This window comes from Roseomonas sp. AR75 (assembly GCF_005222815.1).
GTDB lineage: Bacteria > Pseudomonadota > Alphaproteobacteria > Acetobacterales > Acetobacteraceae > Falsiroseomonas.
In genome coordinates, this window is sequence record NZ_STGB01000002.1 from 721,306 (window position 1) to 777,168 (window position 55,863).

General features: G+C 71.3%; 52 protein-coding genes and 2 other RNA genes (2 of these 54 cut by a window edge). 28 read left to right on the plus strand and 26 right to left on the minus strand.

All coding sequences use genetic code 11. The features are described 5' to 3' along the window. Positions 1–379, plus strand: partial view of a LysR family transcriptional regulator gene (locus E4T13_RS11340; RefSeq protein WP_137178365.1) — the 3' portion only. It extends 557 nt beyond the left edge of the window; the window shows 379 of its 936 coding nt (coding positions 558–936); its start codon lies off the left edge, out of view; its stop codon occupies positions 377–379. Positions 380–392: 13 nt separating this feature from the next. On the opposite strand, the gene E4T13_RS11345 is transcribed toward E4T13_RS11340, so the two are convergent. The 6 genes from E4T13_RS11345 to E4T13_RS11370 all read right to left on the minus strand — a co-directional run bounded on the left by E4T13_RS11345 (position 393) and on the right by E4T13_RS11370 (position 6,930). After that, positions 393–2,123 carry a hydantoinase B/oxoprolinase family protein gene (locus E4T13_RS11345; RefSeq protein ID WP_170984942.1) on the minus strand — a complete coding sequence of 577 codons (1,731 nt, stop codon included), beginning with the start codon at positions 2,121–2,123 and terminating at the stop codon, positions 393–395. Beyond that, a complete protein-coding gene (locus E4T13_RS11350; RefSeq protein WP_170984943.1) occupies positions 2,123–4,225 on the minus strand; it encodes a hydantoinase/oxoprolinase family protein in 2,103 nt (700 codons plus the stop codon). The genes E4T13_RS11345 and E4T13_RS11350 overlap by 1 nt, the downstream gene beginning before the upstream one ends. 111 nt (positions 4,226–4,336) lie before the next feature. Further along, entirely contained in the window at positions 4,337–5,275 is a 939-nt protein-coding gene (gene puuE / locus E4T13_RS11355) for an allantoinase PuuE (RefSeq protein ID WP_137178368.1), read from the minus strand. A 19-nt stretch (positions 5,276–5,294) separates the two neighbouring features. Next, positions 5,295–5,609 (minus strand): hypothetical protein, encoded by a 315-nt coding sequence (locus E4T13_RS11360; RefSeq protein ID WP_137178369.1) that lies wholly within the window; start codon positions 5,607–5,609, stop codon positions 5,295–5,297. Beyond that, entirely contained in the window at positions 5,606–6,220 is a 615-nt protein-coding gene (locus E4T13_RS11365; RefSeq protein ID WP_170984944.1) for a heme-binding protein, read from the minus strand. The genes E4T13_RS11360 and E4T13_RS11365 overlap by 4 nt, the downstream gene beginning before the upstream one ends. 86 nt (positions 6,221–6,306) lie before the next feature. Next, positions 6,307–6,930: an aspartate/glutamate racemase family protein gene (locus E4T13_RS11370; protein WP_137178370.1), complete on the minus strand. Its 624-nt coding sequence runs from the start codon at positions 6,928–6,930 to the stop codon at positions 6,307–6,309. Between the two features lie 107 nt (positions 6,931–7,037). Between E4T13_RS11370 and E4T13_RS11375 the strand changes: the two genes are divergently transcribed. Beyond that, positions 7,038–7,871, plus strand: a complete 834-nt coding sequence (locus tag E4T13_RS11375) for a glutaminyl-peptide cyclotransferase (protein ID WP_206030146.1) — start codon at positions 7,038–7,040, stop codon at positions 7,869–7,871. A 90-nt stretch (positions 7,872–7,961) separates the two neighbouring features. On the opposite strand, the gene ilvC is transcribed toward E4T13_RS11375, so the two are convergent. The 5 genes from ilvC to miaA all read right to left on the minus strand — a co-directional run bounded on the left by ilvC (position 7,962) and on the right by miaA (position 13,714). After that, complete coding sequence (gene ilvC / locus E4T13_RS11380; protein ID WP_137178371.1) at positions 7,962–8,978, minus strand: ketol-acid reductoisomerase; 1,017 nt, start codon at positions 8,976–8,978, stop codon at positions 7,962–7,964. A gap of 1 nt (position 8,979) precedes the next feature. Beyond that, complete coding sequence (locus E4T13_RS11385) at positions 8,980–10,089, minus strand: putative zinc-binding metallopeptidase (RefSeq protein WP_137178372.1); 1,110 nt, start codon at positions 10,087–10,089, stop codon at positions 8,980–8,982. A 52-nt stretch (positions 10,090–10,141) separates the two neighbouring features. Next, a complete protein-coding gene (ilvN, locus tag E4T13_RS11390) occupies positions 10,142–10,666 on the minus strand; it encodes an acetolactate synthase small subunit (RefSeq protein ID WP_137178373.1) in 525 nt (174 codons plus the stop codon). Positions 10,667–10,843: 177 nt separating this feature from the next. Then, on the minus strand, positions 10,844–12,646 hold the full coding sequence (locus tag E4T13_RS11395; protein ID WP_170984945.1) for an acetolactate synthase 3 large subunit: 1,803 nt from the start codon (positions 12,644–12,646) through the stop codon (positions 10,844–10,846). 99 nt (positions 12,647–12,745) lie between these two features. Then, on the minus strand, positions 12,746–13,714 hold the full coding sequence (gene miaA, locus E4T13_RS11400) for a tRNA (adenosine(37)-N6)-dimethylallyltransferase MiaA (RefSeq protein WP_306768487.1): 969 nt from the start codon (positions 13,712–13,714) through the stop codon (positions 12,746–12,748). Positions 13,715–13,734: 20 nt separating this feature from the next. Here miaA and serB point away from each other — a divergent pair, with 20 nt between their 5' ends. Then, positions 13,735–14,625 carry a phosphoserine phosphatase SerB gene (gene serB / locus E4T13_RS11405; protein WP_137178375.1) on the plus strand — a complete coding sequence of 297 codons (891 nt, stop codon included), beginning with the start codon at positions 13,735–13,737 and terminating at the stop codon, positions 14,623–14,625. A 38-nt stretch (positions 14,626–14,663) separates the two neighbouring features. Here the strand turns inward: serB and E4T13_RS11410 are convergent, their stop codons facing one another. From E4T13_RS11410 to hflK, 4 genes are all read right to left on the minus strand, one after another. Continuing rightward, the gene (locus tag E4T13_RS11410) at positions 14,664–16,196 is read right to left on the minus strand and encodes a DegQ family serine endoprotease (RefSeq protein ID WP_306768488.1); all 1,533 of its coding nucleotides are present in this window, start codon (positions 16,194–16,196) and stop codon (positions 14,664–14,666) included. Between the two features lie 168 nt (positions 16,197–16,364). Then, positions 16,365–16,559, minus strand: coding sequence for a DUF2065 domain-containing protein (locus E4T13_RS11415; RefSeq protein ID WP_137178377.1), 195 nt, complete (start codon positions 16,557–16,559; stop codon positions 16,365–16,367). A gap of 12 nt (positions 16,560–16,571) precedes the next feature. Further along, a complete protein-coding gene (gene hflC, locus E4T13_RS11420) occupies positions 16,572–17,567 on the minus strand; it encodes a protease modulator HflC (protein ID WP_137178378.1) in 996 nt (331 codons plus the stop codon). Further along, positions 17,564–18,778, minus strand: a complete 1,215-nt coding sequence (gene hflK / locus E4T13_RS11425) for an FtsH protease activity modulator HflK (protein ID WP_137178379.1) — start codon at positions 18,776–18,778, stop codon at positions 17,564–17,566. The genes hflC and hflK overlap by 4 nt, the downstream gene beginning before the upstream one ends. A 235-nt stretch (positions 18,779–19,013) precedes the next feature. Between hflK and E4T13_RS11430 the strand changes: the two genes are divergently transcribed. Continuing rightward, the gene (locus E4T13_RS11430) at positions 19,014–20,120 is read left to right on the plus strand and encodes an Mrp/NBP35 family ATP-binding protein (RefSeq protein ID WP_137178380.1); all 1,107 of its coding nucleotides are present in this window, start codon (positions 19,014–19,016) and stop codon (positions 20,118–20,120) included. 12 nt (positions 20,121–20,132) lie between these two features. Here E4T13_RS11430 and E4T13_RS11435 read toward each other — a convergent pair whose 3' ends face one another. The 5 genes from E4T13_RS11435 to thyX all read right to left on the minus strand — a co-directional run bounded on the left by E4T13_RS11435 (position 20,133) and on the right by thyX (position 23,723). After that, on the minus strand, positions 20,133–21,002 hold the full coding sequence (locus E4T13_RS11435; RefSeq protein WP_137178381.1) for a CPBP family intramembrane glutamic endopeptidase: 870 nt from the start codon (positions 21,000–21,002) through the stop codon (positions 20,133–20,135). A 79-nt stretch (positions 21,003–21,081) separates the two neighbouring features. Further along, complete coding sequence (locus E4T13_RS11440; protein ID WP_137178382.1) at positions 21,082–21,963, minus strand: ribokinase; 882 nt, start codon at positions 21,961–21,963, stop codon at positions 21,082–21,084. Next, a complete protein-coding gene (locus tag E4T13_RS11445; RefSeq protein ID WP_170984946.1) occupies positions 21,960–22,565 on the minus strand; it encodes an HD domain-containing protein in 606 nt (201 codons plus the stop codon). The genes E4T13_RS11440 and E4T13_RS11445 overlap by 4 nt, the downstream gene beginning before the upstream one ends. Next, positions 22,562–22,795: a hypothetical protein gene (locus tag E4T13_RS29865; RefSeq protein ID WP_170984947.1), complete on the minus strand. Its 234-nt coding sequence runs from the start codon at positions 22,793–22,795 to the stop codon at positions 22,562–22,564. Before E4T13_RS29865 ends, E4T13_RS11445 begins: the two co-directional genes overlap by 4 nt. Beyond that, positions 22,785–23,723, minus strand: coding sequence for an FAD-dependent thymidylate synthase (gene thyX / locus E4T13_RS11450; protein ID WP_137178384.1), 939 nt, complete (start codon positions 23,721–23,723; stop codon positions 22,785–22,787). Before thyX ends, E4T13_RS29865 begins: the two co-directional genes overlap by 11 nt. Before the next feature lie 37 nt (positions 23,724–23,760). Here thyX and ssrA point away from each other — a divergent pair. The 4 genes from ssrA to E4T13_RS11470 all read left to right on the plus strand — a co-directional run bounded on the left by ssrA (position 23,761) and on the right by E4T13_RS11470 (position 26,891). Then, positions 23,761–24,088, plus strand: a transfer-messenger RNA (tmRNA) gene (gene ssrA / locus E4T13_RS11455). A 299-nt stretch (positions 24,089–24,387) separates the two neighbouring features. Then, positions 24,388–24,885, plus strand: coding sequence for an SspB family protein (locus E4T13_RS11460; protein ID WP_137178385.1), 498 nt, complete (start codon positions 24,388–24,390; stop codon positions 24,883–24,885). A 75-nt stretch (positions 24,886–24,960) separates the two neighbouring features. After that, complete coding sequence (locus tag E4T13_RS11465) at positions 24,961–26,634, plus strand: fumarate hydratase (protein WP_137178386.1); 1,674 nt, start codon at positions 24,961–24,963, stop codon at positions 26,632–26,634. A 5-nt stretch (positions 26,635–26,639) separates the two neighbouring features. Next, positions 26,640–26,891 carry a DUF1272 domain-containing protein gene (locus E4T13_RS11470; protein ID WP_137178387.1) on the plus strand — a complete coding sequence of 84 codons (252 nt, stop codon included), beginning with the start codon at positions 26,640–26,642 and terminating at the stop codon, positions 26,889–26,891. Positions 26,892–26,962: 71 nt separating this feature from the next. Here E4T13_RS11470 and E4T13_RS11475 read toward each other — a convergent pair whose 3' ends face one another. Continuing rightward, positions 26,963–28,510: an ABC transporter substrate-binding protein gene (locus E4T13_RS11475; RefSeq protein ID WP_170984948.1), complete on the minus strand. Its 1,548-nt coding sequence runs from the start codon at positions 28,508–28,510 to the stop codon at positions 26,963–26,965. Between the two features lie 97 nt (positions 28,511–28,607). Here E4T13_RS11475 and E4T13_RS11480 point away from each other — a divergent pair, with 97 nt between their 5' ends. The 4 genes from E4T13_RS11480 (at position 28,608) to E4T13_RS11495 (ending at position 30,256) form a co-directional block, all read left to right on the plus strand. Further along, positions 28,608–29,006, plus strand: coding sequence for a RidA family protein (locus tag E4T13_RS11480; RefSeq protein ID WP_137178389.1), 399 nt, complete (start codon positions 28,608–28,610; stop codon positions 29,004–29,006). A gap of 2 nt (positions 29,007–29,008) precedes the next feature. Then, positions 29,009–29,425: a VOC family protein gene (locus E4T13_RS11485; protein ID WP_137178390.1), complete on the plus strand. Its 417-nt coding sequence runs from the start codon at positions 29,009–29,011 to the stop codon at positions 29,423–29,425. An 86-nt stretch (positions 29,426–29,511) separates the two neighbouring features. Then, positions 29,512–29,931, plus strand: coding sequence for a hypothetical protein (locus tag E4T13_RS11490; RefSeq protein WP_137178391.1), 420 nt, complete (start codon positions 29,512–29,514; stop codon positions 29,929–29,931). Positions 29,932–30,013: 82 nt separating this feature from the next. Then, positions 30,014–30,256, plus strand: coding sequence for a hypothetical protein (locus E4T13_RS11495; protein ID WP_137178392.1), 243 nt, complete (start codon positions 30,014–30,016; stop codon positions 30,254–30,256). Positions 30,257–30,277: 21 nt separating this feature from the next. Here the strand turns inward: E4T13_RS11495 and E4T13_RS11500 are convergent, their stop codons facing one another. The 3 genes from E4T13_RS11500 to E4T13_RS11510 form a co-directional block, all read right to left on the minus strand. After that, positions 30,278–31,675 (minus strand): M20/M25/M40 family metallo-hydrolase, encoded by a 1,398-nt coding sequence (locus E4T13_RS11500; RefSeq protein ID WP_137178393.1) that lies wholly within the window; start codon positions 31,673–31,675, stop codon positions 30,278–30,280. Between the two features lie 61 nt (positions 31,676–31,736). Next, complete coding sequence (locus tag E4T13_RS11505; RefSeq protein WP_137178394.1) at positions 31,737–33,395, minus strand: chloride channel protein; 1,659 nt, start codon at positions 33,393–33,395, stop codon at positions 31,737–31,739. Between the two features lie 67 nt (positions 33,396–33,462). Then, positions 33,463–33,870, minus strand: a complete 408-nt coding sequence (locus tag E4T13_RS11510) for a DUF4332 domain-containing protein (RefSeq protein ID WP_137178395.1) — start codon at positions 33,868–33,870, stop codon at positions 33,463–33,465. 88 nt (positions 33,871–33,958) lie between these two features. Between E4T13_RS11510 and E4T13_RS11515 the strand changes: the two genes are divergently transcribed. Continuing rightward, on the plus strand, positions 33,959–35,389 hold the full coding sequence (locus E4T13_RS11515; RefSeq protein ID WP_137178396.1) for a lyase family protein: 1,431 nt from the start codon (positions 33,959–33,961) through the stop codon (positions 35,387–35,389). Beyond that, positions 35,386–35,610, plus strand: a complete 225-nt coding sequence (locus E4T13_RS11520; protein ID WP_137178397.1) for a ribbon-helix-helix domain-containing protein — start codon at positions 35,386–35,388, stop codon at positions 35,608–35,610. The genes E4T13_RS11515 and E4T13_RS11520 overlap by 4 nt, the downstream gene beginning before the upstream one ends. Before the next feature lie 59 nt (positions 35,611–35,669). Here the strand turns inward: E4T13_RS11520 and E4T13_RS11525 are convergent, their stop codons facing one another. Together E4T13_RS11525 and E4T13_RS11530 are read right to left on the minus strand one after the other, a co-directional pair. Then, positions 35,670–38,528 carry an AsmA family protein gene (locus E4T13_RS11525; RefSeq protein WP_170984949.1) on the minus strand — a complete coding sequence of 953 codons (2,859 nt, stop codon included), beginning with the start codon at positions 38,526–38,528 and terminating at the stop codon, positions 35,670–35,672. Continuing rightward, positions 38,525–42,148, minus strand: a complete 3,624-nt coding sequence (locus E4T13_RS11530; RefSeq protein ID WP_137178399.1) for a hydantoinase B/oxoprolinase family protein — start codon at positions 42,146–42,148, stop codon at positions 38,525–38,527. The genes E4T13_RS11525 and E4T13_RS11530 overlap by 4 nt, the downstream gene beginning before the upstream one ends. A 131-nt stretch (positions 42,149–42,279) precedes the next feature. Between E4T13_RS11530 and E4T13_RS11535 the strand changes: the two genes are divergently transcribed. The 14 genes from E4T13_RS11535 to murG form a co-directional block, all read left to right on the plus strand. Beyond that, positions 42,280–43,050, plus strand: coding sequence for a TerB family tellurite resistance protein (locus tag E4T13_RS11535; protein ID WP_137178400.1), 771 nt, complete (start codon positions 42,280–42,282; stop codon positions 43,048–43,050). A 4-nt stretch (positions 43,051–43,054) separates the two neighbouring features. After that, positions 43,055–43,723 (plus strand): N-acetylmuramoyl-L-alanine amidase, encoded by a 669-nt coding sequence (locus tag E4T13_RS11540; RefSeq protein ID WP_408906390.1) that lies wholly within the window; start codon positions 43,055–43,057, stop codon positions 43,721–43,723. Continuing rightward, positions 43,720–44,268, plus strand: a complete 549-nt coding sequence (locus E4T13_RS11545) for a nucleotidyltransferase family protein (RefSeq protein WP_137178401.1) — start codon at positions 43,720–43,722, stop codon at positions 44,266–44,268. Before E4T13_RS11540 ends, E4T13_RS11545 begins: the two co-directional genes overlap by 4 nt. Positions 44,269–44,303: 35 nt before the next feature. After that, positions 44,304–44,721, plus strand: an RNA gene (rnpB, locus tag E4T13_RS11550) — RNase P RNA component class A. A gap of 358 nt (positions 44,722–45,079) precedes the next feature. Then, positions 45,080–45,556 carry a division/cell wall cluster transcriptional repressor MraZ gene (locus E4T13_RS11555; RefSeq protein WP_137178402.1) on the plus strand — a complete coding sequence of 159 codons (477 nt, stop codon included), beginning with the start codon at positions 45,080–45,082 and terminating at the stop codon, positions 45,554–45,556. Further along, a complete protein-coding gene (rsmH, locus tag E4T13_RS11560) occupies positions 45,553–46,512 on the plus strand; it encodes a 16S rRNA (cytosine(1402)-N(4))-methyltransferase RsmH (RefSeq protein WP_137178403.1) in 960 nt (319 codons plus the stop codon). Before E4T13_RS11555 ends, rsmH begins: the two co-directional genes overlap by 4 nt. Next, complete coding sequence (locus tag E4T13_RS11565) at positions 46,509–47,249, plus strand: hypothetical protein (RefSeq protein ID WP_137178404.1); 741 nt, start codon at positions 46,509–46,511, stop codon at positions 47,247–47,249. Before rsmH ends, E4T13_RS11565 begins: the two co-directional genes overlap by 4 nt. Beyond that, entirely contained in the window at positions 47,246–49,201 is a 1,956-nt protein-coding gene (locus E4T13_RS11570) for a penicillin-binding protein 2 (protein WP_137178405.1), read from the plus strand. The genes E4T13_RS11565 and E4T13_RS11570 overlap by 4 nt, the downstream gene beginning before the upstream one ends. Before the next feature lies 1 nt (position 49,202). Further along, positions 49,203–50,699, plus strand: coding sequence for a UDP-N-acetylmuramoyl-L-alanyl-D-glutamate--2,6-diaminopimelate ligase (locus E4T13_RS11575; RefSeq protein WP_137178554.1), 1,497 nt, complete (start codon positions 49,203–49,205; stop codon positions 50,697–50,699). Further along, entirely contained in the window at positions 50,696–52,105 is a 1,410-nt protein-coding gene (murF, locus tag E4T13_RS11580) for a UDP-N-acetylmuramoyl-tripeptide--D-alanyl-D-alanine ligase (protein WP_137178406.1), read from the plus strand. Before E4T13_RS11575 ends, murF begins: the two co-directional genes overlap by 4 nt. Next, entirely contained in the window at positions 52,102–53,190 is a 1,089-nt protein-coding gene (mraY, locus tag E4T13_RS11585; RefSeq protein WP_137178407.1) for a phospho-N-acetylmuramoyl-pentapeptide-transferase, read from the plus strand. The genes murF and mraY overlap by 4 nt, the downstream gene beginning before the upstream one ends. Continuing rightward, the gene (murD, locus tag E4T13_RS11590) at positions 53,187–54,575 is read left to right on the plus strand and encodes a UDP-N-acetylmuramoyl-L-alanine--D-glutamate ligase (protein WP_137178408.1); all 1,389 of its coding nucleotides are present in this window, start codon (positions 53,187–53,189) and stop codon (positions 54,573–54,575) included. Before mraY ends, murD begins: the two co-directional genes overlap by 4 nt. Next, positions 54,572–55,705, plus strand: coding sequence for an FtsW/RodA/SpoVE family cell cycle protein (locus tag E4T13_RS11595; RefSeq protein ID WP_137178409.1), 1,134 nt, complete (start codon positions 54,572–54,574; stop codon positions 55,703–55,705). The genes murD and E4T13_RS11595 overlap by 4 nt, the downstream gene beginning before the upstream one ends. Continuing rightward, positions 55,705–55,863, plus strand: the start of a protein-coding gene (gene murG / locus E4T13_RS11600; protein WP_137178410.1) for an undecaprenyldiphospho-muramoylpentapeptide beta-N-acetylglucosaminyltransferase. 978 nt of this gene lie beyond the right edge of the window; 159 of the gene's 1,137 nt are visible here — the first part of the coding sequence; it begins with the start codon at positions 55,705–55,707; the stop codon falls past the right edge of the window. Before E4T13_RS11595 ends, murG begins: the two co-directional genes overlap by 1 nt.

Consider the following 55,863-nt stretch of genomic DNA (forward strand, 5'->3'; position numbering starts at 1 on the left):
GATCGGGCTGGAGGCGCTGCGCCAGCACACGACCATCTTCGCCGCGCATGGCGACCTGCCCATCGGCGCGCTGCGCCGGCGCATCGGCACTGATGCCGCGAGCGGGATCGAGGTGAACAACGTCTATGCCGCGATCGCGCTGGCGCGGCAGGGCGTGGGCGTGGCGCTGCTCAACCCGCTGCTGCTGCTGAGCGCGGAGGCGCAGGGATTGCTGGCGGTGCCGCTGCAAGCGGAGATCCCGCTGACGCTTGCCGCCGTCGCGCCGACGCAGGGCGCACGCAGCCGCGCCGTCTCCGGCCTGGTGGCGGAGGCACACCGCGCCGCCCGCGCCGCCGCCGCGCGGCTGGAGGCGGCGGGCATGCGCGCGCGGACGCCCTGACGCGGCGCGCATCTCAGCCGCCGCGCAGCGCCGCCGTCGCCGCCTTGTCCACGGCGAAGCTCACGGGATCGACGACCACGCCATAGACATCCCGCGCGCGCTGCAGGCTGATCTTCTCCTGCCGCACATCCTCGGCAACCGCGGCCGCGTCGCGCTCCCTGGGGTTGCCGTAGCCACCCGAGCCCGGCATCTCGCCGCGCAGCACCTCGTTCTGCTTCATCCGGCCGATGAACTTGGTCTTGGCGGGCCGCTCCTCCGGCGTGCGCGGGTTCATGAAGATGCGGCCGGGCGCGCCGGGCTGGCCGCCGAACAGCCCATAGGGCGGGTTCTTCGACCGGTCGGAGCGAAGCTGGATCAGCGCATCCTCGGCCAGCAGCCGGTACTCCCGCACGAGGCCGAGCGCGCCGCGATACTTCCCCGCGCCGTCGGTGTCCGGCAGGAAGGAATAGCAGTCGATGCGGACGGGCCCCTCCGCCTCGATCACCTCGCAGGGCACGTTGGCGATGTTGCCGAGGCACCAGGAGCCGCCATCCTGCCCATCCGCATGCGGCCCGCCGCCGACGCCGGTGAGGTTGTGGAATTCCAGCATCAGGAAGGGCTTGCCGTCCTTCGGATAGCCGGCGAGGACGAGGGCAAATTCGCTGCCGCCGACGCAGGCGGCCATTCGGTCCGGCACCAGCATCGCCATCGCGCCCGAGACCGCGTGGCGGACGCGATAGCCGGCGAGGCCGCGTGCGCCGACCGGCGCGGGGAAGCGCGGATTAACGAAGCTGCCTTCCGGCGTGATCACCGTGATCGCCTTGTTGAAGCCGGCATTGGCGGGAATGTTCGGGTCCAGCACGGTGCGCACCACGGCGTAGGCCAGGCCGATGGCGAAGTGCTTGTTCGGGTTGATCGCGCCGGAGGTCTGCGGCGAGGTGCCGGTGAAGTCGATCACCGCGGAATCGCCGGTCTTCGTCAGCTTCACCTGCAGCCTGACCGGGGGCCCATCGGGCGTGCCGTCGTCGTCGATCCAGTCGGTGAACTCGCCGACGCCGTCGGGCAGCGCGGCGAGGCCTGCGCGCGTCAGCTTCTCGGCATAGTCGATCAGGTCGTCCATGTAGGTCTTCACCGTCGCGACGCCGTAGTCCTTCAGCACGCGCTGGAACTCGGCTTCCGCCACGACCAGGCTGGTGATCTGCGACTGGATGTCGCCGAGCACACGGTCGGAGACGCGGACATTGTTGCGGATCAGCCGCAGCAGCGTGTCGTTCGGCTTGTCCGCCTCCAGGAACTTCACGGGCGGGATGCGCAGCCCTTCCTGGTAGATCTCGGAACTGTCGGTCGCGTTGCCGCCGGGCACGCGGCCGCCCATGTCGGTGTGGTGGATGATGATGGAGACATAGGCGACGATCTCATCGCCCGCGAAGACCGGGCGGAACATGAAGATGTCGTTGAGGTGGCTGCCGCCCGCATAGGGATCGTTGCTGCCGACGATGTCGCCCTTGCGGATGTCGTCGCCGAACTGGTCGAGGCAGCCGCGCAGCGCCGGCTCCGTCGCGCCGAGATGGCCGGGCAGGGAGAGCCCCTGCGCCACCATCTCGCCCCGCGCATTCAGCACGGAGGCGGAGAAGTCCAGGTTGTTCTTCACCACGATGGAGCGCGAGGTGCGGATCACCAGCGCGATCATGTTGTCGGCGATGGTCGTCAGCGCGTTCTTGATCAGCTCCCGCTTGACGGGGTCGATCGCGGCCGGGGCGGTCATCACGCGGACCTCCGCATCACGATGTTGCTCCATGCGTCGAGTTCCGCGGTCCAGCCGGGGCGGACGACGGAGGTGCTGTCGTATTCCTCGATGATCATCGGCCCGCGCCGCGGTCCCGTGGCAAGGCCGTCGCGGCTGGTGACGAGCGTGTCGAGCCAGCCCAGCTCCGGGCCGAAATAGACGGGACGGCGCGATTCTTCCGCCGTCGAGCGGCGGTCGGAAGACAGTGCGCGCGGCACGCGCGGCTTGGCGGAAAGCCCCCTGCCCAGCACCTTCAGCGCGACGAATTGCAGCCGCTCGGTCGGCGAGCTGTAGCCATAGGTCGCCTCATGCGCGCGGGCGAAATCCGCGGCGCATTTTTGCAGCACGGCATCGTCGATCGCGAGCGACGTGAGGGTGATCGGCAGCGTCGTCATCTGGCCGAAGTAGCGGACCTCGGCAACGCAGAGGATCTCCTGCGCGTCCGGCCCGTAGCCGCCGGAGTCCAGCAGCCGCCGCGCCTCCTCCGCCATCGCGCCGAGCTGCGCCGTCATCGCCGCGTGGTCCACCTCGATCAGGTTGCGATAGAAGGCGCGGATCACCTGATGCTCGACATCGGCGAACAACAGGCCGAGCGCGCTGAACACGCCGGCCACCGGCGGCACGATCACCGTGTCCATGCGCAGATCGTCCGCCAGCTTGGTCCCGTGCACCGAGCCGTTGCCGCCGATGGCGAAGAGGCGGAACTGCGAGGGATCGCGCCCGCGCTCGGACGAGACGCCGTTCAGCGCGCGCATCATGTTGCTGTTGGCGATGAGGTGGATGCCGTAGGCCGTATCCACCGGCGAGAGGCCGATGCGCTCGCCCAGCACGGCGATCGCCGCTTCCGCCTTCGGCTTGTTCAGCGCGAGGTCGCCGCCGACCAGCGCTTTCGGGCTGAGATAGCCGAGCACCAGGTTGGCGTCCGTGACCGTCGGCAGCTCGCCGCCCTGGTCGTAGCAGATCGGTCCCGGCATCGCCCCCGCGCTGCGCGGCCCCACCTGCAGCCCGCCGGCGAGATCGACCTGCGCGATGCTGCCGCCGCCGGCGCCGACCTCGGCGATGTCGATGGTCGGCGCCTGCACGGCATAGCCGCCGCCCTTCATCAGGCGGTGGCCCATCGCCGCGGGGCCGCCGACCTCGGCTTCGGTCGCGATGGTGAACTGCCCGTCCTCGATGATGGAGGCCTTGGCGGTGGTGCCGCCGACATCCACCACCATGACATCACCGAGGCCGAGCGCCGCGGTCAGCCGCTGCGCGCCGACGACGCCCGCGGCCGGGCCGGATTCGATGATCGTCACCGGGTTCTTCGCCGCGACCGCCGCCGGCACGCCGCCGCCGGAGGACTGCATGATCATCAGGTCGCAGGTGATGCCGATGCGCCGCATCCGCGCGGCCAGCGCATCCAGGTAGCGCTGCGCGATGGGCCGCACATAAGCGTTCACCACGGTGGTGGAGGTGCGCTCGTATTCCTGGATCTGCGGCAGAAGCTGCGAGGAGGCGGAGATCGGCAGGCCCGGCAGGCGCGCCTCCAGGAAGCGCAGCGCCGTCGCCTCGTTCTCGCCGTTTACATAGGCGTTGATGAAGCAGATCGCGACGGAGGCGACGCCGGACGCCTCGATCTTCGCCGCGATGTCCTCCAGCTCGGCGATGGCGACGGGGACCAGCACCTTGCCCTCGGCATCCATGCGCTCCGTCACCTCAAAGCGCAGGCGGCGTTCGGCCAGGGGCTCGGGGCGCCGGAAGCTCTGGTCGTAGAGGCGCGGCGTGCGGTAGCGGCCGAGCTCCAGCACGTCGCGGAAGCCACGGGTCGTCAGCAGTGCGACGGGGCTGCCCTTCCGCTCGATGATGGAGTTGGTGACGATGGTCGTGCCGTGCGCGAATTCGCTCACCTGCGCGGCGGCGATGCCGGTTTCCGCCAGCAGCGCGGCGACGCCGATCTCGATCGCCTCGCTGTAGTCGGGCGGGGAGGAGAGCAGCTTGCGCGTGTGGATCGCGCCATCCTCGCCCAGCAGCACGATGTCGGTGAAGGTCCCGCCGATATCGACGCCCAGGCGGTATTGCGGCTTTCCATCCAGGCTCACGTCCACCCCTCTCGGCCCTGCAGGGCGATGCTAGGGGTGGACGACCGGCGGCGAATAGCGAGAAATGCAAATGATCCCATAAGCCGGGCTTTGGCAGCGCGGCGCGAGTGTTCAGCCCGGCTTGTGCGTTGCCCACCAATGCCGCGCGATGTCGGCCCGGCGCGCGACCCAAACCTCGTTCCGATGCGCCGCGACATGCGCCAGGAAGCGTTGCAGCGCGCGGGCGCGGCCGGGTCGGCCGACCAGGCGGCAATGCAGGCCGACCGACATCATCTTCGGCGCCCCTGCCCTGCCCTCCTCCAGCAGCATGTCGAAGGCGTCGCGCAGGTGGCGCTCGAATCCGTCGGGGTCGCCGAAGCCGGGCGGCACGGCGAACTTCATGTCGTTGTTGTCGAGCGTGTAGGGGATCACCAGCACGTGCCTGCCTTCCACCTTCACGTAGTGCGGCAGGTCGTCGTCGTAGGAGTCGCTATCGTAGAGGAAGCCGCCATGGCGCGCGACCAGGCGGCGCGTGCGCGGGCTGAAGCGGCCGGTGTACCAGCCGACCGGCCGCGTGCCGGTCAGCCGCTCGATCGTCTCGACGCAGCGGGCGATGTCGGAGGCTTCCTCGGCCTCGCTCATGGCGTGGTAGTCGAACCAGCGCCAGGCGTGCGACGCGACCTCGTGGCCGGCAGCGGCGAAGGCGCGCGCGACATCGGGGTTCAGCTCCAGCGCGCGGCCGACGCCATAGACCGTGAGGTTGAAGCGCTGCTGGGCGAACAGGCGCAGCACGCGCCACACGCCGGCACGGGCGCCGTAGTCGAACTGAGTCTCGGTGCTGCGGTTGCGCTCGCCGATGGTCGGCGATCCGCCGGGCACTTCGTGCAGATAGAGTTCGCTGCCGGCATCGCCGTTCAGCACGGTGTTCTCGCCGCCCTCCTCGTAGTTCAGCACGAAGGACAGGGCGAGCTTCGCGCCGTTCGGCCATTGCGGGTCGGGCGGGTTGGCGCCGTAGCCGCGCATGTCGCGGGGATAGCCGGAGCCGTCATCGGGGAAGCGGGCGTCTGTCATGCCCGCAAGTCTATCGCGCTCAGTCCCGGCAGATGAAGGGGACGAAGCTGCTGGCCGTGCCGGCATTCATCGCGGCGATGGTCATGGCGTCGGCGATCGCCAGTTCCTTCGGGGAGCGGGGGCAGACATCCCGTGTGCGGCAGCCGGAGGCCAGGAAGGCATCGTGGCGCGCGAGGAAGTCCTCGCCCAGCCCATCGCGGCCGAAACGCGCCAGCGCCTCCGACCAGGATTGCCCATAGCGCGCGCATTTCTCTTCCGCCCAGCCGCGGGTCTGCGCCTCGGCCTGGGAGGCGAGGCAGGCCAGCAGCGCGGCCGCGACGAAGGCCGTCCTCATGCCTTCGCGACCGGCACCGCCACTTCTGTCCGGCGCAGCGGCGGCGGCGTCCAGGGTGGGTCGTAGAACCAGGTGACCGGCTCGCCTTCCGCCACCCAGGCCGAGCCCTCCAGCGCGCGCAGCAGCCGCGCACGTTCCGCGGCGACCGCCTCCGGCGCGGTGGAGCCGGAGAAGCGCAGCACCGCCATCGTCGTCGCCGGCAGTTCGGCGATGCGGACGGCTGGATCGCGCGGCGCGGGCGGATCGCGCAGCGCCTTTGGTAGGAAGAAGCGGATGACGTACCCCTCCGGCGTGCCGGATTGCGCGACCGGCGCGGTCATGGCGATGCGCGTGCCCTCCTGCGCCACGGGTGCCGTCATGGCAATCCGCGCCTGCCCGGCATTGGCGCCGAAGATGTAGTCGGCGAGGCGGCGGAAACCCTCGTTGCGCGCCTGGCCTTCCTCGCCGGCGGCGTTGGTCTCGGCCACCAGGCGCGCGCCGTAGCGCCGGATCTCGGCCGCGGCGGCGCGGCCGACCACCTCGTATGCCGGCTCCTCACCCACGCGCAGGCCGACCAGGCCGGCGGCCGCATCCAGCGCCGTCGCCACGGCGTGCCTCACCTTGTCGAACATCGCGCCTCGCTGTCATCGATCATTCCGATCCTGCACAGCGCGCGGCGGACGCGGGCGGCTGCATCCGGTCGCACCCTTGTGCACGATCAGGCGGCGCCAAGCGCCGCGGCCAGGCCCACGGGCGGGCTGGCCAGCGGCTTCCTGCCCTTCGCCAGCGCGACGGCGCCGCTCATCGAGGCCTGGGCGAGCGCCACGCAGGCGGCGCCCGCCGCATAGGCAGCGTCGGAGGCCTCCGCGACAAGGCGGTGATAGGTGGCGGGATCGCCGGCACGGAAGGCAGCCCAGGCGCCAGGCACCAGGCGCACCTCGATCTCCGCGCCGTTCCGCGCGGCGGCTTCCGCGAAGATCTTTCGAGATGGCTCGATGGTGGTCTCGACGGCGCAGAGCACCACGACCTTGCCGCCCTGCTGCGTCGCCGTCTCGGCCAGCGCCGCGTCCACGCGCAGCACCGGGACGGGCGCGCGTGCCTTCGCGGCGCCGGGGCCGACGGTGGAACAGGTGAGCAGCACGGCATCCACGCCCGGCGTTGCCAGCGCCTCCAGCGCGCGGGCGGTGCGTTCGGCGATGGCGTCCGTCAGCCCGCCGGCGGCCTCGGCCCCCTGCAGCAGGTCCTCGCGCAGCGTGTGGGTCAGCGTCGCGCCGGGCGGGCAGGCCGCGTCGAACACCGCGACATTGCCGGCGGCGGTGTGCAGGCAGGCGATGGTCTTCATGGCGCTGTTCCTCCGCAGTGGCAGCTTCGTCACGCGCAGTGGCGCAGGGATGGTCCGGCCGCGCAAGGCCGGCGTACAATCGCCTTCGGAACGGATGTCGAGGAGCCATGATGCATCGCCGGACGCTCGCCGGGGCTGCCTTCCTGCCCCTGCTCGCCCGCCGGGCCGCCGCCGCTGCGCCCGTCGAGACGCCGCATGTCGAGGTGACGCGCGCCCGCGTGCTCGAACAGCGCGCGACGCCAGTCTTCGGCTACCGCGTGGTGCGGACCTATCCGCATGATGTCACCGCCTATACCGAGGGCCTCGTGCATGCGGATGGCATCATCTACGAAGGCACGGGCCTCTACGGGCAATCCCGGCTGCGCGCCTGGGAGCTCGAGACCGGGCGCGTGCTGCGCGAGGCGGCGCTCGACGCGCGCTATTTCGGCGAGGGCGTGGCGCTGCTGGATGGCCGGCTCTATCAGCTCAGCTACCTCGCCAATACCGGCTGGATCTACGACGCCGCAACCTTCGCGCGCGAAGGCCAGTTCCGCTACCTGTCGCAGGGCTGGGGCCTGACGACGGATGGCACAGCGCTGATCATGAGCGACGGGTCCTCGGCCATCCAGTTCCTCGATCCCGCCACCATGGCCCCGCGGCGCTGGGTGTTCGCAACGGACAGCGTCGGTCCGGTGGGCTTCCTGAACGAGCTGGAATACGCCGATGGAACTCTCTACGCGAATGTCTGGCAGACCGACTTCATCGCGATGATCGATCCGGCGGATGGACGGATCACGGGGTGGATCGACCTGACGGGCCTCAACCCCGATCCAGCACGGCTGGTCTATCCGCTGGTGCTGAACGGCATCGCCTGGCGACGGGAGACGGGTAACCTCCTCGTCACCGGCAAGTGCTGGCCGCATCTGTGGGAGATCGCGCTGGAGCGGCGCGCGGCGGGATAGGGGCGTATGCGCCCCCTCCCGGCCTCCCCCGCATTGCGGGGGAGGAGAAGAAACGGCCCTCCCCCGCGAAGGGGGAAGGGAGCAAGGCGATCAGTTCTTCGCCTTGTCCACCAGCTGGTTCTTCTTGATCCACGGCATCATGCCGCGGAGCTTCTCGCCGATCTCCTCGATCGGGTGCTCGGCCAGGCGGCGGCGCGTGGCCTTGAAGCTGGCCTGGTTGACCTTGTTCTCCAGCATCCAGTCGCGCGCGAAGCGGCCGGACTGGATGTCCTCCAGAACCTTCTTCATTTCGGCCTTGGTCTCGGCGGTGATGATCCGCGGACCCGTCACGTATTCGCCGTACTCGGCCGTGTTGGAGATGGAGTAGTTCATGTTGGCGATGCCGCCCTCATAGATCAGGTCGACGATCAGCTTCACCTCGTGCAGGCACTCGAAATAGGCCATCTCCGGCGCGTAGCCGGCCTCGACCAGCGTCTCGAAGCCCGCCTTGATCAGCTCCACCAGGCCGCCGCAGAGCACGACCTGCTCACCGAACAGGTCGGTCTCGCACTCCTCCTTGAAGGTCGTCTCGATGATGCCGGAACGGCCGCCGCCAACGGCAGAGGCGTACGACAGCGCAATCTCAAGCGCATTGCCCGACGGGTTCTGGTGCACCGCCACCAGGCAGGGCACGCCGCCGCCCTTCTGATATTCGCCGCGCACCGTGTGGCCGGGGCCCTTCGGCGCGATCATGAACACGTCGATGTCGGGGCGCGGCTCGATCAGGTTGAAATGCACGTTGAGGCCGTGCGCGAAGGCGATCGCCGAGCCGGGCTTCAGGTTGTCGTGCAGCTTGTCGCGATACAGGTCGCCCTGCAGCTCGTCCGGCGTCAGCACCATCGTGACGTCGGCCCACTTCGCGGCCTCGTCCGGCGTCATAACCTTGAAGCCGGCGGCTTCCGCCTTCTTCCAGGACCCGCCGGGGCGCAGGCCGATAACCACGTCCTTCACGCCGGAATCGCGCATGTTCTGCGCATGGGCATGGCCCTGGCTGCCGAAGCCGATGACCGCGACCTTCTTGGCCTTGATCAGGTTCACATCCGCATCGCGGTCATAATAGACGCGCATCTCAGTTCCTCTTCGTTGTCGTCCGGCCGCCCTCGCGTGCCGTCCGGGTTGAGCCTTGTTCCAGAACCAGGCCGTGGATGTAGCGCAGCTTTCCGATCACCGCATCCGACATGACGAACGGATAGAGGTCCGGGGTGCCCATGCAGCGGTTCATGCCGTTCATGGCGATGGTCACGGGCATCCAGGCATCCACGATCCGGGCGTAGTCCTTCTGGGCGTAGGGATCGAAGCGGATGCGGGCGGTGAGCTCGCCGGTGGAATCCAGCCGCGGGCGGACATCCAGCCCGAAGGCGGCGGCCATCTCCAGGCTGTCCTGGATGTGCATGTAGTGGGCCCAGGTCTCGGCCCAGTCCTCCCACGGATGGGCGGCGGCGTAGGAGGAGATGAACAGGCCGCGCCAGCTTTCATCGGCGCCCTTGGCATAGTGGGCCTGCAGCGCCTGCCCGTAGTCGGGGCGCTCGTCGCCGAACACGGCGCGGCATTCCTCCAGCCTTCCGGCGTCGCGCACCAGCAGGTTCCAGTAGTAGTGCCCGACCTCGTGCCGGAAATGTCCCAGCAGGGTACGGTACGGCTCGCCCATCGCGGCGCGCCGCTTCTCGCGCTCGGAATCGTCGGCCTCGGCCAGCGCCAGCGTGATCAGGCCTTCGTTGTGGCCGGTCATCACCCGCGGTGCCTCGGCATCATCGGGGTCGGCGAGCACGTCGAAGACCAGCCCGCCTTCCTCGGCGCCTTCCGGGCGCAACGGGTGCGGGAGCTTCATGCGGTCCAGCGTGTAGATCAGCCGGTGGAGCGCGAACTGCACGCGGCGCCACAGCAGCTGGTTCGCGGAATTGGACAGGTCCGGCACGAAGCGATTATGCGCGCATGCGGCGCAGTATTCCGCCGCACTCTCCGCGGGGATCATCCAGTTGCAGGCGTCGTATTGCGCGTTGGTGCAGCGCCGATGCGGGCGCCGCTCGTCGCCCAGCGCCAGAAGCTGCCCCCCTTCCTCCACCAGCGCGGAGAGAGTCGCGCGCTCCGGCAGGTAGCCGAGCGGCGCGCCGCAGGATTCGCAGCGCGTGTTCTCGAAATGCAGCAGGTTGCCGCAGATCTCGCAGGCGAAGAGCTTCATCGTGGCGGTTCCGGGAGTTGCGCAGGCGCAACCACCCGGAGGCCCCGGAGTTTCATCGGGCAAGTGTCCGCCCGCCCCGCGCGATGGCCACCGCGCCCGTGCGGCTCACCTCCGCCAAGCCGATGGGCTGCATCAGCGCGCAGAAGGCGTCGATCTTGTCGGCGTTGCCCGTCATCTCGAAGACGAAGCTCTCGGTGGTGGCGTCCACCACGCGGGCGCGGAACGCATCCGCCAGGCGCAGCGCCTCCACCCGGTCGTCGCCCGTGCCGATCACCTTGATCAGCGCGAGCTCCCGAACGAGGTGCGGCCCTTCCAGCGTGAGGTCGGAGACCTTGTGCACCGGCACCAGCCGGTCGAGCTGCGCCTTGATCTGCTCGATCACCATCTCCGTGCCGGTGGTGACGATGGTGATGCGGGAGAGGCGCCGCTCCGCGTCCACGGAGGCGACAGTCAGGCTTTCGATGTTGTAGCCGCGGCCGGAAAACAGGCCGACGACGCGGGCCAGGATGCCCGGCTCGTTCTCCACCAGCACCGCGATCGTCGCGGCGCGCAGGGCGTTTTCGTTGGGATCAGGCATCTTTTTTGGTTCCGAGGAGCAGGCCCTCTCCACCCGCAGGGGGGAGAGGGATGGGTGAGGGGGGCGAGCCGGTTGGCGGCGATGTTCGGATCCTGCACGTCCCCCTCACCCAACCCTCTCCCCCATCAGGAGGAGAGGGCTAACGTGCGAGTGGGGGGCGCGAGAGCCGTCGGGTCGCTAGACCAATACCTTGCCCTCGTCCGTCACCAGCGCCGCGTTGCCCTCCTGGTCCGGGCCCAGGATCATCTCGTTATGCGCCGCGCCCGAGGGGATCATCGGGAAGCAGTTTTCCTTCTGGTCCACCGCGATGTCCGCGATCACCGGCTTGTCCACCGCGATCATCTCCCGGATCACGCGATCCAGGTCGTCCGCGCTCGTGGCGCGCAGGCCGACGGCGTGGAAGCTCTCGGCCAGCTTGACGAAATCGGGCAGCGCCGCGGAGTAGCTTTCGGAATAGCGCCCGCCATGCAGCAGTTCCTGCCACTGGCGCACCATGCCCATGTACTCGTTGTTCAGGATGAACACCTTCACCGGCAGGCGGTACTGCGCCAGCGTGCCCATCTCCTGGATGTTCATCAGGATGGACGCCTCGCCGGCGATGTCGATGACCAGCGCATCCGGGTGCGCGATCTGCACGCCCATCGCCGCCGGCAGGCCGTAGCCCATGGTGCCGAGCCCGCCCGAGGTCATCCAGCGGTTCGGCTTCTCGAAGCCGAAATACTGCGCCGCCCACATCTGGTGCTGGCCGACCTCGGTCGTGATGAAGGTCTCGCGGCCGAGCTCGCGCGTGATCTCATACAGCCGCTTCACCGCATGCTGCGGCTTGATGATGCTGCCCTTCTGCGTGTAGCGCAGGCAGTCCTTGGCGCGCCAACCGTCGATCTGACGCCACCAGCCCGCCAGCGCCTCCTTGTCCGGCTGGGTCGCGTCGTCCTTCCAGGCGGCAATCAGCGCGGCCAGCACGCGGCCGGCATCGCCGACGATCGGCACCTCCACCTTGACGTTCTTGTTGATGGAGGACGGGTCGATGTCGGCGTGGATCTTCTTCGAATCCGGCGAGAAGTGGCTCAGCTTGCCGGTCACGCGGTCGTCGAAGCGTGCGCCGATGTTCAGCATGACGTCACAGCCATGCATCGCGAGGTTCGCTTCGTAGGTCCCGTGCATGCCCAGCATGCCCAGGAACATCGGGTCGCTCGCCGGGAAGGCGCCGAGGCCCATCAGCGTGTTCGTGCAGGGGAAGCCTGTCATGTGCACGAACTGGCGCAGCAGCTCCGAGGCATGCGGGCCGGCATTGATCACGCCGCCGCCGCTGTAGATCACCGGCCGCTTCGCCGCCTTCAGCAGCGCCACTGCCTTGCGGATCTGGCCCATGTCGGGCTCGGTCTGCGGGCGATAGGAGCGGTGCGGCTGATCCTCGGGCGGCGCTTCGGTGTAGGGCGCCTTGTTGATCAGGATGTCCTTCGGCAGGTCGATCACCACCGGGCCGGGCCGGCCGGTGCGCGCCACGCGGAAGGCCTCATGCACCACGCGGGCGAGGTCGCTGCTCTTCTTGACGAGGTAGTTGTGCTTCGTCGCCGGGCGCGTGATGCCGGTGGTGTCGGCTTCCTGGAAGGCGTCGTTGCCGATCAGATGCGTCGGCACCTGGCCCGTCAGGCAGACCACGGGGATGCTGTCCATCAGCGCGTCCACCAGGCCCGTCACGGCGTTGGTCGCGCCGGGGCCGGAGGTCACCAGCACGCAGCCCACCTTGCCGGTGGAGCGGGCATAGCCTTCGGCGGCATGCACCGCCGCCTGCTCGTGGCGCACCAGGATGTGGCGGATGGCGTTCTGCTGGAAGATCGCGTCGTAGATCGGCAACACCGCGCCGCCGGGATAGCCGAAGATGACCTCTACGCCCTGCTCCTTCAGCGCGCGGAGGACGACCTCGGCGCCCGACATGGTCAGGGCGGCGGGGTCGGCGTGCTGGGTGGCGGCGGACATTGTCGTGCGTGCTTTCCTGCGCTGGGCGCGCTCTGCCAAGGGCCCGGCAGGGCCTGTCCCGGCCGGGGGCGGCACCCATACGCGCCATGCCGCAGTGCGTCAATCGCGCTTTTCAACGAAAGCTGCGAAATTTTCTAACAAACTTTCTGATTCTTGCGTATAACTTCCCCATCTCGATTGAAAGAAACTCATCCGGGTCGGCGGCGCCAGAGCGTGGTGGCGAAACCAAGTTGCCTGGCGCTTGGTGTATTGCCCCGTGTTGAGGATGGCGCGGGCCGAGGCCGCCTCCAGCGTCATCGTCCCGCGCAGATGCGCCAGAAGCTCCGGCACGCCATGCGCGCGCATCGCCGGCAGCGCGGGGTCCAGGTTCTGCTCCGCCAAGGCGCGCACTTCCGCCAATGCGCCGCCGGTCAGCATCGCCGCCCAGCGCGCCGCGATGGCCGCGCGCAGCGCGCCGCGCGGCGGGTCCAGCACGACCGCGGCAAAGCGCCAGGGCGCCGGGCCGGTGCCGCCCTGCCGCTGCCAGGCGCGGAGGCCGCGGCCGGTGCCGATCGCCACCTCGAAGGCGCGGGCCAGCCGCTGGCTATCGCTCGGGCGAAGCAGCGCGGCGGTTTCCGGGTCGCGCTCCACGAGGCGCGCATGCAGCGCGGCCGGTCCCTCCTCCGCCAGCAGACGCCTTGCCTCCGCACGCGCCTCGGCGGGTATCGGCGGGATGTCGGACAGGCCCTCGGTCAGCGCGGCGAAGTAGAGCCCTGTGCCGCCGCAGAGGATCGGCACGCGGCCCGCCGCATGCGCTGCTTCCATCGCCGCGAGCGCCTCGCCGCGCCACCACGCCGCGGTGCCCGCCTCCGCCGCCGGACGCACGCCGTAGAGCGCATGCGGCGCGCGCGCCAAATCGGCGTCGCCCGGCCGCGCGGTGATCACGCGCAGCTCGCGATAGACCTGCATGGAATCCGCGTTGATCACCGCGCCGCCCAACCGCTCCGCCAGTTCGATCGCCAGCGCGCTCTTGCCCGAGGCGGTGGGGCCGGCGACCAGGATCGCCGCGGGTTGCGCCGTGCCGGTCACGATGGCACAGGGCGCGCGCCATGCCGCACACCCTGACCCTGATCGCCCCGCTGGGCGCGCTCGATGCCGCCCTGCTGGGAAAGGCGCGCGCCGCGCTCGATGCGCTGGGCGGCGCGCCCGGCACGCCGGACTGGCTCTCGGAGAACGAGGCCGCCGACATCCCCTTCACCGGCTCCCCGGAGCAGGCGGTGGCGGCGGTGCAGGCGGCCTTGGGCGGCGCGCCGGTGGACGCCATCGCGCAGCCCCGCGAGGGGCGGCGCAAGGGCCTGCTCGTCGCCGACATGGACAGCACCATCGTCACCACCGAGACGCTGGACGAGATCGCCGCCTTCGCCGGGCTGAAGGAGAAGATCGCCGCCATCACCGCGCGCGCGATGAATGGGGAGCTCGATTTCCGCGAAGCGCTGGTCGCGCGCGTCGCCATGCTGGAAGGGCTGGATGTCTCGGCGCTGGAGGCCACCTGGGAGCAGACGCCGATCATGCCGGGGGCGCAGGCGCTGGTCGCGACGATGCGCGCGCATGGCGCGATGTGCTGCCTGGCCTCGGGCGGCTTCACCTTCTTCACCGGGCGCGTGGCGGAGAAACTCGGATTCCATGAGCACGTATCGAACACGCTCATCGTGCAGGACGGCAAGCTCACCGGGCGCGTGGCGGAGCCGATCTTCGGCCGCGACGGCAAGCTGGCGACGCTGACGTGCCTGGCCAGCGCGAACGGGCTGCCGATGGAGGCGACGCTGGCCGTGGGCGACGGCGCAAACGACCTCGACATGATCCAGGCGGCGGGGCTCGGCGTCGCGTATCGCGCGAAGCCCGCCGTCGCCGCGGCGTCGCGGGCGAGGGTGGACCATGGCGACCTGACGGCGCTGCTGTTCGCGCAGGGCTACCGGCGGAGCGAGTTCGCCGGAGGGTGAAGGCGAGCCGGGAGGGGCGCCGCCCCTCCCGTCTCACCTCACCCCGGCTGACCCCGCTGCGGCGCGTTGAGCCGCAGCGGGACCCAGCGCTGGCCCTGGGCGCTCTCGATCAGCAGCAGGGCCGTCGCGCGGTTCTGGCGGCGCAGGCGTTCCAGGCGCTCCTGCACTTCCTGCGGCGTCGTCACGCGCTCCTGCTGAACCTCCACAATCACGTCGCCGGGGCGCAGCTCGCGCTCCGCCGCGGTACTGCCGGGCGCGACCTCGGTGATCACCACGCCGCGGCTTTCGGCCCGCAGGCTGAAGCGCTCACGCAGTTCCGGCGTGATCGGCGCGATCTGCAACCCGAGCCCGGTCAGCTCGGTCTGTTGCTGGCGCTGCTGCTGCTGCGGGTTCACCGCTGCCTGCTGCTGCTCCGAGGGCAATTCCGCCACCGTCACCTCGACGGTCTGCTCGCGGCCGTCGCGCCACACCACGACCGGCACGCGCGAGCCGACGGCCGTCTCCGCCACGATGCGCGGCAGGTTGCGCATCTCCCGCACTTCCTGCCCGTTGAAGCGCAGGATCACATCGCCGGCCTGGATGCCGCCCTTGGCCGCCGGCCCGTCGTCCTGCGCCCGCGCCACAAGCGCGCCGCGTGCTTGGTTGCCGAGGCCGAGGCTCTCCGCGATCTCGTCCGTCACCTGCTGGATGTTCACGCCGAGCCAGCCACGCCGCACCCGCCCGTCGTCGCGCAGCTGCGCGACGATGTTCTTTGCCAGGTTCGACGGGATCGAGAAGCCGATGCCGATCGAGCCGCCGGAGGGCGAGTAGATGGCGGTGTTGATGCCGACGACCTCGCCGTTCAGGTTGAACAGCGGCCCGCCCGAATTGCCGCGGTTGATTGCCGCGTCGGTCTGGATGAAGTCGTCATACAGGCCCTGGCGGATATCGCGGCCGCGCGCAGATACGATGCCCGCCGTCACCGAACCGCCGAGGCCGAAGGGGTTGCCGATCGCCACCACCCAGTCGCCGACCTTGGCGCTGTCGCTGTCGCCGAAGGGCACGGAGGGTAGCGGCGCGCTGTGACGCACGCGCAGAACCGCCAGGTCGGTGCGCGGATCGGCGCCGAGCAGCTCGGCGCGGATCGTGGTGTTGTCCTGCAGCACGACGTTGATCTCGTCGGCGCCCTCGATGACGTGGTTGTTGGTCACCACGATGCCGGAGGGATCGATGATGAAGCCGGAGCCAAGCGACTGCCCGCGGCGGGTCGGCGGCTGCGGGCGGCCGGGCTGGCCGGGGGCCTGGGGGCGGTTGCGCTCGAGGAAGTCGCGGAAGAACTCCTCGAAGGGGCTGCCCGGCGGCGCCTGCGGTACTTCCGGCGCGTCGCGGCCGGCGCGCGCCTGGGCCGAGGCCTGGGTGGTCTGGATGTTCACCACGGCTGGCAGCAGGCGCTGCGCCAAGGGCGCAAAGGAGGAGGGCGCGCCGGGCGGCGGCACCTGCGGCGTGATCTGCTGCGCGGTCACCGCCGAGGGCGGCGCGACCGCGAAAGGCAGGGCCAGCACGGCCGCGAGAGCGAAAGGAGCAAGACGCACGGGCAAAGACCTTCCCTTGCTGGGGTCAGCGGAACGGCCCCGAGGCGGGGGCGGTTCGCCGTTACATTGGCACGGAGTTGGCATGACGAAAGCCTCGCAAGATGTGACGGCCTGTCACGAAGCGCCACGAAAACGCAGCGCCGCCCCTGATCCCGGGCGGCAGCGGGGTCACGCCCGCGTCAAGAGCCATGCGAGCGCCACGCCGATGAACGCGGCCGCCAGGCCGGCGCTGCGCAGCCGCCATTCAGGCTGCGCCGCCAGAGCCGAGAGCGCCTTGCGCATGCCGCCCGGCGCGATCGCGTAGAGCAGGCCCTCGACCGCCAGCACGACGCCGAGGCCGGCCAGGACCTGCTCGATCCGCACCCGGCGCCGGCCTCAGTTCGAGGCGGCGCCGGCGGGTGCGGCGGGCGCCGCGCTTGCCGCGGGCGGCGCGTTCGCCGGCTGGGCCGCCGCCGGCGCCTGGGCGGCCGGGGAAGAGGCCGCGCCCGATGTGCCGGAGGCCGCGCCCGACTGCATGCCCTGTCGGAAAAAGCGGAAGAACTCGCCGTCCGGAGCCAGCAGCAGGCGCGTGTCGCCCTGGCTGAAGGCTTCGCGATACGCCTGCATGCTGCGCCAGAACTGGAAGAAATTCGGGTCGCGCTGGAAGGCATCGGCGAAGATACGGATCGCCTCCTGCTCGCCCTGGCCGCGCAGGATATCGGATTGCGCAGTCGCCTCGGCGAGCAGCACCGTCCGCTCGCGGTCGGCACCCGCACGCACGCGCGCGGCCACCTCGGCACCCTCGGCGCGGGCTTCCCGCGCGACGCGCTCGCGCTCGGACTGCATCCGGCTCAGGATCGCCTGGGTGTTCTCCTCCGGCAGGTCCGTCCGGCGGATGCGCACATCCGTCACCTGGATGCCGAAGCGGCGCGCCTCCTCGTTCACCTGGCGCTGGATGGTGTCCATGATCCGCGCCCGGTCTGTGGAGAGCACCGACAGCAGCGGCTCGTTGCCGAGCACGCGGCGCAGCGAGGAGGTGACGATGGAGTTCAGCCGCGCGCGGATGCCGGCCTCCGTCGCGCCGACGGTCTGGAAGAACACCAGCGGGTCGGTGATGCGGTAGCGGGTGAAGCTGTCCACGATCAGCCGGCGCTGGTCGCCGAGGATCACCTCCTCGCCCGGCGCGTCGAAATCCAGCAGGCGGCGGTCGAAGGAGATCACCGACTGGATGAAGGGAATCTTCGCATGCAGGCCGGGCTCGGTGATCACGCGAATCGGCTGGCCGAACTGCGTGATGAGCACCTGCTGGGTCTGCTGCACGGTGAACAGGGTGGAGGCGACGACCACCAGTGCGACGACCGCGGCGGCAGCGGCGATGAGAGCGCGGTTCATCGGGGCACTCCCTGCGTGCGGCCAGACACGGCCGCGCCGGTCCCGGGCTGGAAGGTGGGCGCAGCGCCCGGCTGCGGGCGCAGCACCTGCGGCGCGGCGGCGGCCGGACTGCGCACGGGGTCGGAGAGGTTGAGGAAGGGCACGATGCCCTGCAGACCGCTGTCCACCACCACCGTCGGATTACGGCGCAGGATCTCCTCCATCGTCTCGATATACATGCGCCGCGTCGTCACGTCCTGCGCCTGCTCATAGGCGCTGAGCACGCTGATGAAGCGCTGCGCCTCGCCGCGGGCGCGGGCGACCTGGCTTTCCTTCACGCCCTCGGCCTCCTGCACGAGGCGTTCGGCCTCGCCTCGGGCGCGGGGGATGATGTCGTTGCGGTAGCTCTCGGCCTCGTTGCGCAGGCGCTCGCGGTCCGCATTGGCGCGCTGCACGTCGCGGAAAGCGTCCACCACCTGGGACGGCGGGTCCACCTTCTGCAACTGGACCTGGGCGATCTCGATGCCAGCGCCGTACTGGTCCATGATCGCCTGCGTGCCGGCGCGGACCTGCTGCTCGATCTGCGCGCGCGCCTCGGTCAGCGCGGGCTGGATCGGCGTGCGGCCGATCACCTCGCGCATCACGCTCTCGGCGGCGGACTTCACCGTCTGCTCGGGGTTGCGCGTGTTGAACAGGAACTGCTCGACATCGCGGATGCGCCAGAACACGGCGAAGTCGATGTCAATGATGTTCTCGTCGCCGGTGAGCATCATGCTCTCTTCCAGCGCGTCGCGGGTCGGCACGACGCGCCCGCCCGTGGTGCCCTCGGCGGGCCCGCGGAAGCCGATGTCCACGCGGTTGATGCGCGTCACGCGCGGGGTGGTCACGCTCTCCACCGGCCAGGGGATGTGGTAGTTCAGGCCGGGCGGCGCGGTGCGGTCGAAGGCGCCGAAGCGCAGCACCACGCCCTGCTCGTCGGGGTCCACCCGGTAGAATCCCGAAGCCGCCCAGAGCGCCACGAGGACCAGGCCGATCAGGGCGATGCCCTTGCCGCCGGTGCCGCGGGGCAGCCAGCGGCGTACCGTGTCCTGGGCCTGGCGGATCACGTCGTCGAGGTCGGGTCCGCGGCCGCCGGGGCCCCCGCCGCCCGAAGGCGGCTGCGGCGCGCCCCAAGGTCCCCCCGGCCTGGGATTGCCCCAGGGGCTGGGTCCGCCGCTGTTGTTCCACGCCATCGGGCTACTCGACCTCCTTGCTCCCGGCTGTTCTTGCCGCAATGCGGTCCCCTCGCACAGGGAGGGGTGCAGGCTTCGCGCCGCTGGGCCATATGGGCACCGGCAGGCCGCAACGGCATCGCGCGCCCCCTGGGCCGGAGCGCACCAGCGTCTCGGGCCCCGGCACCGCGCGCGGCCGGGCTCGCGACCGGCGCGACGAGGCCGATATCGAGGCTTTCGGAGGGATTTTCAAGCGATGGGCGAAACGCTGGAGGGGGCGATCCGGTCGGCGCTGCGATCCGTGCGCGACCCGGCGAGCGGGCGCGACGTTGTCGAGGCCGGGATGATCGAGGGCCTGACGGTGCGCGACGGCATGGCGCAGCTTGCACTGCAGGTGCCACGGGAACGCGCCCGCGATTCGGAGCCGCTGCGCGCTGCCGCCGAGCGCGCGGTGGCGGGGGTGAAGGGGGTGATCTCCGCCACCGTGGTGCTGACCGCACATCGCACGGCGCCGCCGCAACCGGCGCCGGAGGCACCGAAGCCCCAGCGCGGCGCCGGGCCGATGCTGCTGCCGGAGGTCGGCGCCATCATCGCCGTCGCCTCGGGCAAGGGCGGCGTCGGGAAGTCCACCACCGCGGTCAACCTGGCGGTGGCGCTGGCTTCCCAGGGCCTCAAGGTCGGGCTGCTGGATGCCGACATCTACGGCCCCTCCCTGCCGCAGATGCTCGGCACGCGGGAGCGGCCGCGGGCGGAGGGCCAGCAGATCATCCCGCTGCAGCGCTGGGGGCTGAAGGCAATGTCCATCGGTTTCCTGGTAGAGCAGGAGACGCCGATGGTCTGGCGCGGCCCGATGGTGATGGGCGCGCTGGAGCAGCTGATGGGCCAGGTCGCCTGGGGCTCCCTGGACGTGATGGTGGTGGACATGCCGCCAGGGACGGGCGATGCACAGCTCACCATGAGCCAGCGCGTGCCGCTGGCCGGCGCGGTGATCGTCTCCACGCCGCAGGACGTGGCGCTGATCGATGCGCGGCGCGGGGTGCGCATGTTCGAGAAGGTGGGCGTGCCGGTGCTCGGGCTCATCGAGAACATGAGCTTCTACTGCTGCCCGAACTGCGGCCATCGGGCGGAGCTGTTCGGCCATGGCGGCGCGCGCGCCGAGGCAGAAAGGCTGGGCGTGGAATTCCTGGGCGAGCTGCCGCTGAAGCTTGCCATCCGCGAGCTGGCCGATGCCGGCACGCCGATCGTCGCCGCGCGGCCGGAAACCGAGGAGGCGCAGGCCTACCAGCGCATCGCAACGCGGCTGCGGGAGAAGCTGGCCGAGCGCGCCGGCGGCGGCGCCGGGCCGAAGATCGTGGTGGAGTAGCGCGCCGGCCGGTCAGGCCGTCCGCCGCCAGGCGGGCGGCCTGACGCGGCCGCGCCGGATGGCCAGCGCCAGCAGGACCAGGCCGGTTGCGGTGCAGAACACGAGGGCCACCAGCGAGGATTCCAGCCCGAAGCTGCCGCCCGTCAGCGCGGCGGGCCCTTCGATGGTGGCCCGGATCAGCCCCGGATCGGTGTCGCCGCCCGACACGATGCCGGAGAAGATCGCCGACTGCGTGTAGTTCCAGGACATGTGGAAGCCGATGCTGAGCCAGAGGCGGCGGGTCAGCATGTAGGCGGCGGCGAGCAGCAGCCCGGCCTCGATGCTGATGAAGAGCGCGCCCATCACCGTGCCCGCCGGGTTGAGAAGGTGAACGAAGCCGAAGACGAGGGACGAGACCACCAGCGCAACCCAGCTGCCGCAGACATCCTCCACCGAACGGTAGATCACGCCGCGGAACAGCAGTTCCTCGAAGATGCCGGAGCTCAGCGCCATCGCCAGCGCCGGCAGGAGGAAGGTCCAGGGGTTCAGCCCCTCGATCCGGTAGATGCCGAGGATGACCAGCACGAGGACGCAGGCGGCGTAGAGCCCCGCCCCGATCGCTATGCCGAGCCCGAGTTCCCGGCCCATACCCGGCAGGGACAACTCCGCCACGCCTCGCCGTTCGACGAGGCGGGCGAAGCCGACATAGACGGCCACCGCGGCAGCCGCCATGCCCACCACCCCCGCGGCCGCGGCGAGCGGCCGGCCGGACAGGGCCAGCATCACGTCGTTGCTCATCACAAGCATGACGAAGAGGGCGGCGCCGAGCACGACCAGGCGGATCAGCGGCATGGTCAGAATGCGCCGCCCGAAGGCCGGCATGCGCTGCGTCGTTGCTGTCATGCGATCGATCCCGGCCTGCGTCGCCGGGATGGTAGAATGCGACGGCGGAACGACCAAGTCGGGTCCTGCCGCCCTGAGCCTATCCCAGCAGCGCGTCCGTTTCCGATGCGGTCGGCATTGCGCTCGCCGCGCCGGGCCGCGTGCAGGCGAGCGAAGCGGCGGCGCTGGCGCGGCGCATCGCCTGCTGCATCGTCAGGCCTCGGTCCAGCCCGGCGCAGAGCACGCCGCAGAAGCAGTCGCCCGCACCTGTCGTGTCCACCGGGGTCACGGGAAAGGCCGGCACGCCGAAGGTCGTGGTGCCGTGGAAGAAGGCCGCGCCGCGCTCGCCGAGCGTGACCAGCAGCGCGGTGCCGAGCGCCGCGGCAAGCAGGCCGTGATCGGGCGCGCGCAGGCGGTGCAGCAGCACTTCCGCCTCGTGCTCGTTGACCACGAGCACATCCAGCGCGCGCAGCGCGTCCAGCGGCAATGCGCCGGGCGGGGCGAGGTTCAGCACCACCCGCGCCCCGCGCGCCTTGGCGCGATGGATCAGCGCGGCGACCTCGGCGGCCGGCACCTCCATCTGCAGCAGGACCACGACGTCCGGATGCAGTGCGGCGTTTTCGACCTGCGCGGCGCGCGCGGTCTCGTTCGCACCGGGGGCGACGGCGATCTGGTTGCGTCCGGCGGGGTCCACGCAGATAGCCGCGCAGCCGGTGGGTTGGTCCACCACGGCGAGGCGGGAAAGATCCACGCCGGCCTCGCGCAATGCCGCGGTCGCGACCTCGGCGAAGGCGTCGCGGCCGACGCAGCCGGCGAACTGCACCGCGGCGCCATCGCGGGCGGCGGCGACCGCCTGGTTCGCGCCCTTGCCGCCGGGGAAGCTGCGCACGCCTTCGCCCAGCACGGTCGCGCCGGGTGCCGGAAGCTGCGGCACGGCAAAGACCAGGTCCGCATTGGCGCTGCCGAAGACCAGGACCGTCATGGCGCTTGCTCCGCGAACATCCCGCCCTGCCGCGCGCGCTCGTAGAGCGTCGCGATCAGCGCCTCGAAGACCGGCGCGACCTTCCGGGCGGGGTCCATGCGCTTCGTGGTCTGCGCCTCGCTGACGCCCTCGGCGCGCCAATGGCCGGTGCCGATCACGCCCTGCAGGAAACCCTGGGCGCGATCGCAGGCCATGGCAAAGCGGGCGGCGGCGGTCTCGCCTTCCTCGAATTCCTCCCACAGCGCGCGCATGCGGGTGCCGAGATCGGGCGGCAGGCGGCCGAAGACCACATCGGCCGCGGCGCGCTCGCGTGCGGCCTGGGTCAGGATGTGTGCCTCGTCATAGGCGAAGGTGTCACCGGCCTCGACCTCCACCAGGTCATGGGCGGCGATCATCGCCAGGACATGGCCGAGATCGGGCGGGTCGGGGACCTCGCCGTGCAGCAGCAGCGCGACGAGGGCGACGTTCCAGCAATGCTCGGCCGAGTTTTCTTGCCGCGCGGCGCCGTCCGGGCTGACGGTGCGGCCGCGCCGCTCGACATGCTTGAGGCGGTCGGCCAGCGCCAGGAAATCGATCACGGCGGCGATGCGATAGGGGCTCATGCGGCGGTCCATCGGCCCACGAGGAAGCCGATCAGCGCCGCAAGGCCGAGCAGCGCGACAACCTCGCCGAACAGCGCATGCGCCAGCGGCAGGCCGATGGTCACGATGGCCACCAGCAGCGCGATCTTCCACCAGCGGCCGAGCCATGCCGGCGCGCGCGCCTTGGCGGCGGCGCGCCGCGTGCCCTGGCCGCCGCGCGGGCGCGGCTTGGCGGAGGCGCTACTCGCCACGCCCCAGCGCGTCCATCAGCTCGCGCCATTCGCGCTTGGACAGGCCCGAGCCCTCCTGCGCCACCCGCTCGCCGGCGACCATGCGCCGAACGATCGCCAACATCTGCGCCGAGAAGGTGACGGCGCCGAGCCGGTAGTCGCGGAAGGCGGCGGCGGCCATCGGCACCCAGGCCTCGACGCTGGTCATCATCGCTTCCGCATAGGCGCGGATCTCGTATTGCGCATGGGCGTCGGCGCGCAGCGAGAGGAAGTGGAACAGGTTGTGCAGGTCCGTCTTCCAGTACCACTGCGTATAGGCGTTGAGCGTCAGGTTCATCCGCGCCAGCTCGCGCGCCAGGCCATGGCGGGACGGATCGAGCGGGCTGCCCTGGTCGTCCTCGTTCAGCATCTCGAGGTAGTGGTCGTAGTTGCGGGTGGCGTCCTCACGCAGCAGGTCGAGCACGCGGGCGGCCTCCGGCCCGTCCAGCACGGCGCCGCGGCCCTGGCGGTTGATGGCGGATTGCGCGGCGAGGTGTTCCGGCGCGGGGATGTAGAACTCGCGGTCCAGGATCGAGTAGCGGGCGCTGTACTCGTTCACGTTGGCGGTGCGATGCCGGATCCACTGCCGCGCGACGAAGATCGGCAGCTTCACGTGGTATTTGATCTCGCACATCTCGAACGGCGTGGAGTGGCGGTGGCGCATGAGGTAGCGGATCAGCCCGCGGTCCTCGTTCGCGGCGCGGGTGCCGCGACCGTAGGAGACGCGGGCCGCCTGCACGATGGCGGAATCGTCGCCCATGTAGTCCACCACCCGGACGAAGCCGTGGTCCAGCACGGGCGTGGCCTGGAACAGCAGCGACTCCAGCGCGGGCACGGTCGGGCGGCGGGTCGCGGCGGTGGCGCCGCGCGCGGCCTCGATCTCCTGCTGCTGCTCGGCGGTCAGCGCCATGCCCGGTCCCCCTGGAAGCGGGACTTCCTACCGGATACCCCTCGATTCCGGTAGCGGGACCGCCTATATGCTTCCGTGCCGGCTTGCCGGCTATGGCGATAAACACGACTCGGCATAAGCGTTGCGGACCCGGGGGCAGTGCCCGGCGCCTCCACCATCCTTCCCCGGCTTGTCGGCCGGTTCTGGCAAGGGGGCGAAACAGGCTCGACGCGCGTGGTAAAGGGGTCGCTTTTGCCCGGCATTGTACCGCCGTTATCGGGCTAAAATCCAAGTGCGAACGACAACAGCCGCGAGGCTGTCGCACTCGCTGCCTAACACTAGGTAAGCGCGGTCCGGGGGGCACCGGGCAACAGAAGCCCCCCACTTTCCTTCCGCTGCGCGGAAGGAAAGTGGGTGTTTGGGTGCCCTCAGGCGCCGGGCGGCCGCATCCGCGGCCTTGGCTCGCCGGACTGCCGGCGGGCCGCATTCGCGGCCTCGGCGCGCATCGCGCGCCGCCGGTTTGCGATGCCCTCAGGCGCCGGGCGGCCGCATCCGCGGCCTTGGCTCGCCGGACTGCCGGCGGGCCGCATTCGCGGCCTCGGCGCGCGACGCGCCGCCTTCGCATGGGCCGCCCCTTTTCGCGACATGCCGTGGCGCCTATGGTTGCGGGACCAGGGATGCCTTCATGAGCGACGACGCACGCCCCGCACCGAGCCTGATCCCGTACGAGCGCTGGACCGACGACGCGCTGCGGGAAGTGGTGGCGCGCGCCCTGGAACTCGCCGCCACCGAGGGCCTGCCCGGGGAACACCACTACTACCTGACGTTCCGCACCGATCACCCGCAGGTGAAGCTGCCCGGCCACCTCAAGGCCCGCTATCCGCAGGAGATGACCATCGTCTTGCAGCACCAGTACGAGGCGCTGACGGTGGACCGCGAGGCCAACCTGTTCAGCGTGCGGCTGTATTTCGGCGGCGTGCCCGCGACCCTCGTGGTCCCCTTCCCCGCCCTGACCGGCTTCGCCGACCCCGCCGTGCGCTACGGCCTGCGCTTCCAGCCCACCATGGAGGCCGCCGCCGAACCTTCTGCCGAGGACGAGGCGGAGGAGCCGAAGGCCGCCCCGGAAGAACCGGCCCAGGTCGTCAGTCTGGACGCCTTCCGCCGCCGCCCGGCGCGCGAATAGCCCCGCCGATTGGCGGGCGCGCCCGCCTGGGCTAGGACCGCGGGCGGAAGGCCGCTGCCTGCGGAGTAAGACCCCATGACCGCACCGCTCGACATCGACAGCCCCGTGACCGCGCCCACGCGGCCCTCCGGGTTCCGCTACAGCCCGATGTTCCCGCTCGCGAAAGACCCGACACCCTATCGCAAGCTCGACATCGGCGGCGTCTCGACCGTGCAGTGCGACGGGAAGACCATCCTGAAGATCAAGCCGGAGGCGCTGGAACAGCTCGCCTTCGCCGCCTGCCGCGATGTCTCCCACCTGCTGCGCCCCGGGCACCTGCAGCAGCTCGCCAACATCCTGAAGGACCCGGAGGCCAGCGAGAACGACCGCTTCGTCGCCCTCGACCTGCTGAAGAACGCCAACATCGCCGCCGGCGGTGTGCTGCCGATGTGCCAGGACACCGGCACCGCCATCATCTCCGGCAAGAAGGGGCAGCGCGTCTGGGTCGAGGGCAACGAGGAGGAGGCGCTGAGCTTCGGCGTCCACCGCACATACACCGAGACCAACCTGCGCTATTCCCAGATGGCGCCGCTGACGATGTGGGAGGAGAAGAACACCGGCAACAACCTGCCGGTGGAATTCCAGATCCTGGCGGACCCGGACGAGCACCACGCCGAAGAGCTGCACCTGATGTTCGTGCTGAAGGGCGGCGGCTCGGCCAACAAGACCTTCCTGTACCAGCAGACCCGCGCCGTGCTGTCGCGCGAGAAGCTGCTGGCCTTCCTTGAGGACAAGATCAAGTCGCTCGGCACCTCCGCCTGCCCGCCCTATCACCTGGCGATCGTGATCGGCGGCACCTCGGCGGAGATGACGCTGAAGACCGTGAAGCTCGCCTCCACCCGCTATCTCGACCAGCTGCCGACCGAGGGCAGCATGGCCGGCCATGCCTTCCGCGACACCGAGTTCGAGAAGGCGGTGCACAAGCTGACGCAGAACCTCGGCATCGGCGCGCAGTTCGGCGGCAAGTATTTCTGTCACGACGTGCGGGTGATCCGGCTGCCCCGGCACGGTGCGTCGCTGCCGATCGGGATCGGGGTGTCCTGCAGCGCGGACCGCCAGGTGCGGGCGAAGATCACGCCCGAAGGCGTGTTCCTGGAGCAGCTCGAGCGCGAGCCGGCGCACTACCTGCCGGAAGCGACCGAGGAGGCGCTGGGCGGCGACGTCGTGAAGATCGACCTGACGCGGCCGATGAGCGAGATCCGCGCGGAATTGTCGAAGCACCCCGTCAAGACCCGCGTCTCCCTGACCGGCCCGATGGTGGTCGCGCGCGACATCGCCCACGCCAAGCTGCAGGAGCGGCTGGATCGCGGCGAGGGCCTGCCCGACTACCTCAGGAACCACCCCGTCTACTACGCCGGCCCCGCCAAGACGCCGGAGGGCTACGCGACGGGCAGCTTCGGCCCGACCACCGCGGGCCGGATGGACAGCTATGTCGAGGCGTTCCAGGCCGCCGGCGGCAGCTTCGTGATGCTGGCCAAGGGCAACCGCAGCAAGGCGGTGCGCGAGGCCTGCCGGAAATACGGCGGCTTCTATCTCGGCAGCGTCGGTGGCCCGGCGGCGCGGCTGGCGCAGGACTGCATCCGCAAGGTCGAGGTGCTGGAATACCCCGAGCTCGGCATGGAGGCGGTCTGGCGCATCGAGGTCGAGGATTTCCCCGCGTTCATCGTGGTGGACGACAAGGGAAACGACTTCTACGAGGGGATCGAGTAGGCGCCATGCTGGAGCTTCGGCCGAACTGCGAATGCTGCGGCCGCGACCTGCCGCCGGCGTCGCGCGACGCGCTGATCTGCTCCTTCGAATGCACCTGGTGCCGCGACTGCGCGGCGACGCGCCTGCCCGGCGGCGTCTGCCCGAATTGCGGCGGTGAGCTGGTGGCACGGCCGATCCGGCCGGCGGCGAAGCTGGAGAAGTTTCCGGCAGGCACGGCGCGGAAGCGATCCTCGCTGCCGGCCTGCACAGGCGCCTGAGGCTCGCTCGAGCCTCGAAGCCCCCCGCGGCCCCGACCCTCTCCCCCCTGAAGGGGGAGAGGGAGACGCAGTCAGCGCGGCCGGATCTCGATGGCCTGCACTTCCTCATCGGCCCGCGCGCGGAAGGTCAGGTTGGCCGTGCCGGCATTCACCGAGCGCAGCACGCCCACGCCGATGAGCAGCGCATCGTCCGATGCCGTGCGCACGAGGTTCGCAAGCTGCGCGGCGCGCTCGGTGTCGTCGAGCGTGCTGCGCGCCCGCTGGATCAGCGCGTCCATCTCCGGCGTGCCGGCGCCGGTGAAGTTCAGCGCGCCGAGGCCGGGCACGATGCGCGGGCGGTGGAGCTGCGAGCCGATCAGGTACGAGGTCTCGCCGGTCAGCGATCCGAACACGGTGACGAAGACGCCGTAGTCCCGCCGGTTGCGCCGGGGCAGGAAGGTGGCCTGGGGCACCACCTCCACCGTCGTGCGGATGCCGATGCGCGTCCAGGCCGCGGCGATCGCCTGGCAGATGCGCGGCGTCCGGTTCGGCGAGCAGAACAGGTTCACCCCGAAGCCCTGGCCCCAGCCGGCCTCGTTCAGCAGCGCCCGCGCCGCATCCAGGTTGGCCGCCGGCACCGGCCGGTCGGCGATCGCGCCGAAGATGAAGGGCGGCACCGGCTGGTCGGTGGGATCGGCGAAGCCCTCCATGATGGTCCGCGCGATGCCTTCCCGGTTCAGCGCCAGCGACATCGCCCGGCGCACGCGAACATCCTTCATCGGGTTGCGACCGCCGGCGTCGATGCCGGGTGCGTCGTCGCGCTCGACATCGGGGTAGATGTTCACCGCGTAGATCGAGGGGCCCGCGAACAGCGTGAAGCGCCGGTCGCTGTTGATGCGCGCGGTGTCCTGCAGGGGCACGTTGTTGATGAAGTCCACGTCGCCCGCCAGCAGCGCGCCCACCCGCGCCGCGTCGTTGGCGATGGGCGTGAAGCTCACCGTCTCCCACTGCACGTTGCCGCCCCACCAGTTCTCGTTGCGGCGCACGACCAGCGGGTCGTTGGTCTGCCAGCTTCCCAGCCGGAACGGCCCGGTGCCGATCACCGCGCGGCCCGAGTTGAACTCCGGATTGCCGAGCGCGGCGACCGAGCGCGGCACGATGAAGATCTGCGTCAGGTTCGTGGGCAGGATCGGCGTGGGTCCGCTGGTGCGGATGCGGAAGGTGAGGTCGTCCACCACCTCCACCCCGGTCACGCCGGCCAGGTAGATCGTGTAGGGGTTCGGGTTGCCGGGCACGTTGGGCACGCGCTGGAAGCTGGCGGCGACGTCGGCCGAGGTGAGCGGGCTGCCGTCGTGGAACTTCACGCCGGGCCTCAGCTTGAACTCCCAGGTCGTGTCGTCCACGACGCGCCAGGATTCCGCCAGCCCGGGCTTCAGCGCCATGCTCGCGTCGCGCGCCACCAGCGTGTCATAGATGTTCCGCAGCGCCCCGGTATTGGCCAGGTTCAGCAGCCAGTGCGGATCGAGCGTGCTCGGCGGCGCCTGCATGCCGATGCGCAGCGTCTGCGCGGCCGCCGGCAGACCGGCCAGGAGGGACAGCCCGAGGGCTAGTCCGGTGGCGAGGCGGGTCGCTTGGCGCATGGCAGGGCATCCTTCCGGTGGTGTGCGGGAAGTCTGGCAGCTTGGGCGCCCGCCGCCCACCCTTCCGGCGGGGCGACGCCTGCGATATGGCATCCGCATGCCGCGCCAGCACATCTCATCCGGCAGCCGTTTCGAGGACGAGATCGGCTATTCCCGCGCCGTGGTCCAGGATGGCTGGGTCTTCGTCTCCGGCACCACCGGCTACGACTACGCCGCCATGTCCATCGCGCCGGATGTGGTGGCGCAATGCGAGCAGGCCTTCCGCAACATCGAGGCGGCGCTGCGCCAGGCCGGCGCGGGCATGGAGGACATTGTCCGCGTGACCTTCATCGTGCCGGACCGCGCGGATTGGCAGCCCTGCTGGCCGGTGGTGAAGCGCTGGCTCGGCGCGGCGCGCCCGGCGGCGACGCTGCTGCACGCCGGTCTGCAGACGCCGGAGATGCGGATCGAGATCGAGGTGACGGCGCGGCAGCGCCAGGCCGAAGGGAAAAGCTGAGCATGCGCTTCGCCGTGGACCGCCTGGACCACCTGGTGATCACCTGCCGCGACGTGGAGATCAGCGCCGGCTGGTATCAGCGCGTGCTGGGCATGGAGCGGGAGGAATTCGGCACCGGCGAACGCCGCACCGCGCTGCGTTTCGGCGGCCAGAAGATCAACCTGCGCCCGCAGACCGCGACTCAGGAAGCCTGGTTCACAGGTGCTTCCGGCGGCATCCCTGGCACGCAGGACCTCTGCTTCGTCGTCACCGTCCTGCCGGAGCAGGTGGTGGAGCATCTGCAGGGCTGCGGGGTGACGGTGGAACTCGGCCCGGTGGCGAAGCAGGGGGCGCTGGGGCCGATCCGCTCGGTCTATTGCCGCGACCCCGACGGCAACCTGATCGAGATCGCAAGCTACGGAGACGCGCTCCCCGGCTGAGCACCTCGCGGGGCGCGACAATTTAAGAAAATCTCGACATAGCAGCGTCCGGCCTGGGCAGACTGATCGCCGGAGGAAACCGGCGCGTGTCGATCAGCGGCAACGAAGCCACACCGCGGATGCCGGCATGGGTTCCCGTGCTGCTCGCGGCCTTCGCGCTGCAGGTAGCAATCATGGTCGCGATCCAGGCGCTGCCGATCGCCGGGCCGCTGCTGACGGCCGAGGCCGGCTTGCCGTCGGAGGCGATCGGCTACCTGACCGGCACGGCGCAACTCGGGACGGTGCTCTACTTGGTCGTCGGCGGGCCGATCATCCCGCGCTTCGGCGCCATGCGAACCCTGCAGGCCGGGGCTGCGGCCGCGGCGCTGGCGCTGCTGGTCGTGACGACCGGGATCCTGCCGGCGCTCTTCCTCGGCGCGCTGCTCCTCGGGCTCGCGAGCGGGCCAACGGTTCCGGCCGGAAGCCGCATCCTGACCGCAACGTGCCGCCGGAACACCGCACGCTGATCTTCTCGATCAAGCAGTCCGGCGCGCCGCTGGGCGGCATCCTGGCAGGGATCCTGTTGCCCGCTATCGTGGCCGCGGCGGGATGGCGATCGGCGCTGCTGCTGGCCGCGCGCATTACTATTCGCTGGCACAGGCCGGCGCGGTGTTCGCCGCGCTGCAGGTCGGCGGCTTCGCCGCACGCATCCTGCTCGCCTGGCTGGCCGACCGCACGGGCGCGCCGGTCGGCGTGCTGCTGCCGATGCTGGCCGTGGCGGCGCAGGCGGGGGTTGCCGCGCTGCTGCTGGCGCCCCGCCTCGCACCCCATCTCCGCATCGCCGGCCGCTGACTGGCGGCGCGGCGTCAGGGTCTATCGGCGGAAATCGGCCGCGCGCATCCGGCCGATCTCGGTCAGCAGAAGCGGCCAGAGCCGCAGCCCCTCATCCAGCGAGGACAGGCGGAAGAACTCGTTCGGCGCATGCGCGTCCTCGTCCGGGCTCGCCAAGCCGAACATCAGGCTGTCCATGCCGAGCCGTTCCTGGAACATGGTGGTGATCGGCACGGTGCCGCCGAGCCGCGTCACCGCGGGCTCCGCCCCCTTCTCCCGCCGCAGCACGGCGGCGGCGGCGGCGCGCAGCGGATGCTCGGCGCCGAGGGTGTAGGCGCGGGTGCCGCCCGGCGCATAGTCGAATGCCAGCGCGACGCCCGGCGGCGCATGACGCTCCAGATGCGCCTTCACCGCCGCCTGCGCCGCCGCCGGGTCCTGGCCGGGCACCAGGCGCATGGTCAGCTTGGCATGCGCCTCGGCCGGGGTGACGGTCTTGCCGCCCTCTCCGGTGTAGCCGCCCCACATGCCGTTCACCTCGACCGTCGGGCGCAGCGTGGTCCGTTCCCGCACTGTGTAGGCCGGGTCGCCGAAGGGGGTCGCGCCGAACTGCGCATACCAGGCGGCCTCGGCGAGCGGCAGCGAAGCCGCCTCCATGCGCAGCGCGTTGGTGATCGGCGTCGCGCCTGCCTCGAAGCCTTCCACGACGACGCGGCCTTGCTCGTCATGAAGCGTGGCGATCAGGCGCGCCATCTCATGCAGCGCGTTGCGCAGCGCGCCGCCGACCTTGCCCGAATGCGCGTCCTTGCTCGCGGTGCGCAGGCTGAACTGCAGCGCGGTGATGCCGCGGCAGCCGATGTTGAGCACCGGCACCTTGCCCGCCGCGCCGCCGCCATCGGCGGACAGCATCGCATCCGCCGCCAGCAGATCGCGGTTCGCCTCGATCAACGCGGGCAGGGTCGGGCTGCCGACCTCCTCCTCGCCTTCCAGGAACAGCTTCACATTGACGGGGCAGCCGCCCTCCACCGCCAGGAAGGCGGCGACCGTCTCGATCGCGATGGTGGTGGAGCCCTTCACGTCGGAAGCGCCGCGGGCATGGATCCGGCCGTCGCGGATCGCCGGCTCGAAGGGCGGGCTCTGCCAGAGTTCCAGCGGATCGGCCGGCTGCACGTCGTAATGCCCGTAGATCATGATGGTCGGCTTGTCCGGGCCGGCGCCGGTCCAGGCACCGAACACCGCGGGCTGACCGCCCGGGGCTTCCAGCAGGCGCACATCCGGCAAGCCTGCCGCGCGCAGCCGGTCCAGCAGGAATTCGCGCGCGCCGCGCATCCCCTCGGCGAAGGCCGGGTCCGTGCTGACGGAGGGGAAGCGGATCAGCGTGAGCAGGCGCTCGAGAATTGCGTCGCGCTGTGCCTGCAGGTGCTTGATGACGCGCTCGCTCATGTCGATCCCCGGAAGGCCATGCGTCGCTGCATCGGGCCTGAGGCTCCGCCGGGCAATCCCGTCAGCGGTGTCGTTCCAACTCCGATTTGAGCTGGCCGACCAGCGCCGCCTGCGTGACGGCCCCGATGACCGCCTCCGGCGTGACGCGGCTCTGCACCGTCGGCAACACCAGGATGACCTCCGCACCCGCATCGTGCATGCGCGTCGCGGCCTGCAGCAGCCCTTCGCGCGGCCAGGATGTGACAAAGCGCAGCGCGCGACCCTCGGCGTCGCTGACCGCGGCGATGTGGCCGTCCGGCGCCGCCTCGATCCGGAAAGGCTCCTGCGTCATCGCATCCGCCACGCGCAGCACCGGCAGCACGGGCGCCTGCAGCCCTTCCGGCACCGCATGGCCGCGGGCCAGCAGCTTCATGGTGTAGATGCTCTCCGCCATCACCGCGCGGCGCGTCCACCAGGCCGCGGCGGCGGTGATGATCAGCGGCAGCAGGATCGCCGTGTCGTCCGTCAGCTCGGTGATCATGACGATGGCGGTGAGAACCGCGCCCGTGGTGCCGCCCACCATGCCGGCCATCCCCGCCAGCGCGAAGGCCGGCACGCCAAGCCCCATCCCGGGGGCGAGCTGCGTCACGATCACGCCGACCGCGCCGCCGGCCGTGGCGCCGATGAACAGCGCCGGCGAGAACACGCCGCCCGAGGCGCCCGACCCGATGGAGAGCGCCGTCGCCACCAGCTTCAGCGCGGCCAGCAGCAGCAGGAACCAGGGGTCGGACAGCGCGCCGCCCAGCACGTCCATGATCGTCGCGTAGCCGACGCCCTCGACATAATAGTGGCCGGTGCGCTGCAGCAGCACCCAGAGCAGCAGCCCGACGCCGAGCATGCCGAGCACATGCCGCGTGTAGTAGTTGCCGGGTATCGCGTCGAAAACATCCTCCGCGCGATAGATCGCGCGGATGAAGGCGACGGAAAGCAGGCCTGTCACTGCGCCCAGCAGCAGGAACAGCCCCAGCGCGCCGGGCGCCAGCAGCAGTGCCTTCGACACCTCCAGCGCCGGCACGACGAAGGCCGGCGCATCGCCGAGGAGCGCCTGGCCGATGCGCGTGGCGACGACCACGGCGGTGGCGACCACCAGCAGGTTGCGGGCATTGACGCTCAGCAGCAGCAACTCCACCGCGAAGAGCAACCCGCCAAGCGGCGCGTTGAAGGTGGCAGCGATCCCGGCGCCCGCACCGGCCGCGACCAGCAGGCGGCGATCGGGCGCCCCCATCGGCAGGATCTGCCCGAGCGTAGAGCCGAATGCCGAGCCGATCTGCACGATCGGCCCTTCGCGTCCGACCGACGCGCCCGTGCCGATGGAGATCGCCGACGCCAGCGACTTCACCGCCGCCACCTGCGGCCGGATCAGGCCCTCGCGGAAATGCACCGCGTCCATCACCTCGGGCACGCCGTGGCCTTTCGCTTCCGGCGCGAAATTCGACACCAGGAACGCGACCAATACGGCGCCCGCCGCGGGCGCCAGGATGACCCAGGCGCCGAAGGGCGCCGCGACCGTATGGGCGTTCGCCTCGTAGTCGAGCCGCAGCACGCCGAGGAAGGCGAGGTTATGGACCAGCCCGATCAGCAGCCGGAACAGCCAGGCGCCGACTCCCGCGATCACCCCGACCAGGGCCGCGAAGGCAAGCATTGCGGCGATCGGGTATCGCGTCGGGGCGGTCAGCGTCATCCGCCGAGTGTGTCGCTTCGGCGGCCAGGCGCAAGAACCTGCGGTTGCCGCGCCGGCCCGCCGCCGCTCAATAGCTCAGCGCACGCGGCAGGGCCTTCGCGGCCGCCACCCATTCCTCGACCGCCTTCAGTGCGGGCGGCTGGCGCACCAGCTTCTTCGCCTCGTTCGCCTTCAGCAGCGCGGCGTGCAGGTTCTCCGGCTTACGCTGGGCAAGCTCCGGCACGGTATCCACCCCGGCCGCCTCCAGCAGGTCCGAGTACTGCTCCCCGATGCCCTTCACGCGCATCAGGTCTGCGCGATTGGCCCATTTCAGCACCAGCGCCTCGCTGACGCCCGTGGCAGCCGCGAGTGCGGCGCGATCCTTGGGCGCGGCGCATGTCGCCAGCAGCGAATCGGTGTCCTTGATGCCGGCCGCCCGCAGCTTCTCGCCATAGGCCTTGCCGATGCCCTCGATCTCCTCGATCGCGTAGCCCATCGCCATATCCCCCGATGCCGTCGCGGCGCCCCAAGGCTATGGCGCAACTTCGGCGGTTACGCAACGATTCGGCTGTGACGCGAAAGCAATGACGGACCAAGGCAGCGAGACGCACGAAGCCCAGCGGGTCGAGACCGATTCGCTCGGCACCATCCACATCCCCGCCCATCGCCTCTGGGGCCCGCAGACCGAGCGCGCGCGCCGGCTGTTCCAGATCGGCTCGGAGCGCTTCCCGCCCATCCTGATCCGGGCGGTCGGCCTGCAGAAGCAGGCCGCGGCGGAAGCGAACAGGACGCTGGGCGAACTGCCGGCGGCGATCGCGGACGCCATCATCGCCGCCGCGGCCGAGGTGGCGGCGAACCGCCACGACGCTGAATTCCCGCTGCCGGTGTGGCAGACCGGCTCCGGCACCCAGACCAACATGAATGCCAACGAGGTCATCGCGCATCTGGCGAACCGCGCGCTCGGCTCGGCCGATGCCCGCAAGCCGGTGCATCCCAACGACCATGTGAACCGCGGCCAGTCCTCCAACGACAGCTTCCCGACCGCGATGCACGTCGCCGCGGCCGAGGCGCTGACGCACCACACGATCCCGGGGCTCCGGGCGCTGCATGCGGCGCTTGCGAAGCGCGCGGCGGAATGGGCGCAGATCGTGAAGATCGGCCGCACGCACATGATGGATGCCGTGCCGGTCACGCTCGGGCAGGAAGCGGCGGCCTGGGCGCTGCAGGTGGAACTCGGCATCGCGCGGCTGCAGCAGGCGCTGCCGCGGCTGATGCCGCTGCCGCAGGGCGGCACCGCCGCCGGCACCGGCCTCAACCGCCATGCCGATTTCGCGCGGTTGTTCGCCGAGCGGATGGCGGCGTTGACCGGCCTGCCCTTCACCGCCAGCCCCAACCCCTTCGAGGGGATGGGCGCGCATGATGCCTTCGTCGAGGCATCCGGCGCGCTGAACACGCTGGCCGTGTCGCTCAACAAGATCGGCAACGACGTGCGCCTGCTCGGCAGCGGCCCGCGGGCGGGCATAGCTGAGCTGGTGATCCCGGCCGATGGGCTCTCCAGTTCCATCATGCCCGGCAAGACCAACCCGACCCAGTCGGAGGCGCTGACGATGGTCTGCGCGCAGGTCATGGGCAACCATGTCACCGTCACCATCGCCGGCGCGCAGGGCCATCTGGAGCTGAACGTCTTCAAGCCGGTGATCATCCAGGCGGTACTGCAATCGGCGCGCCTGATCGGCGACGCGGCGCGCAGCTTCGCGGTCAACATGGTGGACAAGCTGGAGCCGAACCGCGACCGGATCGCGGACAACCTGGCGCGGTCGCTGATGCTGGTGACGGCACTCAACCCGCGGATCGGCTATGACAAGGCCGTACAGATCGCCAAGACCGCGCTCGCCGAGGACATCACCCTGCAGAAGGCGGCCGCGCGCCTCGGCCATGTCGCGCCGGAGGACTTTGCGCGCTGGGTGCGACCGGAGGAGATGGTACGGCCCGGCACGACGCTGGAGGGCGGGTGAGCCGGCATCTCCGCAAGCGCAGCTTCCGCCTGGCAGGCCATCGGACCTCAGTCGCGCTCGAACCCGCCTTCTGGGCGGCGCTGGAGGAGGTGGCGCGGCGGCGCGGCGGCAGCCTCGCCGGGCTGGTCGCGGAGCTGGACGCCGCGCGGGCGGATCCGGACCTGCCGCTGGCCTCGGCGCTGCGCGTCTTCGCCCTGGAACAGGCCGCCGCGCGGCCTTGATGCTATCGGTCGGCCGGCAAGCCAAGCCCGCATAGGGCCGCGCCCGGCGATCGAGGGTATCAGCCCTGCTCCGCCCGCCAGCGCGCCCAGTCGGCGATCTCCGGCAGGACGTTCGGCGCGGTGGCCGCGCCGGTGGCGCGCAGCCCGAGGTCCGGCGCTTCGGCCGCGGCCGGCCGCACGCCGAGCCTGAGGTCCAGCACCCCCCGCGCCAGGTCCGCGCCACCCGACAGCGTCGCCGTCGCGCCGGATTCGGTGGTGATGCGTCCGGCCTCGATCGTCACCCGCCCGGCTTCGACGCTGCCCTGCAACTCCAGGCGGTCGAAGGCGGTGGCGCCGGCGCCGAGGGCGCGCCGCGCGGCCTCCTGCGCCTCGGTCAGCTCCGGCAGCGCCGTCGCGGCGACCGCGGCGGCCAGGTCCACGCCTGTCAGCACGCCGTCGCGCAGGCTTGCCTGCCAGCTTCCGGACAGCGTGGCCAGAAGCGCAGCCGGCGCATGACCGGTGGCCGCCAGGCGCGCCGCGACATCGCCCCGCCCGGCCGTGAGATCGAAGGGCAGGCCGAACAGCGGCGCGGCGAGCGTCGCGCCGGCCAGCTTCATCTCCAGCGTCATCCGCGGCGGGCCGGCTCCGGAGACATCCACCGAGAGCCCGCCCTCCAGCGCGCCGCCGGCCAGCTTCCCGGTGACCCCGCCCAGAACGAGGCGGCCTTCGGCCAGGCGCAGCGTGCCCGTCGCGGCTTCGAGCACCGTGCCACCGGCCTCCACCCGCGCGGCTTCCAGCGCGATCTCGGCGTCGAAGCCGTTCAACGCGTCGAGGGGCAGCGGCTCGGCGCTGCGCAGGCCGGGCAGCGGCAGAGGCAGCCGCTCCGCCACGATCCGCCCGGCGATGCGCGGCCGCGGCGCGATGCCCAGGGCGAGTTGTCCGCCGGCGCGCAGCCCGCCGGCCACCAGCTCGAAGCTCTCGGCCGAAAGCAGGTTCGGCCCGGCGGCGAGGTTTGCGACCAGCGAGAAGGAGCCCTCCCCCATCCAGGGAGCGACATCCACGCCAAAGGCCTCGGCCAGCAGGCGCGGTGCACCGGGATGGCGCAGTGTCGCCGCCGCGGTGCCGCGACCGGCGTTCAGGTCCATCGTGCCCGAGGCTTCCAGCCGCAGCTCGCCCAGCTCCGCCTCGCCCTTCAGCGCCAGCGCCTCGGCCGGCCCGCCGCCGGAAAGCCGCAGCGACACGGGCTTCGCCGCGAGCGGGCGCAGGTCCGGCCAGGAGCCCGGCAGCAGGTCGAACAGCCCACGGGCCGTCGCGCCATTCGCCTCCAGGGTCAGGTCCTGCAGGCGAAGCTGGCGGCCGAGTTGCGCGGTGCCGGAGGCGACGATGTCCGCTTCCGCCATGCGGCCGGAAAGGCGGCGCAAGGTGAGCCTGCCATTCTCCACGGCGGCATCGAGGGCGCCGCGTTCGAGCACCGCCTCCCCCCAGCGCGCCGTCTCGGCAGCCAGCCGGAGATTGAGGTCGAGCGCGCCCAGGCTGCGGCCAAGCTGCTCGAGATCGATGCCGTGCGGCAACCAACGGTTGAGGTCCAGCCGGTCCACCGTGAGACCGAGGCCGAGCGCCGGGCGCGGCGCGTAGCGCAGGGTGCCGGCGCCGGACAGCCGCAGATCCTCGAAGTTGGCCGCCAGTTCCGGCACCGCGGCCTGGCTTTCCTCCAGCACCAGGCGCAAGCGGCCCTCGCCCTTGCGCAGCAGGGTGGGGTCGAGATCGCCGACCGGCAGGTTGAGCGCGGCCAATGTGCTGCGGATGTCCGGCCCGGCGAAGCGCGCGGCGATCTCCAGCCGGCCGCCGGCGGTGACGCCGGCGAAATCGAGTTCCGTCTCGCCCGGCAGCAGCACGGAGACGTCGGTCAGTGTCAGCCGCCCCTCCTCCAGGAAGGCGGCGCCGCGCAGCCGGCGCAGGGTCAGCCCGGCGAAACCCGCCGCCTCCGCGGAGAGATCCACCGAGACCGGCCAGGGGCGCGGCCCTGCCTGGCGCAGCGCCTTCACCCAGCCATCCAGGTCGAGCCGGCTGGCGAGCAGCGCCACATCCAGCCGCGGCGCCGGCACCAGGCGCAGCGCCGCCGCGCCGCGGGCCGGCGCGCCGGCCAGGTCGATCGCCAGGTCGTCGGCGGCGAGCAGGTCGGCGGTGGCGCTCAGCCGGCCGGCGGCGCGGAAGGCGCCAGGCGGGCTCGGCAGCAGGGCGGCGAGGTCCGGGCCCGATACCTCCATCGTGCCCTCGAAGCCGCCATCGGGCACCAGCACGCCTCGGGCGCGGCCGGTGGCTTCCGGCATGGCCAGCGAGATCTCCAGCGGCGCGATGCCGTCCCAGCCGGGCCGGCCGAGGGTGGCGGCGAAGCGCGCCGGGCGACCCGCCCAGGCGAAGCTGCCCGAGATCTCCAGCGCCTGCGTCGGCCCGCCGGAGCTGAGATGCGCGGTCACGCCATCCAGCACGGCGTCGCCAAGCCGCACGCGGGCATCCTCCAGCTCCGCATCCAGCTCGGTGATCCAGCTTGGCGGGCGGAAGGCGAGGACCGGGCCCGGCGGCCAGGGCAGCGTCACATCCGCGCCGACCAGGGCCAGTTCGCGGGGTTCCAGCCGCCCGGCGAGGAGCGCGCCGAGATCGAGGCGCACGCGCAGCATGCGCGCCGTGACGCGGAAGGCAGCGGTGTCCTCGGTCTCGGGCGGCTCGGCGATGGTGACGCCGCCGGCGCGCACGACCGGGCTCGGCAGCAGGGTGACCTCCACCGGGCCGTCGAGGGTGACGGGCCGCCCGAGGCTGCGGCTGGCGATCTCGGCGAGGCGCTCGCGCCAGGGCTCCCAATCCATCAGCCGCGGGCCGATGGTCAGACCGCCAAGCAACAGCAGCAGCAGAAGCCCGAAGGCGAGGCCGAGGCGCTTCATCCCGCCTGCGGCGCGCCCCACCCGCCCCCGCCCGGCGTCTCCAGCGCCAGCAGGTCGCCCGCTTCGAGCGCGGCGCGGTCCTGGCCCTTCATCGGGTGGATGCGTCCGTCGCCGCGCTCCACCCATTGCCGCCCGGGCGCGCCGGGCTGCCCGCCCTGCAGGCCATGCGGCGGAACGGTGCGGCGGGAGGCGACGATCACCGCCTCCATCGGGCGCAGGAAGCGGATGCGGCGGCGGCTGCCGTCGCCGCCCGGCCAATGGCCGGCGCCGCCGGAGCCGCGGCGGATGGCGAATTCCTCGAGGCGGACGGGGTAGCGCAGTTCGAGCACCTCGGGGTCCGTCATGCGGGTGTTGGTCATGTGCGTCTGCACCGCCGAGGTGCCGGCGAAGCCCGGCCCCGCGCCGGTGCCGCCGCAGACCGTCTCGTAGTATTGATAAACCGCGTCCCCGAACAGCAGGTTGTTCATCGTCGCCTGGGCCGAGGCGCAGGCGCCGAGAGCGGCGAGCAGCGCGTTGCAGGTCATCTGGCTGACCTCGGTGTTGCCGGCGACCACGGCCGCGCCGCCTCCCGGACCGTCGGGCCTGGGCGAGAGGAAGGTGCCGTCGGGCACCACGATCTCGAGCGGCACCAGGCAGCCATCGTTGAGCGGGATGTCCTCGCCCACCAGGCAGCGGAAGCAGTAGAGCACCACGGCGCGGCAGACCGCGGCCGGCGCGTTGAAATTGTCGGGGCGCTGGGGGCCGGTGGCGGTGAAGTCGATCACCGCGCGTCGTGCGGCGCGGTCCACGCGGACGGCGACCTTGAGCGGCGTGCCGTCGTCGATGGTCGTCTCGAAGCTGCCGTCCTGCAGGCGGTCCAGCACGCGGCGGACGCTTTCCTCCGCATTGTCCATGACGTGCTTCATGTAGGCGCGGACGGTGTCGAGGCCGAATTCGGCGACGGCGCGGCGGATTTCCTGCACGCCCTTTTCGTTGGCGGCGACCTGCGCCTTGATGTCGGCGACGTTCACGTCGGGGCTTCGCGCAGGGAATTTCGCCGAGGCGAGAAGCGAGCGGAACTCCGCTTCCCGGATGGTGCCGCCATCAACGAGAAGAAAATCGTCGATGACGACGCCTTCCTCCTCCAGGGTCTTCGACCCTGGCGGGGTGGAGCCCGGCGTCAGCCCGCCGACATCGGCGTGATGCCCGCGGCTCCCCACGAAGAACAGGATTTTCCGCTCGTTCTCGGCGAAGACCGGGGTGATGACGGTGATGTCGGGCAGGTGGGTGCCGCCGTTGTACGGGTTGTTCAGCGCCACCACGTCGCCGGGCTTCAGCGTGGCGCCGCGCGAGCGGATCACGGTGCGCACGCTCTCGCCCATGGCGCCGAGATGCACGGGCACATGCGGCGCATTCGCGACGAGGCGGCCGGTCTCGTCGAAGATCGCGCAGGAGAAGTCCAGCCGCTCCTTGATGTTCACGCTGAGGGAGGTGTTCTGCAGCACCGCGCCGGTCTGCTCGGCGATGTTCATGAAGAGGTTGTTGAACAGCTCCAGCATCACCGGATCGGGGCGCGCGAGGTCCGCGAGCTTCGCGGCCGCGCGCGCCTCCGTGCGGCGCAGGACCAGGTGGTTCAGCGCGGTGACCTCGGCGGTCCAGCCTGGCTCGACGACGGTGGTGGCGATCGCCTCGCGGATCAGGGCGGGGCCGGGAATGCGGTCGCCGGCATGCAGCGAATCGCGGTCCAGCACCGGCGCGTCATGCGCGGCGCCGCCGCTGAACAGCCGCACCGTGTCGAGGCGCGGGATGTCCGCGCCGGCGGCGCGCGGCGGCAGCGCGGCCTCGTCCACCTTTTCGCCGGGCGAGGTCACCTCGACCACGCAGGCCTCGACAATGATCGGGCGCTCGGGCGTGGCGAAGCCGAAGCGGCGGCGATGCGCCTCGGTGAAGCTTTTGCGCAGCGCGTCGTGGTCGGCGAAGGGCACGGGAAGAAAACTGTCGGTGCCCTGGTAGCGCAGGTGCAGGCGCCGCGCGGCGGAGAGCGTCGCGGCCGCCGCGCCCTGGCGCACCAGTTCCGCGCGCCCGGCTTCCTCCAGCGCATCGAGCCGCGCAATGAGGTCCGGTAGCGCCTCCGCCGACAGCGGCGCCTCCACCGCGGCCTCGCGTATCACCGTCTGGTCGGCGAGGCCCATGCCATAGGCGGAGAGCACGCCGGCGAAGGGATGGATGAACACCGTCTCCATGCCGAGTTCGTCCGCCACGAGGCAGGCATGCTGGCCGCCGGCGCCGCCGAAGCATTGCAGCGCGTAGCGCGTGGCGTCGTGGCCCTTCTGGATCGAGACCTGCTTGATGGCGTTCGCCATGTTCGCGACGGCGACGCGGAGAAACCCCTCCGCCACCTGCTCGGGCGTCTGCGCAGTGCCGGTGGCGCCGGCGATCTCCCGCGCAAGAGCGGCGAATTTCTCGCGCACGGTGTCGGCGTCGAGCGGCTGGTCGCCGTTCGGACCGAAGATCGCGGGGAAGTGGCGCGGCTGCACCTTGCCGACCATGACGTTCGCGTCGGTGACCGTGAGCGGCCCGCCGCGGCGGTAGCAGGCCGGGCCGGGCACCGCGCCCGCACTCTCCGGTCCCACCCGGAATCGGGCGCCGTCGAACGAGAGAATCGAGCCGCCGCCGGCGGCGACGGTGTTGATCGCCATCATCGGCGCGCGCATGCGCACGCCCGCAACCTGCGTCTCGAAGGCGCGCTCGAATTCGCCGGCATAAAGCGCGACATCGGTGGACGTGCCGCCCATGTCGAAGCCGATTATTTTGTTCAGCTGGGCCATTTCTGCGGTTCTCGCCGCACCGACGATGCCGCCCGCCGGCCCCGACAGGATCGCGTCCTTGCCCTGGAAGGACGACGCCTCGGCCAGTCCGCCGCTCGACTGCATGAAATACAGACGGACACCCGGCAACTCGGCGGAAACCTGCTCTACGTAGCGGCGCAGGATGGGCGAGAGATAGGCGTCCACCACGGTCGTGTCGCCGCGCGGCACGATGCGCGGCAGCGGGCTTGCCTGGTGGGAGAGCGAGACCTGGGTGAAGCCGGCCTCCCGCGCCAATTCGCCGAGGCGCAGCTCATGCGCGGGATGCGCCCAGGCATGCATCATCACGATGGCGACGGCGCGGATGCCGGCGGCGTGCGCCTCGGCGAGCGCGGTGCGGGCGGCGGCCTCGTCCAGCGCCTCGATCTCGGCGCCGTCCACCGCGACGCGGCCGCCGATCTCGGCCACACGCTCATGCAGCAGCTCCGGCAGCCTGACGTTCAGGTCGAAGAGCCGCGGGCGGGCCTGGTTGCCGATGCGCAGCATGTCGGCAAAGCCCCGGTTCACCAGCAGCAGCACCCGCTCGCCCTTGCGCTCCAGCAGGGCGTTGGTGGCGACGGTGGTGCCCATCTTCACCGCCTCGATCGTACCGGGCGGGATCGGCGCATCGACCGGCAGGCCCAGGCAGGCGCGGATGCCCGCCACGGCGGCGTCGCGGTAGCGGCCGGGATTCTCGGACAGCAGCTTGCGGGTGGAGAGGCGGCCGGCGGGATCGCGGGCGACGATGTCGGTGAAGGTGCCGCCGCGGTCGATCCAGAACTGCCAGCCGGCCATGGCCGTATCCCTTTGAGACGTATCGCCTTGCTTCTGTCGGCAGCCGGGCGCTTCCGTCAACGCCCTGGCCTGTAGCCCGGCTTTCCGCCGTGCTAGGGAATACCGGGCATAGCGCGGATGGGCGTGGCGGCTTGGGCGTCTGGGGCAAGATCATCGGCGGCGTCAGCGGCTTCCTGACGGGCGGCCCGCTGGGCGCCGTGGTCGGCGCGGCGCTGGGCCATGCCGCGGACCAGGGCGCCATTCCCGGCCGGATCGGGCCGGGTGCGGCCGACATGGCGGCGCTGCTCGGCAACAAGGAGACGCTGTTCGCGATCAGCGTCATCGTGCTCTCGGCCAAGCTCGCCAAGGCGGACGGGCCGGTGAAGCGGCAGGAAATCGACGCCTTCAAGGCCATGTTCCGCATCCCGCCGCAGAACCTGCGCGAGGTCGGTCAGATGTTCGACCAGGCCCGCCAGGACGCCGAGGGCTGGGAGCCCTTCGCCGAACGGCTCGGCGAGGCCTTCGCCGACAACCGCGCCATGCTGGAGGATGTGCTGGCGGCGCTGTTCTACATCGCGCGCAGCGACGGCCCGGTCACCGTGGGTGAGTTGCCGGTCCTGCAGGGCGTGCATCTGCGCTTCGGCCTGGACCATGCTGCCTGGGACCGCTGCAAGAATGGTGGCCAGTCGGGATCGCGGGTGGAGCAGCAGAAGCAGACCGACGACGCCTATGCGGTGTTCGGCCTGACCCCGGCGGCGACCGACGAGGAAGTGCGGATGGCGTGGCGCAAGCTGATGCGGGAGAACCACCCCGACAGCCTCGCCGCACGCGGCGTGCCGGCCGAGTTCGTGGACCGCGCGACGCGCAAGGTCGCCGAGATCAACGCCGCGTGGGACCGCATTAAGCGGCAGCGGGGGTTGTAAGCGGGTGCGCATCCGCGACCTGCCCTCCCCCAATCAGGATGACCGCCCGCCGGGCGCACCCATCGACACGCTGATCCTGCATTACACCGGCATGCGCAGCGGGGCGGAGGCGATCGCCAGGCTGCGGGATCCGGAAGCGCGCGTCTCCTCGCATTACGTCGTCGAGGAGGACGGCGCGGTCTTCCGGCTGGTGGCGGAACACCGCCGCGCCTTCCACGCGGGCATCTCGCATTGGCGCGGCAATACGCTGCTGAACGGCCGGTCCATCGGCATCGAGATCGTCAATCCCGGCCATGAATGGGGCTACCGCCCCTTCCCCGCGCTGCAGATGGCCGCGGTTTGCGACCTGTGCCTGGCGATCCTGGGGCGCCACCCGATCCCGGCACGGAACGTGGTGGCGCATTCCGACGTCGCGCCGGACCGCAAGGAGGATCCGGGCGAGCTCTTCGACTGGGAGGGGCTGGCCGCCAACGGCGTCGGGCTGTGGCCGGCACGGGACGGCGCGCCGGAAGGCGACCCGCTGACGCTGCTCGCCCACATCGGCTACCGCACCGACCTGCCGCTGGACGTCCTGATGCGCGCTTTCCAGCGGCATTGGCGGCCGGCGCACGTGGACGGGATCGCAGATGCCGCCACGCTCGCACGGCTCAATGCGGTGGCCGACACGGTGTGAGCGCGGCGCAGGTCGCGGCGATCCTCGCCGGCAGCGCGCAGCACGCGGATGCGCTGCAGGCGGCGGCGCTGGCGGGACCGGCAGGCGGCTGGATCGGCGCCGGCTTCCTGCGCAACGCCGTGTGGGATGCGCTGTCGGGCCGGGCGCCGGACATCGCCGCGCTCGCCGATCTCGACCTTGTGCATCACGATCCCTCCGCGCCGCCGGATGCATGCTTCGAGGCTGCGCTGCGCGCAGCGCGCGCGCTGCCCTGGTCGGTGGTGAACCAGGCGCGCGCGCATCCCTGGAACGGCCACGCGCCCTATCGCGACCTGGCCGACGCCCTGGCGCATTGGCCGGAGACCGCGACGGCGGTGGCGGCGCGGCTTGCCCGCGGGCGGATCGAGATCCTGGCGCCGCATGGGCTGCACGACCTGATGGCGATGGTGGTGCGCCCGACGCCCGCGCATGCCGCCGATCCGCGCGCGGTGCGGGACCGCCTGGCGGCGAAGGGCTGGCCGGCGCGGTGGCCCAGGCTGCGCGTCATCGGCCTGGACGGGCATTGACCCGCGCGCGCCGCGGCGCGACATGCGGCGTGGCGTCGGATGGCTGGGCGACCGCTGGCGGGATGGCGACACCGCGCTGGAGGAAAGTCCGGGCTCTCCGGGAAGACGGTGCCGGTTAACGACCGGCGGGCGAAAGCCCAGGGAAAGTGCCACAGAGAGCAGACCGCCACGGCAGGGCGAAAGCCCTCCCGCGGCAAGGGTGAAAGGGTGGGGCAAGAGCCCACCGCGCCCTTGGCAACAAGGGCGGCATGGCAAACCCCACCGGGAGCAAGGCCGAATAGGGGCGGCCGGCGTGGCGGGTCATACCGCTGACGCAGGGGGCATTCCCGCCCCGCCGCCCGGGTTGGCCGCGTGAACCCTGCGGCGACGCAGGGTCCAGAGGAATGGTCGTCGAGCGCCGAGGGCTCACGCCCTGGGCGCGGACAGAACCCGGCTTACAGGCCATCCGGCGCCGCTTTTCCTTCTGCAATGGTCAAGCTTGCCCGTGCGGCGGCAGGAACAAACAACGAAGGCCGGCAATCTGCAGGAAATCTGTTTGTATGCCTTTTGTGTCCTCTGAAGGGATTCCCGTAAGCGCCTGATGAACGACCGTTTTATCCCGAGGTTTTGCCGACGGCCTGCTGGAATAATGCTTGTCGCCCAGAAAATCTCCATGCTATCCCAGAGCATCCCGTGACGGTGCTTCGCTCGGGGGGGCATTCTGGGCACCGAAGCGGGATGGTCGGGCGAGCCGGTGGGGTCGGGGGGCCCCGCCGGCCGCTGAAGCGGGGGACGATGGCCCATTGCCGTCGTGGGGGCAACGGCAGGCGCGATGACCCAGTTCGTGGGCACGCATTTCGGGAAGCTGGACCGCAAGGGCCGCATCTCCGTGCCCGCCCCCTTCCGCGCCGAACTCGAAGCCGCTGCCACCTCGCATCTCGTCTTCCGGATCTCCCACCAGCATCCCTGCATCGAAGCGCGTTCCCGCGCCGTTTTCCAGCACATGTTGGAGAGTATCCTGAGCCTGGCGCATTTCTCCGAGGATCGCGACGACCTGGAAGCCGGCCTGATCGCCGACAGCTCCATGATGCGCATCGACGGCGATGGCCGCTTGGTGCTGCCCGAGGAGATGGTTGCGGAGATCGGCCTGGGCGAATCCGTGGCGTTCCTCGGCAAGGGGGATCGCTTCGAGATCTGGGACGCGGAGAAGGCCAAGGCGCATGTCGCGGAGGCCAAGGCGCGCGTGCGCGAAAAACGCCTCACGCTTGCCGCGATGCCTCTCAACACGACTCCAAAGGCCGTGCCATGACCGGCCATCTTCCCGTCATGTTGCAGGAGGTGCTGGCGACCTTGCGGCCCAGAACCGGCGCCATCTATCTCGATGCCACCTTCGGCGGCGGCGGCTATGCCGCGGCGATCCTGGCGGCGGCGGATTGCACGCTCTGGGCGATCGATCGCGACCCGGATGCGATCGCGCGCGGCGCCGCGCTGGCCGCGCGCCATCCGGGCCGGCTGCACCTGCTGCATGCGCGCTTCGGCGACATGCTGGAGAGCCTGGCCGCGCAGGGCGTCACGCAGCTCGACGGCGTGGTGATGGATCTCGGCGTCTCCTCCTTCCAGTTGGACCAGGCGGAGCGCGGCTTCTCCTTCCGCGCGGACGGCCCGCTCGACATGCGCATGGGACGCGAGGGGCCGAGCGCGGCCGACCTCGTCAACAGGCTGCCCGAGGCCGAACTCGCGACGATCATCGCCGAATTCGGCGAGGAGCGGCATGGGCGCCGCGTCGCCAAGGCCATCCTGCGCGCCCGCGCGGAAGCGCCGATCACCACCACCGCGCGGCTTGCCGAGATCGTCCGCCGCGCCGTACCGCGCGACCCTTCCGGCATCGACGGCGCCACCCGCTCCTTCCAGGCGCTGCGCATCGCCGTGAATGACGAGCTCGGCGAGATCGAGCGCGGCCTCGCCGCGGCGATGGCGCTGCTGGCGCCGGGCGGGCGGCTGGTGGTGGTGTCCTTCCATTCGCTCGAGGATCGCATCGTCAAGCGCGCGATGGCCGAGGCCGCCGGCCGGCAGGGCGGCGCCTCCCGCCACGATCCCGCTTCGCTGCTGCAGCGCGCCGTGCCTGGCTTCGCGCTGGTCACACCGAAGGCGCTGCGCCCCGGCGCTGCGGAGACCGCCGACAATCCGCGGGCGCGCTCGGCACGGCTGCGCGCGCTCGAACGACTGGCCCGCAACGACATTCCCGCCACGCAGGTGAACGCATGATCCGGCCTTTCACGCTGCTCTGCTTCTTCGCCTTCGCCGGGGCCGGGGCCTGGCTCTACCAGATCAAGCACGCCGTCGCGGTGAAGGATCGCGAACTGACGGAGATCCGGCGCCAGACCGAGCAGGCGCGCCAGCGCATCGACATCCTGCGCGCCGAATGGGCGCTGCTGAACGAGCCGGACCGCCTGCGCCAGACAGCGACGCAGGTGCTGGCGCTGGAGCCGATGCAGCCGCAGCACTTCGTGCGGCTAACCGATGTCGGCCGGCGTCTGCCCAATGCCGTGGCCTTCGCGGGTGCGCCCGATCTCTTCGCGCCTGCGTCCTCCTCGGCGCCCGCGACCATGCTGGCAAGCGCGCCGGCATCGCGCCCCGCCGCCCCCGGCACCGCGCCCGCCGCCGCGCAGGATGAGACGCCGGCGCCGCAGGCGCTGGTCGCGACCTTGGCCGCGCAGCGCGCGGAACAGGCGAGCCGCATCGCCCAGGCCAGCGCGCCGCGCCCGCCCCGGCCGCAGCGCCCGGCCCAGCCGGTGGTGCGCCCGGCCGTCCACATCGCGCCCGCGGCACCGCAGCCCGAGCCACCGCCCACCCGCATCGCCGCGCAGCAGACGGCCACGGTCGCCTCCACGCTGGGCACCGCCTCCTCTCTCGGCCGGCCGATGCTGGCGCCGCCCGTGCCGATCGCCCCGGCCGCCGCGGCGACGCTGCATGGCCGGGAAGGACCTGTCGCTTCGCGATGATCCCGATCCCCCCCGCCCCCGACGCCCCGCCGCTCGACCGCCCGGTCGCGCCCGATCCCGTCCGCACGCAGGTCGTCAAGGTCACGCGCCCGGAACTCGCGCGCCGCGCGATGCTGCGGCGTACCCGCTCACGCCTGCTGATCGCGGCAAGCGGCTTCGGGGTGCTGTTCGGGGGCGTGGCGCTCGGCCTGGCGGATGCGATGGTGCTGGATCCCGCCCAGCCGAAGCGCCTGCAGGCAATGGAAGCCGCGACGCGGCCCGTCGAGCATCAGTCGCAGCGTGCCGCCATCACCGACCGCAACGGCGAGATCCTGGCAGTCTCCCTTCCGGTCACCGCGCTCTACGCCAACCCCAGCGAGATCATGGATCCGCCCAACGTCGCGCGGCGGCTGGTGACCGTGCTGCCGCAGCTCGATGTGGAGCGGGTGACCGCGCGCCTGACCGGGGAGCGGCAATTCGCCTACATCGCGCGCAGCCTCACCCCGCGCGAGCAGCAGGCGGTGAACTCGCTCGGCATTCCCGGCCTCTATTTCGAGAACGCGGAGCGCCGCGCCTATCCGCAAGGCCGGTCGGCGGCGCATGTGCTGGGCGGCGTGGATGTGGACGGCAACGGCATTGCCGGCGTCGAGCGGCATTTCGACCGCATGCTGCGCAGCCAGCGCGGCGAGACGCTGCGGCTCTCCCTCGATGTGCGCGTGCAGCTTGCGTTGCGGGACGCGGTGGGCCGGGCGATCGCGGAATTCAACGGCATCGGCGGCGCCGGCATCCTGATGGATGTCCAGACCGGCGAGGTGCTGGGCATGGTCAGCCTGCCCGATTTCGACCTGTCGGATCCCGTCCGGCGCGACGACCAGCCGCAATCGCGCGAGGAGCAGGGCAACAATCCCCGCTTCAACCGCGCGACGGTCGGCGTCTATGAGCCCGGCTCCACCTTCAAGCTGATGACTGCGGCGGCGGCGCTCGATTTCGGCCTGGTCAACATCTGGAACGGCTTCGACGCCTCTCGCCCGATCCGCTACGGTCGCTTCACCATCAGCGATTTCCGCGGCAAGGGTCGCTGGCTCGCCCTGCCGGAGATCCTCGCCTACTCCTCCAACATCGCGTCGGCCCACATGGCCCAGGCGATCGGCGTGACGCGCCACCGCGAATTCATGGTGCGGATGGGCATGGGATCGCGGCTGCAGATCGAGTTGCCGGAATCGGCCCTGCCGCTGATCCCGCGCCAGCAGGACTGGCGCGAGATCAACACCATGACCGTGGGCTTCGGCCACGGCATCTCCGTCACGCCGCTGCATGTGATCACCGGCGCCTCGGCGCTGGTGAACGGCGGCACCTGGCGCCAGCCCACGTTGGTGGCGCGCGCGCCCGGCGACGTGCCGGAAGGCCGGCGCGTGATCAGCGAGCGCACCTCCGAGACGATGCGGCGGCTGATGCGGCTGGTGGTGACCGATGGCTCCGGCAAGGGGGCCGACGTCCCCGGCTATTTCGTCGGCGGCAAGACCGGCACGGCGCTGAAGACCGGCCCGCGCGGCGGCTATCTACAGAATCGACGCATCGCCGCCTTCATCGGTGCCTTCCCGATGCAGGCGCCGCGCTACGCCGTCTATGTGATGGTGGACGAGCCGAAGCCGAATGCGCGCAGCCACGGCTTCGCGACGGCGGGCTGGGTCGCCGCTCCCGCCGCGGGGATGGTGATCCGCTCGGTCGCGCCGATCCTCGGCATGGTGCCGGAAACCGAGCGCATGACGGAGATCCAGGCCGCCATCTCGATTCCGATGCAGCCGGGCCGCCCGGCGGGCGCACGGCCGGCCAACGCGCCGGCGCGCGGCCCGGCCCCCCGCGCCACGTCGCCGGCGACCCAGCCGGCCGCCGCGCCCTCCCCTGCCCCGGCCCGCAGCACCACCGCCGCCCTTCCCGCCGCACAGCGGGAGGCGAGCCTTGTCGGCCGATGACATGCCGGGCGCGTCCCGGCTGGACTCGCTGCTTCGCGCCCATCCGGATCTGCCGCAATGGCAGGGTGGCGCAGCGCCGCGGATCGCGGGGCTGACATCCGACAGCCGGGCCGTCGGGCGCGACTTCCTGTTCGCGGCGTTGCCGGGCGCCAAGACCGACGGGCGTGGCTTCATCGCCGAGGCGGTCGCGCGAGGCGCCGCGGCGGTGCTCGCGCCGGAGGGAACGGTCTGGCCCGCGGGCATTCCGGCGCGGCCGCTGCTGACCGCCGCCGATCCGCGACACGCGCTGGCGCTGCTGGCCGCGGCCTTCCACGGCCCGCAGCCGGCCACGCTGGTCGCGGTGACCGGAACCAACGGCAAGACGAGCACCGTGGATTTCCTCCGCCAGCTCTGGGCGCTGGATGGGCAGCGCGCCGCCTCCCTCGGCACGCTGGGCCTCGTCGCGCCCGGCTTCCCCACAGGCCCGTCGCTCACCACGCCGGACCCCGTGGCGCTCCACGCCACGCTTGCGACGCTCTCGCGCGCGGGCGTGACGCATGCGGCGATGGAGGCGTCCTCGCATGGGATGGACCAGCGGCGGCTGGACGGCGTGGTGCTCGCCGCGGCGGGTTTCACCAACCTGACGCGCGATCACCTGGACTACCACGGCAGCATGGACGCCTATCGCGCGGCCAAGCTGCGCCTGTTCGACACGCTGCTGCCCGCGGGCGCGACCGCGGTGGCGCATGCGGAGATGGAACGCGAGAGCCTCGACGCGCTGCAGGCCATCGCCGCGCGGCGCGGGCTGCGGCTGATGACGGTCGGCGAGCGGGGCGAGGCGGTGCGGCTGCTGCGCCAGACGCCGCGGCCGGATGGCCAGGACCTGGCGATCGAAGCCTTCGGCGCGCGCCACGATCTCACCCTTGGGCTGCCGGGACGCTTCCAGGCGGACAACGCGCTGATGGCGCTGGCGCTGGCTGTCGCGACCGGGATGGACGCCTCGCGCGCGGTTGCCCTGCTGCCCGCGCTCCTCGGCGTGCGCGGGCGGATGGAGCTTGCGGCGCGGCTGCCGAACGGTGCCGCGGTGTATGTGGACTACGCCCATACGCCGGATGCGCTGGAGCGGCTGCTTGCGGCGCTGCGCCCGCATGTCGCGCCCGGCGCCAAGCTGCATGTGCTGTTCGGCGCCGGCGGCGACCGGGACCCCGGCAAGCGTCCGCTGATGGGCGCCGCCTGCGCGGCGCTGGCCGATCTGTGCTGGGTGACGGACGACAATCCCCGCAGCGAGGACCCGGCCGCGATCCGCGCCGCGGTGCTGGCGGGCTGCCCCGGGGGCGTGGATGCCGGCGACCGCGCCGCGGCGATCGGCCGCGCGCTCGCGGCGCTCGGCCCCGGCGACGTGCTGGCCGTGGCCGGCAAGGGGCACGAGAGCGGGCAGACCATCGGCGGCGTGACGCATCCCTTCGATGATGTCAGCGTGGTGCGCGGCCTGGCCTTCCCCGAAGGCGCCGCGGCATGAGCGCGCTGTGGACCAGCGCGGAGCTGCGCGCCGCGACAGGCGGCACGCTGGCGGGCGAGGTCGCCGTGACCGGCATCTCCATCGACACGCGCAGCCTGCAGCCGGGCGACCTGTTCGTCGCGCTGCGCGATGCGCGGGACGGGCACGATTTCGTGTCCGAGGCGCTGGCCAAGGGCGCCGCCGCCGCGCTGGTGGATCGGGATCCACCCGGCGTCGCCGCCGATGCGCCGCTGCTGCGCGTGGGCGATACGCTCGCCGCCCTCACGGCGCTGGGCGCCGCGGCGCGGGAGCGCAACTCGGGGAAATTCGTCGGCGTGACCGGCAGCGTCGGCAAGACCACGACGAAGGAGATGCTGCGAGTCGCCTTCGGTGCGCTTGGCCGCACCCATGCGGCGACCGCCAGCTACAACAACCATTGGGGCGTGCCGCTGACGCTGGCCCGCATGCCGCGTGACGCCGAATACGCGATCATCGAGATGGGCATGAACAACCGCGGCGAGATCGCGCCGCTGTCGCGCCTGGCGCGGCCGCATGTCGCGGTGATCACGACCATCGGCACCTCCCATATCGGCAGGCTTGGCAGCCAGGCGGCGATCGCGGAGGAGAAGGCCGACGTCCTGCTCGGGCTGGAACGCGGCGGCGCGGCGGTGCTGCCGGCGGACACGCCCTTCCTGCCGCGGCTGCTGGAACGCGCGAAGGAAGCGGGCGCGACGGTGCTGACCTTCGGCGAAAGCGCGCGGGCGGAGATCCAGCTCACCGACTATGTCGCGGAAGCGGAACGCGGCACGGCGCGGCTGCTGATGGATGGGCTGCCGCTCTCGGTGCATCTCGGCGCGCCGGGCCTGCACCTGGCGATCAATGCCTGCGCCGCGATCGCGGCCGTGCATGCTCTGGGCGGCGACGTGGTGGCGGCAGCGGAAGCACTGTCCGGCTTCGATGTCGGCGCCGGGCGCGGCGCGCGCCGGCGCCTCGCGCTGCCCGGCGGCACCGCGCTGCTGCTGGACGACAGCTACAACGCTTCCCCCATTTCCATCCGCGCCGCGCTGTCGGTCCTCGGCGTGCAGGATGCGGCGCGGCGTATCGTTGCGCTCGGCGACATGCTGGAGCTCGGGCCGGGCGGACCTGCCATGCATGCGGAGCTTGCGCCCGATGTCGCGGCGGCGGCGGACCTGGTCTATGCGTGCGGCCCGCTGATGCGCCACCTGTTCGATGCGCTGCCGGCCGCGAAGCGCGGCGCGCATGTGGCAGACAGCGCGGCGCTGGCGCCGCTCCTCGCCGAGAGCCTGCGGCCGGGCGATGCGGTGCTGGTGAAGGGCTCGCTCGGCAGCCGGATGGCGCTGGTCGTGGCGGCCCTTGCATCGCTGGACGACAAGGCAGGCGCGCGCGGCGCGGGAGTGGCTCCGTGATCTTCAACCTGCTCTCGCCGCTGGCCGACGACTTCCAGCTGTTCAACCTGTTCCGCTACCTGACCTTCCGGGCTGGCGCGGCCTGCATGACGGCGCTGGCGCTGTCGCTGCTGCTCGGCCCGGCGCTGATCCGCTACCTGCGCGCGACGCAGAATGGCGGGCAGCCGATCCGCGAGGATGGGCCGCAGAGCCACCTGCTGACCAAGAAGGGCACGCCCACCATGGGCGGCATGCTGATCCTGATCGGGCTGGTGAGTTCCACGCTGCTCTGGGCGGATCTGCGCAACGGCTATGTCTGGGCGGTGCTGCTGGTGACGCTGGGCTATGGCGCCTTGGGCTTCGCCGATGACTGGCTGAAGGTGACGAAGCGGAACACCAAGGGCGTCTCGGGCCGGCAGAAGCTGATCGCACAGGGCCTGATCGGGCTGGTCGCGGCACTGTGGATGATGGCGCTGCTGCCTGGCCCGCTCTCCACCACCATGGCGGTACCGGTCTTCAAGGAGGTGTTGATCCCGCTCAGTTTCCTGTTCCCTGTGATGGCGACGCTGGTGATGATGGGCGCCTCCAACGCGGTGAACCTGACGGACGGGCTGGACGGGCTGGCCATCGTGCCGGTGATGATCGCGGCCGGCGTCTTCGCCTTCATCGCCTATCTCGTCGGCAACCGCGTCTTCGCCGACTACCTGCAGCTGCATTTCGTGCCAGGCACCGGCGAGCTCGCCGTGTTCCTCTCCGCGTTGATCGGCGCGGGGCTCGGCTTCCTCTGGTACAACGCGCCGCCGGCCAAGGTCTTCATGGGCGACACCGGCAGCCTGTCCATCGGCGGGGCGCTCGGCGCCGTGGCCGTGGCGACCAAGCACGAGATCGTGCTGGCCATCGTCGGCGGCCTGTTCGTGGTGGAGACGCTGTCGGTCGTCATCCAGGTCTTCTGGTTCAAGCGCACCGGCCGGCGCGTGTTCCTGATGGCGCCGCTGCACCACCATTTCGAGAAGAAGGGCTGGGCCGAGCCGACCATCGTGATCCGGTTCTGGATCATCGCCATGGTGCTGGCGCTGGTCGGCCTGTCCACGCTGAAGATCCGATGAGCACGCCGCCCGGCTTCCGTCCTTTCGCCGGCCAGCGCATCGCTGTGGTCGGGCTCGGCCGCGCCGGGCTGCCCGCGGCGCGCCGCCTGGCGGAATGGGGGGCGGAGATCACCGCCTGGGATGACGGCGCCACGCAGCGCGAGGCGGCGGAACGCGAGGGGCTTTCTGTCCGCGACCCTGCGGCCGGGGCGTTCGCCTTCGATGCGCTGTTGCTCTCGCCGGGTATCCCGCACCGGATGCCGCGGGCGCACCCCGCTGCCGCGCGCGCGCGCGCGGCGGGGGTGCCGATCCTTTGCGACGTGGAATTCCTGTTCCGCGCAGTGCGCGCGGCCGGCAGCCCCGCGCGCTTCATCGGCGTCACAGGGACCAACGGGAAGTCCACCACCACGGCGCTGATCCACCACCTGCTGCGGGGCGCGGGCCGGGTAGCGGAGGTCGGCGGCAACCTGGGCCCGCCCGCCCTCGGTCTCAATATCTTGGGGGCGGAAGGTTACTATACCCTCGAAATGTCGTCCTACATGTTGGAGCGAATCGCATCGATCCGCTTCAACAGTGCGGTGATGCTGAACCTCAGCGCCGACCACCTGGACCGCCATGGCAGCATGGCCGGCTATGCCGCTGCGAAGGCTGAGATCTTCGCGCGACAGGAGCCTGCGGACCTCGCCGTGCTGGGCCAGGACGACGCGGCGACGCGCGCCCTGGCGGCCACGGTGCGCGCGCGACTGCTGCCGATCTCCGGTATCGCGCGCGTGGAGGGCGGTCTCTGGGCCGAGGATGGCATGCTGCGCGACGAAGACGGCGCGATCGCAGACCTGCGCGACGCCCCTGCCCTGCCCGGCAGCCACAACGCGCAGAACGCCGCGGCCGCCGCCGCCGTGGTGCGCGATCTCGGTCTGAGCGCCGGCGAGATCGCCGCCGGCCTCGCCTTGTTCCCGGGCCTGCCCCATCGGCTGGAGCGGGTCGGCACGCTCGGCGGCGTGAGCTTCGTGAACGACAGCAAGGCGACCAATGCCGACAGCGCGGCACGCGCGCTGGCCTCCTATGACCGCGTCGTCTGGATCGCCGGCGGCCTCGCGAAGGATGGCGGCATCGAGAGCCTCGCGCCGCTGTTCCCCCGCATCGCGCGGGCCGTGCTGATCGGCCGCGATGCGCCGATGCTGGCCGCAACGCTCGCGGCGCAGGGCGTGCCGCACGAGATCGCGGGCACGCTGGACGAGGCCGTGCCGGCCGCCGCCGCCGCCGCACGGTCGGGCGCCGCGCCGGTCGTACTGCTCTCCCCGGCCTGCGCCAGCTTCGACCAGTTCAGCGGCTTCGACGCCCGCGGCGACCGCTTCCGCGCGCTGGTGCAGCAGATCCTGTCCGATGACATGGGGAGGGCCGCATGATCGGGGTCTCCCGCGCCGACACATCCACGCTCGGCCGCTGGTGGTGGACCATCGACCGCTGGACGCTGGCGGCGCTGCTGGCGCTGATCGGCTTCGGCTACGTGATGATGCTGGCGGCCTCGCCTGCCGTGGCGGAGCGCATCGGCGCCTCCTCCCGCAACATGTTCTTCATCCGCCAGATCGTCTACCTGGCGGCCGCCAGCGCGGTGATGGTCGCCTTCTCGATGCTGAGCATCCGCCAGGTGCGCATGGCCGCCTGGGCCGGGCTTGCCGTATCGTTGCTGATGGTCGCCGCGACGCTGTTGATCGGCACGGAGATCAAGGGCGCGCGGCGCTGGCTTCACCTGCCGGGGCTCGGCTCGGTCCAGCCGTCGGAATTCCTCAAGCCCTGCTTCGCGATCGTCGCGGCCTGGCTGCTGGCGGAAGGCAAGGTCAACCGGCGCTGGGGCGCGACGCTGCTGGCGATCCTGCTGTTCCTGGGCATCGCGGCGCTGCTCAAGGGGCAGCCGGACATCGGCATGCTGCTGGTGATCACCGCCGTGTTCTTCGCGCAGTTCTTCGTCGCCGGGCTGAACCTGTTCTTCGTGGGCGCCATCGGCGCGCTGGGCGTCGGCGCGGCGGCGCTGGCCTATACGCTGTTCCCGCATGTGCAGTCGCGCGTGCAGCGCTTCCTCGACCCATCCAGCGGCGACAACTATCAGGTCAGCGTCGCGCTGGAGGCCTTCGGCCATGGCGGGCTGCTCGGCCGCGGCCCGGGCGAGGGGCGCGTGAAGAACGTGCTGCCGGACGCGCATGCCGACTTCGTCTTCGCCGTGGCGGGGGAGGAGTTCGGGCTGGTCGTGTGCCTGCTGCTGCTCGGCCTGTTCGCCTTCGTGGTGGTGCGCGGCCTGGTGCGGCTGACGCAGGAGACGGACCTGTTCGTCGTGCTGGCCTCGGCGGGGCTGCTGACGCAGTTCGGGCTGCAGGCCTTCGTGAACATGGCGTCCTCCCTGCACCTGATCCCGACCAAGGGGATGACGCTGCCCTTCGTGAGCTATGGCGGCTCCTCCGTCCTCGCGATCGCGATGGGCATGGGGATGCTGCTGGCGCTGACGCGCCGACGCCTGTCGCGTGCGGAAGACGTGGCGTGATGCGCGGCCCGCCAGCCCGTCCTGTCGTGATCGCCGCCGGCGGGACCGGCGGCCATCTGTTTCCGGCCGAGGCGCTGGCGGCGGAGCTCGTCGCCCGCGGCGAGCGGATCGCGCTGATGACGGATGCGCGGAGCTCTGCCTTCGAAAGCCCCGCCTTC

What these genes read in the sequence shown, in the direction of transcription:
- hflC (WP_137178378.1), bottom strand. Translation starts at nt 17,567, where the DNA reads ATGAACCGCGCTCTCATCGCCGCTGCCGCCGCGGTCGTCGCACTGGTG.
- E4T13_RS11445 (WP_170984946.1), bottom strand. Translation starts at nt 22,565, where the DNA reads ATGAGCCCCTATCGCATCGCCGCCGTGATCGATTTCCTGGCGCTGGCC.
- E4T13_RS11530 (WP_137178399.1), bottom strand. Translation starts at nt 42,148, where the DNA reads ATGGCCGGCTGGCAGTTCTGGATCGACCGCGGCGGCACCTTCACCGAC.
- E4T13_RS11480 (WP_137178389.1), top strand. Translation starts at nt 28,608, where the DNA reads ATGCCGCGCCAGCACATCTCATCCGGCAGCCGTTTCGAGGACGAGATC.
- E4T13_RS11510 (WP_137178395.1), bottom strand. Translation starts at nt 33,870, where the DNA reads ATGGGCTACGCGATCGAGGAGATCGAGGGCATCGGCAAGGCCTATGGC.
- E4T13_RS11595 (WP_137178409.1), top strand. Translation starts at nt 54,572, where the DNA reads ATGATCGGGGTCTCCCGCGCCGACACATCCACGCTCGGCCGCTGGTGG.
- thyX (WP_137178384.1), bottom strand. Translation starts at nt 23,723, where the DNA reads ATGGCGCTGACCGCCGAGCAGCAGCAGGAGATCGAGGCCGCGCGCGGC.
- E4T13_RS11375 (WP_206030146.1), top strand. Translation starts at nt 7,038, where the DNA reads ATGATGCATCGCCGGACGCTCGCCGGGGCTGCCTTCCTGCCCCTGCTC.
- E4T13_RS11525 (WP_170984949.1), bottom strand. Translation starts at nt 38,528, where the DNA reads ATGAAGCGCCTCGGCCTCGCCTTCGGGCTTCTGCTGCTGCTGTTGCTT.
- E4T13_RS11470 (WP_137178387.1), top strand. Translation starts at nt 26,640, where the DNA reads ATGCTGGAGCTTCGGCCGAACTGCGAATGCTGCGGCCGCGACCTGCCG.
- E4T13_RS11365 (WP_170984944.1), bottom strand. Translation starts at nt 6,220, where the DNA reads ATGTTCGACAAGGTGAGGCACGCCGTGGCGACGGCGCTGGATGCGGCC.
- E4T13_RS11505 (WP_137178394.1), bottom strand. Translation starts at nt 33,395, where the DNA reads ATGACGCTGACCGCCCCGACGCGATACCCGATCGCCGCAATGCTTGCC.
- serB (WP_137178375.1), top strand. Translation starts at nt 13,735, where the DNA reads ATGCCGCACACCCTGACCCTGATCGCCCCGCTGGGCGCGCTCGATGCC.
- E4T13_RS11395 (WP_170984945.1), bottom strand. Translation starts at nt 12,646, where the DNA reads ATGTCCGCCGCCACCCAGCACGCCGACCCCGCCGCCCTGACCATGTCG.
- E4T13_RS11465 (WP_137178386.1), top strand. Translation starts at nt 24,961, where the DNA reads ATGACCGCACCGCTCGACATCGACAGCCCCGTGACCGCGCCCACGCGG.
- E4T13_RS11565 (WP_137178404.1), top strand. Translation starts at nt 46,509, where the DNA reads ATGATCCGGCCTTTCACGCTGCTCTGCTTCTTCGCCTTCGCCGGGGCC.
- ilvC (WP_137178371.1), bottom strand. Translation starts at nt 8,978, where the DNA reads ATGCGCGTCTATTATGACCGCGATGCGGATGTGAACCTGATCAAGGCC.
- E4T13_RS11385 (WP_137178372.1), bottom strand. Translation starts at nt 10,089, where the DNA reads ATGAAGCTCTTCGCCTGCGAGATCTGCGGCAACCTGCTGCATTTCGAG.
- E4T13_RS11500 (WP_137178393.1), bottom strand. Translation starts at nt 31,675, where the DNA reads ATGAGCGAGCGCGTCATCAAGCACCTGCAGGCACAGCGCGACGCAATT.
- E4T13_RS11495 (WP_137178392.1), top strand. Translation starts at nt 30,014, where the DNA reads ATGGCGATCGGCGCTGCTGCTGGCCGCGCGCATTACTATTCGCTGGCA.
- puuE (WP_137178368.1), bottom strand. Translation starts at nt 5,275, where the DNA reads ATGACAGACGCCCGCTTCCCCGATGACGGCTCCGGCTATCCCCGCGAC.
- E4T13_RS11475 (WP_170984948.1), bottom strand. Translation starts at nt 28,510, where the DNA reads ATGCGCCAAGCGACCCGCCTCGCCACCGGACTAGCCCTCGGGCTGTCC.
- ilvN (WP_137178373.1), bottom strand. Translation starts at nt 10,666, where the DNA reads ATGCCTGATCCCAACGAAAACGCCCTGCGCGCCGCGACGATCGCGGTG.
- murD (WP_137178408.1), top strand. Translation starts at nt 53,187, where the DNA reads ATGAGCACGCCGCCCGGCTTCCGTCCTTTCGCCGGCCAGCGCATCGCT.
- E4T13_RS11485 (WP_137178390.1), top strand. Translation starts at nt 29,009, where the DNA reads ATGCGCTTCGCCGTGGACCGCCTGGACCACCTGGTGATCACCTGCCGC.
- E4T13_RS11370 (WP_137178370.1), bottom strand. Translation starts at nt 6,930, where the DNA reads ATGAAGACCATCGCCTGCCTGCACACCGCCGCCGGCAATGTCGCGGTG.
- E4T13_RS11460 (WP_137178385.1), top strand. Translation starts at nt 24,388, where the DNA reads ATGAGCGACGACGCACGCCCCGCACCGAGCCTGATCCCGTACGAGCGC.
- E4T13_RS11345 (WP_170984942.1), bottom strand. Translation starts at nt 2,123, where the DNA reads ATGACCGCCCCGGCCGCGATCGACCCCGTCAAGCGGGAGCTGATCAAG.
- hflK (WP_137178379.1), bottom strand. Translation starts at nt 18,778, where the DNA reads ATGGCGTGGAACAACAGCGGCGGACCCAGCCCCTGGGGCAATCCCAGG.
- E4T13_RS11555 (WP_137178402.1), top strand. Translation starts at nt 45,080, where the DNA reads ATGACCCAGTTCGTGGGCACGCATTTCGGGAAGCTGGACCGCAAGGGC.
- E4T13_RS11515 (WP_137178396.1), top strand. Translation starts at nt 33,959, where the DNA reads ATGACGGACCAAGGCAGCGAGACGCACGAAGCCCAGCGGGTCGAGACC.
- E4T13_RS11575 (WP_137178554.1), top strand. Translation starts at nt 49,203, where the DNA reads ATGCCGGGCGCGTCCCGGCTGGACTCGCTGCTTCGCGCCCATCCGGAT.
- rsmH (WP_137178403.1), top strand. Translation starts at nt 45,553, where the DNA reads ATGACCGGCCATCTTCCCGTCATGTTGCAGGAGGTGCTGGCGACCTTG.
- murF (WP_137178406.1), top strand. Translation starts at nt 50,696, where the DNA reads ATGAGCGCGCTGTGGACCAGCGCGGAGCTGCGCGCCGCGACAGGCGGC.
- E4T13_RS11570 (WP_137178405.1), top strand. Translation starts at nt 47,246, where the DNA reads ATGATCCCGATCCCCCCCGCCCCCGACGCCCCGCCGCTCGACCGCCCG.
- E4T13_RS11440 (WP_137178382.1), bottom strand. Translation starts at nt 21,963, where the DNA reads ATGACGGTCCTGGTCTTCGGCAGCGCCAATGCGGACCTGGTCTTTGCC.
- E4T13_RS11360 (WP_137178369.1), bottom strand. Translation starts at nt 5,609, where the DNA reads ATGAGGACGGCCTTCGTCGCGGCCGCGCTGCTGGCCTGCCTCGCCTCC.
- E4T13_RS11435 (WP_137178381.1), bottom strand. Translation starts at nt 21,002, where the DNA reads ATGACAGCAACGACGCAGCGCATGCCGGCCTTCGGGCGGCGCATTCTG.
- E4T13_RS11430 (WP_137178380.1), top strand. Translation starts at nt 19,014, where the DNA reads ATGGGCGAAACGCTGGAGGGGGCGATCCGGTCGGCGCTGCGATCCGTG.